Below are 57,671 nucleotides of genomic sequence, written 5' to 3'. Positions count from 1 at the left end.
ATCATAAGATACGCGGGCAAAGTAAGAGCTCATTTTACCGAAGGGCCCCGCGCCGGGTTGATGAGAGCCGGATCCGTCGGCAAGCGTTGCGCCGGCAGAAATGTAGTGATAAGGCTCCGCATCATAAGGAATATCCTGGCGGTACACGTAAGTGTTATTATACGTGTAATTATCGGCAGACTGGCCTATCAAAACGTTGTAATGATGTTTGTTGATACTACCAATATAATTGATCGTATTATCCAATTGCCAGCGGTAGTTGATCACCGAGTTTTGGGATGCGCCTGATATATCACTGCGGTCTTGCGGATCGATGTAATATTTAGGTTGGTAATTAGTCTGGTTTATCGAGTTATAAAAGCCGGAAATACTGCTTCTTAATGTCAGGCCTTTAATTGGTTTGATTTCAAGATAGGAGGAACCCTGTGTGCCGAATAATCGTGATTGGTTAAAATCACGGGCCATGGCAGCTAATGGATTATTGATATTATTAAAATTGGAACGCGTAAACTGGCTGTAAACCGGGTTATAGGCAGTGAAGCTCCAGCTCGGATTGGTTGCTGCATAAGCGTTAACAGCCGTTTGCGTCTCGGCAGCAGATCTGGTTGCCGCTACGTTGGGTGCAATAGACATGATGTTGAACAGGCTTGTGCCGCCACCGTCGCCATATCGCTCCATACGCGGTGCAAGGCTAACACCAAATTTAAATACTTTTGAAATTTCGTAATCGATGTTAAACCTGGTGGTGATTTTTTGATAGTCAGCAGTACCACGCTGTGCGGCAAAGTTGCTGGTTTGATCAAAATACCCGGCGCTTCCGTAAAAGGTGAGCCCGTTTTTTGATCCGGATGCGCTGACATTATAGTTATGTGTGTAAGCTTTTTTGGTTGCCTCATTCCACCAATCAGTATTAACACCTGTCACCGTTCCATTGGCCGGAAGGGTCTGGTTGTTATTAGCATAGATCTGGCGGTAATGGCTTACAAACTCGTCTGTCTGTGCAAGTTTCGGGTTCACCCAATAGTTCATGCCCGAAGTTCCGTTAAAATTGATCTGCGTTTTCTCTTTCCCTCTTTTTGTGGTAACCAGCAAAACACCGGCTCCGCCACGGGAACCATAAATAGCAGTAGCTGCCGCATCTTTCAGCACGTCGATTTTGTCAATATCTGACGGGTTGATGTCATTAAGGCCGCCGAATGAGGTGATCACGCCGTCAACAACAATGAGCGGATCGCTGGACCCTGTGATTGTGGAGAAGCCCCTGATCAGCAGCTTCGGTTGCGCGCCGGGATTGCCGCCCCCCTGAAATACCTGCAGGCCGGGTACTTTACCTTGAATAGCATCTGCAACATTACTGGTGGTGGTAGGGGCAATGTCTTTAGTCCCGACAGAGGACACCGCTGTAGTTACGCTTTTGCGGGTAATGGTTTGGTATCCAATTACCACAGCCTCATTAAGCTGATTGTCGGCAGGATTAAGTGTTACCTCATAAGTTTCTCTGTCATCCACCGGAACCTCTTTGGCCTGGAAACCAAGGTAAGAGAATACCAGTATGTCACCTTTGCTTGCTCTGATCTGGAACTGACCGGCTGCGTCGGTTACAGAACCGGTTTTTGTGCCCTTAAGCAAAATGCTTACGCCAATAAGCGTTTGATGCGTGTTATCTGTTACACGTCCTTTTAAGGCTTTGGTTTGGGCGAAAACCAGGCTGCAAAGTGGTAACAATAACACTAATGTTAGTGTAAATTTTGTTCTCATAATTGGGTTATTTGGGGTTATTAAGGATGACAAATCTAATGGCAATCGGATCGTTGAGTATAGACGATATGATGTAATACATGGATAATATTCTGATTGTTATTGTATTTAGCTGTTTTGCTGCTTATTGGTTGATAAAAACCTATGCCTTTTTTTCGCTATTTGGGGCTATGTAGAGTTATTTTATTCTTTTAGTTAAAAAAACGAAAGGCGGGCATTCATGAGTTTGGTCGTTCTATATGGATAATTTTACTATTTAATTATAGAGTATGCCAGGGCCTTTCGAATGTGGCATTGCTGATTAAAATGAATGCGTAGTGGCGCATTAAATTATAGGAAGGAGAAAATTGAAGGGAATAAAACAAATGTTAAATGATTTCAGTTCGTCCTGTTTGATAAAAAGCACAAAAGTTTGCCATAAATAGCCGAATCAGGGGTACTCATCAGGCTTGTTTCTTATAAAAGCCTGACCTTATTTTCGCAATGAACGTAAAGTGTTTTAGCGTTCCGGCGATAGTTATATAGTCCATGTTTTTAATTTTTTCATCTATATAGAATGCCCTGTTATTAAATATTTTTGTGAATACCAATGTTGACCGACTAACAATTACAGATTGAAATCAATGAATATCAAATCCTGTCCATATCCAAAAAAATGGGGTAGGGCAGTATTTTAAAAGATAATAATTTAATGGATTTATGAAATTCAGCCGTTCAGAAATTTTACTTTTAATGTCAGTATCCGGCATTGATAACGGCTGTGGCAAAACAGTATCTATTCGCCTTTTAACACAGCATGTCTGCATTCGCAAACATGTGTAACCCGCGATAGGATTTAAATAAATCAAATGAACACATATTCAGCAAGTTACAAAAAAGATGGTTTTGAAGGTCAGCGAGCGATCGTGATACCCAAAACTATATTACAGCGGTTTTGTGAGGGAAATGCGGCTATACAAGGAGCATTTATAACGGATATTGGATACTATCCCAAGGCAAAATTTCATCGCAGGGAGCGATATACAGGTGCGGGGCAAAATATCCTGATTTACTGCGTTGACGGAAAAGGGATGGTTAAGATAGGCACTCATACTTATGAGATCAAGCCCGGCGACTTTTTTGTTATTCCTCATGGTGTTAAGCATTTTTATGAAACAAATGAAACCAGCCCCTGGACAATTTACTGGTGCCACTTTAAAGGCCCGCAAGCGGATGCTATAACAGAGCAAATTTATGTAAGGGACCAGAGTTTCCGGTACAGCATCGAATTTGACGGTGATCGGATCGCCCTTTTTGACAAGCTTTACGTATTTTTAGAACAGGGGTACAGTACAGAAAATCTTACTTACGTCAATTTACTGTTGCTGCAATATTTAAGTTCTTTTTTGTTTAGGGACAAATATTATAAAACGAATTTGAACACACACTCCCAGCCGCAGGACAGATCTATTTTATTCATGCAGAACAATCTGGATAAGACCCTAAGTTTAGCTGAGCTCGCAGCCTCGGTAAACCTATCGGTGAGTCATTATTCTGCATTATTTAAGAAAACCACAGGATTTTCTCCTATAGATTATTTTAATCATCTTAAAATACAAAAAGCCTGTCAGTACTTGCAGTTCACGGAATTGAGGATACGTGAAATAGCTTTTCGCATTGGCATTGATGACCCTCTTTATTTTTCAAGATTGTTTAACAGAACTATGGGATACGGTCCCAAAGAATACCGTAAAAGCCGATCTCCTTCCATTAAATAAGTGCGTTTACCCGCTTTGGACTGTATTTTTAAAAAATTATGCTTTCTTAACGAACTCAGATTTTAATGCCATAGCGCCAAACCCATCTATCTTACAATCAATGTTATGATCGCTGTCAACCAAACGGATGTTTTTAACCTTAGTCCCGGCTTTTATACTTTGAGAGGAACCACGTACCGGCAGGTTCTTTATGGTAACAACAGTATCCCCGTTCTGGAGAATATTTCCATTGCTATCCTTCACCACAAACAGATCTGAACTTACAGGATTATCTTGCGGGTTCCATTCGTGGCCGCATTCCGGACATATGAGCAGGTTATCCATTTCATAAGCATAGGGAGATTTACATATTGGGCAGGGGGCAAGTTCACTCATCTTTTGTAGTATTTGATTTCATCGGCAAAGATAAAATTTTAAAAGATTTGCATTCGGCCATGTTGTATACATTTTTTCCAGGCAAAACAATTGAAATAAGGAAACGGAAGACAGACCTGCCATACAGTAATCTATAGAAATAGTTTCGCCGAAACCCTGATATGTGAGATGCTATTTGCCAGTTTTAATATTGACTTAACTATATGACTTAACAGGGTTTCTTAAGATTTATTATTTAGAATTAGATTAAATAAATACTTTCGTGCAAAATTTAATCTGATGAAATCACATGTACCATTACACTTTATTACTACCTGTTTTTTATTATTATCCTGTTTTGCATCAGCTCAAAACGTGAAAATACAAGGTAGCGTCCGCGACTCCGTATCTGGAGTGGCCTATCCCACAATCAAGTTGAAAACCGCGCAGATAAGTGGTGATGCCAAAGGGCGCTTCACGGCTTTTGTACCGGCAGGACAGCAACTGACAATAGAAATTTCTGCCGTCGGCTATCAGCCCATATTGATATCACTTCCTGCTTTAACGCGCGACACGGCCATTAACTGGCGCTTACTGCAAGCCAGCCAGGCGCTTGGTGAGGTTTTAATTTCCGCAACCAGAAGACCGGAAAGCCCCAGGAATATTGTATCAGCAGTGAGCATCGTTTCAAAAAAGAAACTCGATAATGAGATTGCTGTTAACCCGGACCTAACCAGCATCCTGGCAAATGAGGTGCCCGGCTTTGCCCCGACAGCGCAATCGGGCAGTAATGTTGGTCAAAACTTAAGGGGGCGTCCCATGCTGGTTATGATTGATGGTGTGAGCCAGTCGTCACCACTCAGAAATGCTGAGGTGGACCTGCGGTCTATTGATCCGTCTGTATTGCAGCAAATTGAAGTCGTAAAAGGGGCAACGGCCATTTACGGTAATGGTGCCGCCGGCGGCCTGGTTAACTATGTAACATTGGTGCCTGATACTTCGGAAAAGTTTGCCGGTAAAACCGACGTTTATTTAAACGGCTCACTGGTGAAAGTACGTAATTCGGTAGGCGGTCGCGTCAGTCAGATGTTTTATGGCAAAGCAGGGAAATTCGATTATGTAGCAAGCGGCATGGCAGAGGAAACCGGAGAATACAAAGATGCCAAAGGCGATGTGGTTGGGCCCAACTACAGCCTTGGTGAAACAAACACCTATAATGCCTTTGCTAAACTGGGTTATCAGCCAACGCGTAACCAGCGTTTGCAACTGGTATATAACTATTATAGCAGCTTACAGAACAGCAACTTTACGCTGGTGAACGGCAACCCGGCAACAGGTCAGAAAGCTACCGGGGTACTTGGTAAACCGGCAGGCATTCCTACCGGGGCGGCTTACAATCACAACCTGCATTTATCTTACAAGGTTGACAATCTTTTTGCGCATACGAGCCTGAACGCGGATGCTTATTATGAAAAACGCCAGGATGTGTTTTATGTGTCCTTAGGTCGCTTTGATGGCGGCGACGGTCAGTCATTAGCACATAATGATAAAAAAGGCATACGATTATTCCTCCAAACTCCACTGGTCAGCCGTCCGTTGCTGAACGCTAACCTGTCTTATGGTATAGATTTGCTGAAAGACAAAACCTCACAACCGCTGGTAGACGGCCGTGTTTGGGTACCGACCATGGACATGACCAACCTGGCGCCATTTACGCAAGCTGACCTAATGATCATTCGGGACCTGGTGTTCAAAACAGGGTTCCGGTATGAGCGTGTAAATATTGATGTTGACAATTATCGTACATTACGCATCACCAATGCAAGCGGTGCTACGGTAACTCCATCATTTGATGTAACAGGCGGCGTGTTGAAATATAATACCGCTTTGTTTAATGCCGGTTTAAAGTATAATCGTTTTGAGCTGTTCAGTCCTTATGTAAGTTTCTCCCAGGGTTTTTCTGTAATGGACATCGGTTTGGCTTTACGCGATGCCAGGGTGAACAGTATTAATAAGATCAATACCGATGCTGTTAAAGTGAATAATTATGAGGCGGGTTTTGAAAGCCGTTATCAAAATCTGGCATTTTCAGCTTCAGCCTATCAAAGCACCTCTAAGTTGGGAATTGAGGTATTATATGATCCGGCCACCGGCTTATTTAATACCGCGCGCAGCCCTGAAAAAATTTACGGTTTTGAATTAGCTGCCAGCTACATATTTAGCCGCCGGTTAACTGTAGGCGGTAGTTACAGTTATACAGATGGAAAAAGGGACGTTAATCAAAACGGGAAATACGATGACCCGCAAGATGCCTACCTGAATGGCAGGCGCATTTCTGCTCCTAAGATTACCGGTAATGTTACTTATTCACCAATCCGGGTGGTGGACATAACCCTGAATTATACAGGAATTGGCAACCGCAACCGTTTCGCAAAAAATGCTGCCGGTATCTACAATGGCAATGAAGGAGCTGTAAAAGCCTATAACCTGTTCAACCTGGCCGCCGGGTATAAAGTGAATAAGAATACCCGGTTGAGCCTGGGCATTGAAAACCTGTTTAATGAAGACTATTTTCCGGCACGTGCGCAATGGTTCATGCAACCGGGATTCTATTCAAAAGGCAGAGGCACAGCGTTTAACTTTGGTATATCAGTAGGATATTAAAGACAGGCCGATCAGCACATCCATGGTACAGGCGGTGAGTGCAGCGTAGCCTTGGCAGAAACAAATAGGAGGAGGCACAAGGCATTTTTTCAATACAGGATGTGGAGATTAAACCTAATTCATTTTTAATGCTCCATAAAAGCTTCTGAATTGAAAAGGTATATCCTGAAACAGAAACAACCACATAAACAGAGCAATGCTTTTTATGTGGTTGTTAAATCGGTTGAACTAATGGGGATGTAAATAGATCGTGCTCATAAAAATTAGAAATACCGTAGAGGCAAAGCACAGTTTTTAATTACGGACCACTGCCGATTCTTTAAAAACTTGATATATATGCCTTCAGAAATTGAGCTTCGCCAACTTACGAGGCTTGAAAAAATGATTAAGAGGCCCGGATCCCTCGCCGGTTTTTACATTCTGCCCTTCTTTGATGGCTATGTTAACGTAAACCCCGGCCGAAGCAATGGCTTCGGTTATGGATTGCCCTCGTGCTATATAAGCTGCGATAGCTGAAGCCAGTGTACAACCTGTTCCGTGTGTGTTTAAGGAGTTTATAAAAGGGTAAGCGAAAGTTTTTCTTACACCTTGCCGATCAGCATATACGTTGTAGAGTTCAAGCCCATCTAAGTGGCCGCCTTTTACAAGAACGGCCTGGCTACCTAAATCTAACAATGCTTCTGCCGCGTTTATCATATCATCAACATTGCCGGCATGTTTGCCCGTTAGTTGAGTTGTTTCATTCAGGTTTGGCGTGAGCAGGGTTACCATTGGAAAAAGTAGCTCCTTCATGGCAAGCAATGCTTCGTTATTTGCCAGTTGTTTTCCGCTGCTTGAGCTGATAACTGGGTCGAGGATGATGGGTAGCGGTTCGTATTTTTTTAAAGCATCGGCTACCGCCTGCACAGTTTCCGCATTTGGCAGCATCCCGATCTTCACTGCCAAAGGCCGGATATCGCTCATTACTGCGCTGATCTGATTTTGCACCATTGCCGGTGGAATAACGTGAATATCAGTTACTCCCAGGGTGTTTTGCGCGGTAATGGCAGTAATGGCTGAGGTGCCGTAACAACCCAGGGCGGCAAAGGTCTTCAAGTCGGCCTGAATGCCCGCACCGCCGCCGCTATCGGAGCCGGCGATGGTTAATACCGAACAATATTGATAATACTGCATCATTTCGTTTTAAAAATTAAAGGCGTTAATGCCCCCTTTTAAACTGAAGGCCGCTATCCCCGACAAAGACCTGGTTTGCTGAGCCGCTATTTTACTGCGTTGCCCGGTTTGACAGATAAATATCAGCTTTTTACCGCTTGGAAAAATATTAGCGTGTTCTTGTAAATCATAAAGCGGGATATTTATTCCTCCTATATTTTCATCGTCAAATTCATAAGTTTCACGTACATCAACCAGGTAAATTTCGTCGGGTGTTTCCGCGTGCCATTTTTTGAAGGTGTCGGCGTCGATTTCATCGGCAACCCTATCACTTTCAACCGGCTGAGATGTGTTAACCGGGAGTGAAGGCGTTGCGGCAGAAATTTTGAAAATACTGATGCTGTTGTCAAGCGCATTCAGGGTTAATAGTTTGCCAGATAATAGCTCCCCAATACCGCAAATCAATTTAATGGTTTCGTTGGCCATATAAGTACCTATTATACCGGGTAACACGCCAATAACACCAATTTCGGCACAGTTGGGCACTTCATTTTCGGGTGGCGCTTCTGGAAATAGGTCACGATAGCTGGGGCCGCCCTGATGGTTAAACACAGATACCTGTCCCTCAAATTTAAATATTGAGCCAAATACCAGCGGTTTACCAAGGGCGGCGCAGGTATCGTTTACCAGGTAGCGGGTGGCAAAGTTATCAGAGCCATCTATCACCACATCAAAATTGCTTATCAGTTGTTGCACATTGGCAGCAATAATCCTTTCGGTATAAGCTATCAGCTCCACAAAGGGGTTAAGCTGGTTTAGTTTTTGTTTGGCTATCAAAGCCTTTGGCTGGTCAATATCAGCGGGAGCATATAATATTTGCCGGTGCAGGTTGCTGATATCAACCACGTCAGCATCCACAATACCAATGGTGCCTACTCCAGCTGCAACCAGGTATTGCAAAACCGGGCAACCTAAGCCGCCGGCACCTATCATCAACACCCGGGCGGCTTTTAGTTTTTCTTGTCCGTGCAGGCCCAGCTCGGGCAATATCATTTGCCGGTTGTATCTTTTCAGTTCTTCACGTTCCAGCATATCCTTAGGTTAAACAGTTGTCCCAATCTTTCCAAACCGCCTCGTAACCCTGTTGGGCAATGATCTCTGCAATTTCCGCTGGACTGCGCTCGTCTGAAATTTCGAACTGCTCCAGCGACTCAGGCTCTACCGCGTACCCGCCCGGATTGGTTTTTGAACCGGCGCTTATAGAGGTGATACCCAGCTTGATGATATTATTGCGAAAGTTAGCCGATTCGCGTGTAGATATCGAAAGTTCAACCTCTTCGTTAAATAAACGATAAGCGCAGATCAGTTGTACCAGTTCGCGGTCATTCATTTCTACCTTTGGCTCGAGGCCGCCGCTAAAAGGCCTTAGCCGCGGGAATGAAAGGCTGTATTTAGTTTGCCAGTATTTTTTTTCGAGGTAATTAAGGTGCATTGCGGTAAAAAAACAATCGGTGCGCCAGTCTTCCAAACCTATTAAAACGCCCAGTCCCATTTTATGGATCCCGGCCTGGCCCAACCTGTCGGGCGTCTCCACCCGGTATTTAAAGTTTGATTTTTTGCCTTTGGGGTGGTGTTTTTTGTAATCCTCTTTATGATAAGTTTCCTGGTATACCAGCACGGTATTGAGGCCATAAGACGTTAGCTGTTGATAGTCTTCCAGATCCATCGGTTGCACCTCCATCGAGATATGGGCAAAATGCGGCCTGATCAGCTCGAGCACTTTTTTAAAATAATCAACATGCACATTCACGTTGTCCTCGCCGGTTACCAGTAAAACATGCTCGTAGCCCATCTCTTTAATAACGGCCACTTCCTGCATAATTTCCATTGGCGAAAGCGTTTTGCGTTTTACCTTGTTATCGTAACTAAAGCCGCAATAGGTACAGATGTTGCTGCATTCGTTGGATAGATAAAGCGGCACGTACATCTGCAGCACCTTGCCAAAACGTTTCAGGGTCAGGCGCTGGCTGATCCGCGCCATTTGCTCCAGGTAGGGCGCTGCAGCAGGTGATACCAGGGCCTTAAAATCCTCCAATGTTCGTTTATCTGCGGCCAGGGCGCGTTCAACATCCGCGCTGGTTTTAGCGTAGATGCTGGCCTTGGTATCATCCCAGTTATAGGTTTCAAAAATGTCGTTAAAACTACTCATCTAAAAAAGAAGTAAGTGGACTACTTGCCATAGCATGTGATACCGGTTGTGCCAGTTTTGCTTCAAAAGCCATCCGGCCGGCTTTAACGGCCAGTTTAAATGCTTCGGCCATTTGTACTGGATTACTTGATACCGCGATGGCGGTGTTTACCAGTACGGCGTCGGCGCCTATTTCAAGCGCTTTGGCTGCATCAGACGGAGCACCTATACCCGCATCAACAATAACGGGTACGCTGCTTTGGCTGATGATGATCTCTAAAAAATCGATGGTTTTAAGGCCCTTATTACTACCTATCGGCGATCCTAAAGGCATCACGGCCGCAGTACCCGCTTCTTCAAGCCTTTTACATAATACGGGGTCGGCATGGATATAGGGCAATACTATAAAACCCAGTTTCGCCAGTTCTTTGGTAGCTTTTAGGGTTTCTATAGGGTCGGGCATCAGGTATTTGGGATCGGGATGGATCTCCAGTTTTATCCAGTTGGTTTCCAGCGCCTCGCGGGCAAGTTGGGCGGCAAACACAGCCTCCTTAGCATTCCGCACACCTGAAGTATTAGGCAGCAGGTTAATATGCGGATATTTTAAACGCAGCAACAGATCGTCGTTGTCGTTGTTTTTTACATCAACACGTTTCAGGGCTACGGTTACCAGTTCAGAGCCTGAGGCCAGCAAAGCCTCCTCCATCATGGCAGGCGAGTTAAATTTGCCGGTGCCTGAAAATAAGCGCGACTGAAAAGTTTTATCAGCGATGGTTAACATAGTGTTGATTTTAAGCTTCGTTAAACGAAGGTTGATTTAAATGATGGTATAATTCCGAAACCACTTGCCTGGCGTTGGTGGCGTGGGTGATGGCGCCGGACAGCGCAACACCATATACGCCGCTTTGTATGATCAGCGGTATATCGGCCGGCACAATGCCGCCGATAGCGATTACCGGGATCCTCATATTTGCAAGACGCATCTGATCCATGATATCCCGGTAACCGTCCAGCCCCAAAATAGGGCTCAGCTTTTGTTTGGTAGTTGTAAAACGGTAAGGGCCAAGGCCGATATAGTCGGCGCCCTCGGCAACGCGCTGTCTTACATGCGCAAATGTATTGGCCGTACCACCGATGATCATATCATGGCCAACAATCTGACGGGCCTGTTGTATGGGCATATCCTGTAAACCCAGGTGCAGCCCGTGGGCACCCGCCTTTTTTGCAATTTCAGGATGGTCGTTCACTATTAATCTGGCACCGTACCCGTCACAAAGTTTAACGGCCTCGATGGCATATTGCAGAATGATGTCTTCGGGCTGATCTTTAACCCTCAACTGTATCCATTTACAGCCCGCATCCAAAGCCGCTTTGATAGCGCTAAGGTGCGTGCCATTTTGAGATTGTTGAGAGATATAATGCAGTTTATCAATCATGGATTTAATTATTCGGTTTGTTTTTTAATGCTTATAAAATTGGAAACAGCCTGCTTGGGATCTTGCCAGATAGCACCCAAAACCGCCGCTCCGTCAAAATTCATTTTTTTTAGCAGGTTTAAATTGGTTATATCCACGCCGCCAAGCGCTATTATTTTTGGTCCGGACTTATTACGGTCTAAACAAAAACCGGCAGGCAGCATGCTTTGATAACCTGGCTTGGATATGCTGTTGAACACCGGGCTTAAAAATGTGTACTCAAAATGTTTTAGTGAGGATGTGGCGCTAACATCATGTACCGAAGTACTCAATCGGTAACCCTGATTAAGCTGAATATTTAAATCCAGGTGGTCGCTTTTGATACGATCCTTTTCGGGATAATGTAAATAGTGCATCTCAAAAACTTTGGCCAGCCTATGATGCTGATGACAAACTATAGCATGATGATAGGCCTGGTCAATCTGAGTAATCAGATTGGTACATTGATCGAGATCCCAATCCGGTTTGCGCAGGTGGAAACGCTGTAAACCGGCCCCGAACAAGCGGTTGATTATTTGTGCTTCATCCGTCACAGTATCCGGGGCCGATATCACGATCAATTCCATTACAGGTATATTTCGCTGCCTTTTTCGGCAAACTCCTTCGATTTTTGTTCCATGCCCCTGGTTAGCGCGTCGACTTCGTTAACACCGTTCTCTTTGGCAAAGTCGCGCACATCCTGGGTTATTTTCATCGAGCAGAAGTTCGGTCCGCACATCGAGCAAAAGTGCGCGATCTTGGCTCCTTCAGCAGGCAGGGTTTCATCATGAAATTCTTTAGCCGTATCCGGATCTAACGACAGGTTAAACTGATCTTCCCACCTGAACTCGAACCGTGCTTTGCTCAACGCATTGTCGCGATATTGCGCACCGGGATGACCTTTGGCCAGATCGGCAGCATGGGCGGCTATCTTATAGGTGATCACGCCATCTTTAACATCTTTTTTGTTGGGCAAACCCAGGTGTTCTTTAGGGGTTACATAGCACAGCATAGCCGTACCGAACCAACCGATCATGGCAGCGCCAATGGCCGAAGTAATATGATCATAACCCGGAGCGATATCGGTAGTTAACGGGCCCAAAGTGTAAAAAGGCGCTTCCGAACAATGTTTCAGTTGTTTCTCCATGTTCTCTTTGATGAGGTGCATGGGTACGTGGCCGGGGCCTTCAATAATGGTTTGCACGTCGTGCTTCCACGCTATTTTGGTCAGTTCGCCCAGGGTTTCCAGCTCGCCAAACTGTGCAGCGTCGTTGGCATCGGCAATACAGCCGGGGCGCAGACCATCGCCTAACGAGAAGGCGACATCATACGCTTTCATGATCTCGCAGATCTCTTCAAAATGCGTGTACAGGAAATTCTCTTTATGATGGGCCAGGCACCATTTGGCCATGATAGAACCACCGCGCGATACGATACCGGTAATACGTTTGGCCGTTAATGGCACATAGCGCAGCAACACGCCCGCATGGATAGTGAAATAATCAACACCCTGCTCTGCCTGTTCTATCAGCGTATCCCTGAACAGTTCCCAGGTCAGGTCTTCGGCTTTGCCGTTCACCTTTTCGAGCGCCTGGTAAATAGGCACGGTACCTATGGGCACAGGTGTGTTGCGGATGATCCATTCGCGGGTTTCGTGAATGTTTTTACCAGTCGACAGGTCCATAATGGTATCTGCGCCCCAACGGCATGCCCAAACGGCTTTTTCTACTTCTTCTTCAATACTCGAGGTAACTGCCGAGTTGCCAATATTGGCATTGATCTTAACCAAAAAATTACGGCCAATGATCATCGGTTCACTTTCGGGGTGATTGATATTTGATGGGATAACTGCGCGACCGGCGGCTACCTCTTGTCGTACAAATTCGGGCGTAATGTAACCTTTAGGTGTGTTGGCGCCAAAGCTATGGCCCTGGTGCTGTTGGCTCATTATATCATATTGCCCGTTCAACTGTTCTTTCAGCAGATCGATGCGTTGGTTTTCGCGTATGGCGATGTATTCCATTTCGGGCGTGATAATGCCCTTTTTGGCGTAATGCAGTTGCGACACATTCATGCCTGCTTTGGCGCGGAAAGGTTTACTTTGGTAGCCAAAACGTAAATGATCAAGCTCTTTACTGTTTAAACGTTCGCGGCCATATGCTGATGATATGCTATCCAGCAGCTCGACATCACCACGCGAAGTGATCCATTTTTCGCGCAGGCGGGGTAAACCTTTTTTAACATCGATGGCTATGTTGGGATCGGTATAAGGGCCGCTGGTATCGTAAACAGTTACCGGGGCGTTGGGCTCGGTTTCGCCAAAACGGCCATGTAGTTTGGTGTCGTTCAGGCTTATTTCGCGCATGGCCACGTCAATGTCGTGTAATTGCCCTTTAACGTAAATCTTACGCGAGGCTGGAAACGGTGTTTGCGTGATGGCTTGTGCTGTAGGTGTTTTTTCTGTTTTCATAAAAGGCTATTGGGTGTTTATCCTCCCTGGGTGGCTTTAATAATGATGATTTTATCGCCCCGATTGAGCTTGTGGTTTTCCCATTGGGTTTTGGGAACAATAGCTTCGTTGATGGCAATGGCCAGCCCCCGGTCAGGGTGCTGCAAGACATCAGCGAGCAAAGCCTGCACATTGCAGTTATCAGGCACAATAAAATTTTGTTGATTAACGGTTACTTCCATTACGTTGCATTAAAATTTCAACTGTAGGAATGTCCCCGTATTAGGAAAGAAAAAACAACACCAATAGTGTTATCGTCACTTTTCCCTTCGCCAGCATTACCCGGATCAGGTTCAAAGGGTATTATCTCAGTCCGTCAGGACACCCCTAAAGTTGCAGTAAAGCTAAAGGAATAAAATTGATTAATCCAAATCAATTTTATGTTAAGACTATCTGGTTACTATTGATGGTAATTTGTTTTAACGTGTAAGTGTGTTGAATGTCAAACGATTGAATGGTATTAATACTGGCGAAAATAATTTTAAAACATCAGGCAAGCTATCATCGGCTTAGCCTAAAATCCATGAAATAATAGACTACTCTCAACCTGATGTCAAATAATTGTTAATCGGCAAAATCGGGCCGGTCAATAAAAATAAGTGTCTTATCTTAGCTGCAACTGAAGTATGAACGCATTAGTTGATTTAATACAAACCTATGGGCTGTGGCTGGTATTTTTGATCACTCTTTTACAGAGTGTTGGATTGCCGCTGCCTGCATTTGCAGTATTGATTGTAACTACTGCTGTAACGCCTGCAACCGAAGCTAATATCATCATACTCATTTTAACCGGATCACTGGGTACCTTAGCAGGCGACCTTATATTATATTTTGCCGGGAAGAGATACGGAACAGGGATCCTTGGGAAATTATGTAAAATTTCTATGTCACCGGATACCTGTGTTCGCAGTACCGGCGATATTTTTGAACGCTACGGCGCCCCGGCGTTAACCATTGTTAAATTTATTCCGGGGCTGTCAACACTGGCACCTGTTGTTGCCGGAGTTTATGCAATGCGGGTGACATTATTTGTGTTTTTTTCATCTATCGCAGCACTTATCTATCTCGGCGCGGCGGTGACGCTGGGTGCAGTTTTTCGGCACCAGGTTGATGGCTTGATCGCTGCATTAAGTCATTATGGCACGATGGGCGGTTTATTTGTCGTCGTGCTGTTCGGTTTATACCTTTTGTTCAAATGGCTGCGTCGTTATCGCCTTATCAGGCAGTTTGAAACGGATAGGTTAACTGTGAATGATTTGATAGAACTGATTGACGGAGAATCGAACCCTGTGATACTTGATGCACGCCCGATAGATCAGCGCACAAGAAATGGATTTATACCGGGCTCAGTTCCCATAGACGAAAACAGTTTTAATGATATTGCCGACCGATATGCCGGGCATAAGGAGATTGTTATTTACTGTTCGTGCCCCAATGAAATAACCGCTGCAAGGTATGCCGAGAAATTGCGTAAAGTTGGCCTGAAGCGCATCCGGCCTTTAGTAGGAGGGATTGATGCATGGGCCCAATCAGGCCAGCAGGTTACATTTCTTTAATGCCAGTTCAAATTCAATTGTTTAATGTAAAGACGCATCACATGGGTCTTCCGCATACAGATTCCTGATGTTCATGAACTGTAAAGCAGCTTGACCTATGGGAGACGCATGTGATGCGTCTCTACATAAAAGCAATATCAGCGCTTGTTGCAAACGACCGCAAGATTAAAGCAATAAGCCCCCGCTAAATCTCCCCCGGAAGGGGAGACTTTTTGATGTGCATTTTTTTAAGCCCTCCCTTCCGGGGAGGGTTTGGGTGGGGCTTTACCCATTCCCTACACGCTGCATTTCATCGGCCGCGCCGTTGTCGCGCTTGGCCGTTTTGAAGGTTTTGCCGAAACGATAGGTGAACGCGAGCACCACTACGCGGCTATCGCGCTTAATCTTAAAATACTCGGTGGCGTTGGGGAACTGCGTTAAGCCTTCCATGGCATTGGTATAGAATATATCGCGCATGCTCAACTTCAGGGTGGCCTTCTTTTTAAATACCGACATGCCCAGCCCTGCCGAGAGCTGCCCGGTAGGGTATAGCCGTTCCTGCACATCGTTGCGGGCGCGGGTGGTGTAAAAGCCCGATACCTCGCCCGTAAAACGTTTGCCCATGGTGAACTGGTTGCTGGCATTGAGGTTAAGCTGGTTAATATCTGATGTGTAATGATTGCCGTTAAAACCGCTCAGTTTTTTGTAATTGTACAGCGCCTGTGCTGTAAGCGTCCACCAGTTGGTGGGGGAGGCCGTGATAGCTTCGGATACGCCGATGATATACGTGCGCCCCACGTTGCCCTGTGTATACAGCAAAATACCCGCAAGGGTAGGGTCGCTCAAAAAGATCTGCGAAAAGTAGTTGTTGATATTGCTGTAAGATACCGTGGTGGTGAGCAGGTTTTTGTATTGATGGCTCAGCTCCAGGTTCCAGCTGTATTGAGGTAAAATATAAGGGTTGCCCGTTTGATAAGTGTACTTGTTAATGATAAAATAAAATGGGTTAAGCGTTTGGTAAACCGGGCGATCAATACGGCGGCTTACCGTTAAAGTAAAGCTATTTGCAGTATCGGCCTGGTAACTGAAATTGCCGCTGGGAAAAAAGCTGCCGTAGTTGCGCGAAAAGGCCGAATCTTTTTGCAGCACATTACCCAGTTGATGGGCGTGATAATCGGTATGCTCATAACGTAAGCCTACCTGATAGGAAATGGCCTTATGCTTGCGCTCCCATTGCGTGTAAACCGCGTGGATGTTCTCACTGTAAAGGAAATGGTTACTGCGGGTCAGGTCATCAGTCCATTGGCCCGCATTGAGGTTTTGGTAACCGGCGGAGTTATCGGTACTGCTGTGTGCCGATTTCCAGCCCGCCTGAAATTGGCCATCGCTGTCGGTTTTAAGCGTATAGTCGGCTTTGCCAGTGAATATGTTGATGGTGGTGGGGATGTTGGCGCGTGTAGATTCGTTATAACCGCCGGTGGTTTGCAGGCGGTTGTTGAAATTCTGGTCGCTGGTAATGTTGTAGTGCAGCCAGTCGGCATCAGCGCTGATGTCCTGGTTTTTGCTGATGGCATGGCGGAGGCTCAGGCTCACCTGGCCGTTTTTAAACCGGCTGTTATTGGCGTTATCGGTAGCGATGACAGAATCTGCCGCACCACTTGGGTTGAGCCAGCGCGCCGAAGCTGTATTGTTGCCCTCGCGATGGATCATGGTTCCGCCGAGCACAATGCCAACCGTTGTTTTAGGCGAAACTTCATAGTCCAGCCCCGCTTTGGCCGTATTGTTCAGCAGTGTGCCGGTGAAGTGTGATGGCTGATCCAGCGTTGCGGTGGTCGCCCCGTCGGCGCCGGTGTATTTACGCAGCGCGTACAGGTTGGTAAGATACTTCTGCCGGCTGATATTGTAATTAAAGAAAGTGCTGACACGCCCGGCGCGGTAATTGAGCGTGAGCGTGTTATTGGTTTTGAAGTAAACTCCCTGCGCCACCGTAGCCGTAACCGACCCGTTGAAACCCTTTTGCCGGTTCTTTTTGGTTTTAATATTAATGATCCCCGCGTTTCCGCTGGCATCATACCGTGCGGTGGGATTGGCAATCAGTTCAATTTGCGCCACCTGGGTGGAGCTCATGCTGCTGAGCAGGTTGTTGAGGTCGGCGCCGGAGAGGTAGGTAGGCTTGCCGTCTATCATCACCAGCACCCCGGGCTTGCCCTGTAAAGCAATGCCGCCATTACGGTCGACCATTACCCCCGGCGATTTCTCCAATACCTCCAGTACCGTGGCCCCCACATTCGTAACCGAAGCATCAACGTTTACGATCACCTTTCCCTGCTTCACCTCTACCGGCGGCGTTTTGGCAGTGATGTTCACCTCTTTCAGTACAGTACTCAGGGCTTGTATGCGGATGGTATCCTGCTTAATATTCTCCGCAATGGTATAGCTGCGGGTGGTTTGGGGCTGATATCCCGTATAAGTTACCGAGAAGCTGAATGCTCCCTGCGCAATGTTCTGAAACCTGGCCTGGCCGCGGGCGTTAGTTACGATCATACTGGCCTGTTTGTTTGCCTGTATCAGTTTAACGGTAGCACCATCGGCGGGCTGGGCGTTTTCTTTAACAACTATCAGCGTAAACTGCTGTGCAAAGCCGCCCAGGGGTAACAGGGCCAGTAGAAAGAGTAAAAGTGTACGGGTCATTCAGTCAATCCTAATAATCCCGTAAGATAATCAGGGTTAGGCTGATGTTTGCAATTTAAGGTGCGAAAATATGGGTGAAAATCACTTTTTTACTTTGAAAGTCACTGGTATGCCGCATCTAAACCCAGCCCTGCATACCCGCGCCAGGTTGGGAAACTATCAACATTAACGCCTTACGCGGTTTAAATTAAAGGCAACCAGGTATTCGTACACCGGCTCGGGGGCGAAACGATCCGACGGTATCACTGTTTGTGCCTTCATCACCTGGTTCAATTGCGTTTTTACCAGGGCAAAAGTCGCTTTTAACAGTTCGGGCAGTACACTTGTCGCTACCGTAGGGTAGTACTGTTTCTCAAAAGCTTTTTTCTCAGCGGCGGTAGCCATTTGTACCTCCCAATGCTCGTCGGGTTTAAAACCATTCTCCAAAGCGGTATTACCCAGGTCATAAATATATTCGCTGGCTTTGTAGTGTGCTGTTTGTTTATCGGTCATTCTGATATTTATTGTATGAGGATTTATCTTGTTTATTGTTGCAATGGTTAATTAAGCCTTAGCTCGCTTTAGCGACTTTGACAGCGGTAGGCCCTTTTTGCCCCTGTTCTATTTCAAAGGTAACTTTGTCATTTTCTTTGATGGCAAAAGAAGCCGCGTTGACATGAACAAAAATGCTTTCCTGGGTTTGCAGATCTTTGATGAAACCGAACCCTTTAGATTCATTAAAGAATGTTACTGTGCCTTTTCTTACAATTTCTACTTCAACTTCCTCTTGTTTTGGCGTACCAATGAGGATGTCCTGCGCCAATACCTTTTTCCGATTACCGGGGTCCTGGGGCACGGAGGTAATGTTGCCGTTTGCGTCAACATAAGCCAGCATATCTTCAAAGCCCTGTCCTTTAACAGCGTTGGCTTTACGATCTTCGGCCTTTTCTTTTTTGTCCTGTTGTTTTTTGAGCTTTTTCTTTTCGCGCTCTTTCTTGTTAAATGTTTCGGTGGATCTACCCATGTTTTTGATTAAGTGTAACAAAAAAGCATCCCCCCGGATGGGAGGATGCTTTTAAAATGATGATATAGTGATTAAGCTATTTTTACATTTACTGCATTCGGACCTTTACGGCCTTCTTCAACGTCATAACTAACGGCGCTGTTCTCACGAACATTGTCAATCAGACCTGTTGAATGAACGAAGATTTCGCTGCCACCATTGTTAGGTGTGATAAATCCGAAACCTTTGGCTTCATTAAAAAATTTTACTGTTCCTTGTTGCATTATATTGTTATTAATAAGTGTGCAATATAACTATAATTATTGATGTATTTTACTTTTCGTAAAATTATTTAACATTTATTTAAATGGTCGGTGCGAAAAAAGGCCCGGAGCACCTGTTAAAGGGTGTTTTCGGAGTATCTTCCATTTAAAAAAACTTGTTGTGCATTTTGATGAATGGTGTGTATAGCCGGTATGCTGATCGTTTTGCTCTGCATGTCATGTTGTGATCATTGCAACCGTGAAGTTGGTGTAAATAAAACTTTATTTACCTGAACACGGGCCATAAGCGTGGGCGCTTGCGGTAGCGGGGCTATATACTCGCGCTGGTTTGACTCAATAATCTTTGTTTTTTGATATCTTGGTTTAAAAATTAGATACAATCCTATTTTTTTTAGATATTGAATACGTTTTTTTTACGTATTCAATATATTCTTTTTACCTTTAACAAAAAAGAAAAATGGCAAGCGAAACGAATATTGAAGCCTTGACAACCATAATCTCATTGTTAAAAGATATGGATGTTGATTCACAGAAAAGAACACTTCAAGCTGTAGCAACTTTTCTTGATATTCCTTTAAGGACCTCTGAAAGTCATGTTGCTTTGAAATCTTATGATTTATCCAGCCAAACTAAAAGCGATGTTCCTTTTTCTGAAAATCGTGCGATATCTCCAAAAGATTTTTTAAGAGATAAATCACCAAAAACAGATATTGAGCGCATTGTTTGTTTAGCATATTATTTAACTCATTATAGAGATACGCTTCATTTTAAAACTGTAGATCTTAGTACTCTTAATACAGAAGCAGCTCAACCAAAACTATCAAACCCGACAGTTGCGGTAGATAACGCGACGAAGAATGGGTATCTTGTCCAGGCCGTGAGAGGCAGTAAGCAAATTAGTTCAATGGGAGAAACGTTTGTGCAGGCTCTACCAGATAGAGAAGCTGCTAAAGCCAGTATTGCGAGCATGAAAATCAAACGGCGTGTAAAAAGGCCCGCAAGCAAAAGTCTATCCAACAAAACCGAGCAACCGTGAGTAAAAAAATTAATAATTTAATTAGACACAGGTCGACGAGGTTAACACTATACAATCATAAAGGTGGCGTTGGAAAAACCACGCTCCTTGTTAACATAGCATCTGCACTTGCTTCATTAGGTTATAGAGTTTTGCTCGTCGATGCTGATCCACAATGTAATTTAACTTCTTATTTGGTTGATACAGATGTAGTTGATGAATGGCTTGATAATTCTGATTCGGAAAATGGAAGTACGATTTGGTCCGCTATCAAGCCTTTTATGGAAAGTTATGGCGACTTAAATTTCGTAAAACCTTTCGAGCGGCAAGAAGGCGTTTATTTACTCCCCGGTGATATCCGTCTTTCTGAATTTGAACAAGAATTAAATCAGATTTGGGTTGACTGTTTGCAAAGAAAAGTTAGAGGATTTAAAGGCGCCTCTGCAATTAGCGAGATTGTCAACGTTATAGCAAAAAAAGAAAATATTGATTTTGTATTTTATGATGTTGGTCCTAATATAGGTCCTCTGAACAGAGTTATCCTATTGGATTGTGATTTTTTTATAATTCCAGCAGCTTGCGACTTGTTTTCAGTAAGGGCATTAAAAACATTGGGCAAATCGTTATATGATTGGATTTTAGAATGGCAGGTTATTGCACAGTTAGCTCCAGACAATTCTTTACTTCTTCCAGGACGACCTAAATATTTAGGATATATTCTTCAGAGATTTAGAATGTACGGTGGAGCGATAGCAAGTCAATTTGCAGGGTACGCCGGAAAAGTTGAGAAGAGCACCTATAGCGACATTACGGAAGTATTACGAAGAATTGATAAAGATTTGGCTAAAGGAACCCTAAGTCAAACTAAACTCGGTCAAGTTAAAGATTTTGCAAGCCTGGTACCCTTTTCACAAACACAGGGTCTTTCTTTTTTTGACGTAGAGGGGGGCGATGTTTCTATGAAAAAAGATGCAAAAAAAGAGTTTCAATTGATCGCGAACAAAATTATTTCATTAACATCTAATACATAGTTTATGGCTAAGCATATAGGTGTTAGACAATTAAAATTAATCGATCAATTAGTGGAGCACTTTGTCAAAAACAAACCAATTTTCGCAATTCTAAATGATGGTTTGCATAGTGTCATAGAAAACGACGAAGGATTGAAAAAAGTGATACATTCTCATAAATCTCGAATAAAAGATGTGGATCATTTGCGGGATAAATTGATTCGAAAGGCTAACAATTGTATTGAGAAAGGAGAAGCGTTTGATTACACTACTGAGAACTTATTTTCTAAGATCAATGATTTGGTGGGGTTTCGAATTTTGCATTTACATACAACTCAATTTGAGCAGATTAACATTGCATTAAATAGAATTTTCGCAGAACAACGGTGGCAAATTATTGAGGGGCCTAATGCACGAATTTGGGACGATGAAACCAAAGCTTATTTTGAAAGTATTGGAGTGGCAACTTCCAATAATGAACGTTTGTACACAAGTGTTCATTACATTTTAAAACCCAATAATTCTACACCAATTACTTGTGAAATCCAAGTAAGAACTTTAAGTGAAGAAGTTTGGGGCGAGGTAGATCATAAAATAAACTACCCACATACTTCTGAAAGTCATTCATGTCGCGAACAAATAAAAACTTTGGCAAGAGTAACTTCAAGTTGCAGCAGGTTAGTTGATTCGATATTTAGTACATATAATCATGAATTAGCGAAGGTGGCTAAAAATATATCTAAAGAAGTCAACACCAACGAAAAAAAGAAAAAAAGTTAATTTTTTTTCTTTTGAATTTGTACACTAAGAAGTTTCTGAGACGCAAATTTAGATGCACCCTTTAGCTTTTTTTTATCATTAGGATATTTAGCTTTTAAGTTTCGATTTAACTTCCTGATTTCTTCATCTGTCAAATTTTCAAGGAGTTCATCTTTTCGAAGTTCCTTGCTTAAACTTTTCTTCTGTAATCTTACCAATTTGGCGTTTTCATAATTATGAAAAGATTCTGTCAAATTTTTTAGTACTTCGCTGCCCTCTTTTATTACCGCTGGCAGATACTTAATCATCAAAAAAAAATATATTGTGTCGTGTATCGCTAACTTTTTTAAAATTTCTTGGACGATAATTTCAATTGATCCATGCCTTATTTCTGAAGCTTTTAAATGGGCCTTCTGTGTCTTCGCATAACTAAGAAACCCTTTTTTGTAGAACCTTCCATAAAAATCATCAATAGTTATCAAAAAGCTTCCAAATTCTCTGAATGAAATATCAGTATCACTAAGTGTAATAATTAAATCGTAATCTGACCCGTCCGAATCTTGTTCGAACATAGATTGAGCAATCTTGTTCAAATAGTTACTCCTATCAGTAGTCAGTAAAGTGTTGGATTTTTTTGCAGGGAGCACTGGGTCTAAATTATATTTTGACTATTTACTTCTTTGGACGGAAGTTTTTCATCCACATAGATCTCACCAATTCGTTCAAGCGTCCACTGGCCTTGAGAAACATCCTTAAACCAAACTTTAGTGTTCTTTATATTATTAATCGTTTGTCTTAAGTGGCCTGGGCGATCACTTAATTGCAAAGCTTTGTATGCAAACTCCACTTGCCCTTCGGTAAAGTGTTCATTTTTGTTTAATCTCGTGATATAATACGCAATAACAACAATTCGGTCATAGGTGCTATTGCCCGGTTTTTTGATAGACATGAATTCTTCTAATGAAGGTTTTGCTGGATTGACACCTTTAGATAAGTCGAATTCTTCAATTGCAATTGATCTGCTGGGCGTTTTTTTTGAACCAGTTGCTGCTGTCTTCTTTTTTGTTTTTGAAGTAGTTTTATTCTTTTTTTCTAAAATAATATTTTCAATTTCGGCTATTGCTCCATTCTGAAAATTGAACTCGTTATCTCTAATAGTCTTAAAATATTTTTGATGGGCTTTTTGCCATTCCTTGGAAAAATTGCTTGACCTACTGTCAGTCTTTCTTCGCTCCATATAAGCATTCCTCACAGTGTCTTTGTCGAAATTCTTTGCTCCGAATTCACTTATATAAAAAGCGTGAATTCCTATCCAGGAATTTTCGCTACACTCGATTTTACTTGCAATGTCATTTAAATGAGGTATTTCATTTGATTCTTCTGATGGGTTATTTGATGAAATGCTCGTGTGTAACTCCTCATGATCATTTAGTTCATAAGTATCATTTTCATCCCCGATTTTTAATCTATTATTTAATTGACTGCCATTTTGATTACCTAACATTCCTGATCTATTATTTACTATAGCAGACAACAAATCATTCATCCTTTCCTTGCCCACGTTGTCAGTGAACGAAATCTCACATGAAATTTCAGCATCACTCTTGCGATATTTGATAGTATTCAGCGGACTATGTTCTGTAGATTTTGTATCATAAAAAGCTCCGCCACAATTGAAGCAGAATTCAGCATCTTTTTTGATAAATGTTTTACAAGACTTACATTTTAGTCCTTTTCCGCACTTTGCGCAAAAGTTATCAGTTTCTACCACTGATGTGTCACAGTTAAAACAATTTAGTGATTCCATTAGGTCTTGGTTATTATATTGATTAATAAAAATAGATTAAAAATCGTCACTATCAACAGATTTCTTCTTTCTGTTGAAAAGTATTAAAACTTCTAACAATATTCAATTTATTAATTTTGGTTGATTTAGCTAAAAATTTAGAGTAATTCGACTTGAGTTGGAGTATTTTTATCACTACTCAATAATGGCGAGTTCTTCAGGAACCAAATCGTAAAGTTGATAATGGGCCATTGCGAGCAGATATCACGGCAAAATCCACAAATGCCACTTCAAACAACTCAGCACATCACAACCGCACCAATCAAAAAATCCACTTTACCATCAACCCCAAAACTCACTTCCCCCCAATTCCACTAACAATCAACTCAATCTGATTCAGTTGCTCCTTGCTCAGCTGTTTCAGGTTTTCCTGGCTTAATATGGTGTTGTTTATTTGCAGGTAGTTATTTTGCTCGTTGATAACGGTGTTGGGCCGGCGTTTGTTTATAGCGCCAACCGTTTCAAAATAAAGCCGGGCGGCTTTTACATCGCCGTTGCAGGCAAGTTTACAAACGTTGGCCAGTATTTTAGGGACCATATATTTAAACTGTTCCATTTCGGCAAGGTATTGTGGATGTGTTTTATAGCCTGTAAGGTGTTTGGCAACAGTTTGCCGGCTCAGGCCGCATTCCCGGGCTATTACAAATTTAGGGGGCATGGAGCCATTTTGGGCAATCAGCTTTTCGATGGCCCGGCTAATAACTAAGTGGTTATGTTCCCAGATCTGCTCATTTGTGCTCGGCAGCATGATCTCCGCTATTTTATCTATAAACTTGTCCCGTTCTTCATCCGTTAACCGTTGCAGCATTTCGGTACTGAATTCGGCAAGGTAATTGCGTTCAGCATCGTTCAAATCTTCAATATCTGCTAAGGTGATCTTCTGCAGGCCCAATACACGGTCGAGCTTTTCTCTTGAAGGCGTTAAATTTGATAAGGTATTTTCAGGTTCCATCAGGTTTGGCAATCTTTTGAATAAAGATCGGGAATTTAGTGTAAATATACTAATGTTTTTAGCAAAAAATACTGTGTTAACCCTGTTGTTTTGTGTATGATTCTGATTATCAGTGTATTATCTGAAAAATCACTTTCTGATTGAAAAATAGTGTAACCCAGGTTGATTTTATTTAATTGATTATCAGTTGTTTGTAAGCTGATTTTTGAAATTGTGTTAACCCTGTTAACCCCCTCTCGGGCGCTATGGTTTTACAAGGTAAACCCTCTCTTATGGCATCGCGGGCAAATTAACTATTGGTTCAGGCCAGCTGAAGAGGACAAGCCTATTTGCCCGAACACTTAAATTAAACGCAAAAAGCCGGGAGGCCGGCTTTTCGCATTTGATAATATATTTGAATTGAACTTCAGCGCGATACCTATTTGCGCTTCGACAGCCTGATGACGTTGATAGAATAAGGCTGGAAGGTGTGTTTGAATGACCGGCCAAGTCCCGTAATGGTCGACGTAACCGGGACGATTTTTGTTGGCTCATCAATGGTATTGGTATCTTCCGGTTTATCGCCCTTTAGTACAACCAGGGTGCCATTTGCAGCCACATCTCCGCCCTTCAGGTTGACTGTGATCTCGCGGGCCATATCGTCGGTATTTACCACCTTCAGATACACGTTTTTGGCATCCTGGGTACAAACAAAAAATAACGCCGGACGCTCGGCCTTAGGGCGCCGCGCGTTTGCCGGCCAATGGCTTATGCCGGCCGTGTCTTTAACTGCCGGTTTGCGTAAGGGGGCATTTTCGGCTGTTATTGGCACCACCTTAGTGCCAAGGTAGCTGCCGAACATTTTTTGTACATAATAAGATGGAGATCCATAACTTTTAAGGGCTGTATAACCAATCAGATCAGAGTCCCATTGCCAGGCTTTAGGTTGGCCGTTACCTGCCTGGTTTACGTTCACGAATAAGGGCGCATAGCATGACCGCTCCACCAGGTCGCTGTTGCGTTCCATTCCGGTCATCCAGGCGGCGTCTCCGAGGGCGGCATTCAGGTTAGTGGTAGGCGCGCCTTCGCGGGTGGCCCATTCGCCCACAAATATTTTAGGGCTGGTTGCACGGTCATAGCTATCATACTTCGCCGCGTCTTCTTCCATCTGCCAGGCCGATTGGTAATAATGCTCGTCAACCATTTCGGGTTTAACGCTGGTCACCTTATCGGGCTTATAACTTTCAATGGTAGAGATACAGCGTAACTGGGGGTATTTAGCTTTTATAGCAGCCTGAAATTGCTTAAAGCGCCCATCGTAGCTATGCGACCTGTCGAACCAGTCCTCATTTCCAATCTCTATATCTGTCAGTTTAAAAGGGGCGGGATGGCCGTCGGCAGCCCGTTTTGCACCCCAGTAAGTTTTGGTATCGCCAATACAATACTCAATTTCGTCCAGCGCGTCTTTAACATATGGCTCTAATAAAGGCCCCGCATCTATGTGGTCACCACGTAATGAGTAACCGGCGAAAACTGCTAAAAGCGGTTCCATTTTTAAATCTTCACACCACTCTAAAAATTCCAGCAGGCCCATACCGTCGCTTGCCCGGTAACCCCAGCTGCCTGTATGGCCGGGACGCTGCTCCAGCGGGCCTAAGGTTGTTTTCCATGGAAAGGCATCTCCCAGGTATGGCCCCTCTAAAAAGTTGCCTCCCGGAAAGCGTAGAAAAGTAGGTTTCATATCGGCCATCATCTGCATTAAATCAATGCGATTGCCATTCGGCCTGTTTTTATACGTTGGGGGAAATAAGGAAACGAGGTTAAAATAGTAAGTGCCTGTCCGGTTAGATGAAATTACAAAACGCGCGTCGGCAGTAGGTTTAATATTTGGAGCAGTTGTAATGGTTAACTCATGCTTTTTCCAGTACGTGCTTTTTTCGAGGTTGATTGTGCCCCTTGCGTAGGTTGTTTTGCCATCGGTGCTTTCCAAACTAATGTTGATAATACCGGGGCCATCTTCTGTAACTGCTGTTGCAGGAGGCGTAGCATCAGGCCTGTTACCCCGCGGAAAATTGACAGTGCCGGTTTTGATATAAAAGGAGCAGCGATAAGTAGTTGACGGTGTAACCGGAATACCCCAAAAGCCATTGTTGGCAATACCCGCGCGGTTACCGTTTGCCTGGCTAACCGTAAGCTTAAGGCAGGTTGTAAGTGCCGCGTTAATAGCATTGCGCCCCTGATCAAAAGACACATTGGCCGGATCGGCACCAATTAGCTGTATCGATGCCTTGCTATCGCCATCCTGAACAACGCTCCAGCCATCGGGCTGATTTGGGTTATCCTTAAAAACCCGGTTACGGATCAGTTCGGCATATAATCCCCCGTCATAGGAATGATTGATCTCCTCGGTCATGAGCCCGTACAATTTCGGACTTACGTTCACACCTTTGGTAAGATCCAGGTTGAGGCGGGTTTGCGCCTGTAGACCGCTGAATGCACTTAAACATACAGCAGATAAGAATAATAGCTTTTTTGTCATTGGTGGTATTCCTTAGTTATTCTGAAATGATGATCGGGCTGATGCATAGTTGTTTTATTGTGCATTGCTGATGTGAAAAAAATCGAAATCAACATAACCGCCCGATTGCCTGGTTGCATAGTTAAACAGGCCAAAGCGATATCCCATAAAATGGGGGAGCGTATAAACCATTTGCAGCGGTGTGCCAATAGGTTCCCATTTGCGCCCGTTGAGACTATAAAAAAAGTAGGCTTTGTCTGCCCGGTTAGTAAAATCGCAGCTTACTTTAAGGTAAATGGTTGTTTGCTTTAGAGGTATGCTGGCCGCTTCAATAGCCGATCCGGATTGCGCGCTGATCATAACTATTTGTTTAGAGCCATGATCTGATTTTACACCAACGAAGCCGTACTTTTTTTGCAGTAAAACCAGCCCTGCAAAGTCTCCATCTTTCATGTTGGAAACATCTATTAAAGTTGTTCCCGAACATTGGGGACCGATGGTGCGCTGCGTTAAGGTGTTACGTGCCGATAGTACTGTGCTGTCAAGCCGTCCGGTGGTCAATCTCAGATAGCCGGGCCGTTTTTTTAACGACCATAACTGATCATCCGGATTGTGGTTCCATTGCCATACCAAAGGCAGCATTGGCTTCCCGTTTTTACGGCTAAATTCATCCGGGGATACGATGCCCGGGATCAGGCTTTTATTTGCAGGTAAATCAAGCGTATCTGGTGCTTTGTGATCAATACCCAATACAGGCCATCCGTCTGTCCAGGTAACCGGTACCAGGTACGGCACCCGGCCAACGGCGCCAAAATCACGGAATAAATAGGCATACCAATCGCCTTTTGGGGTATTAATAAGCCCGCCCTGGGCTACACCTTTATCCTGGAGCCCTACCTGGCCTTCATAAGGACCGGTCAACTTGTCGGCCCGGTGGATTAAAACGGTACGCATACCCCCTTTAGGCCAGCTGATATTGAAAAGGTAATATTTCCCCTTAATTTTGAATAGCTGCGAGCCTTCGGCAGGCAAACCAATATTGGGACCGGCAGCAGCGCTTGCATTCTCGATCAGGATTTGCGGTTTTTTATCAGGATTGACGTCAGACAGGTCATCATTCAGTTCGGCCAGCATGATCTTGCCGCTCCCATAGATCATATAAGCTTTGCCGTCATCATCAAAAAAAAGTGAGTGGTCATGTAATGCCGGCTTAAAGGACATTTCTTTCCATGGGCCTTTTTCAATGTTTTTTGTGCTGTAGATATAGGTTTTATTGGTAGTGCCCGAAAATGTAGAAACGTAAAAAGTACCGTTATGATAACGCAAGCTGCTTGCCCATGATCCCCTGCCATATGCGTTTGCTCCGTTTGCCAGGTTAAGGGCATCCCCACCATCAAGCGTATTATATGCGTAACTCACGATATGCCAGTTCACCAAATCTTTTGATTTCATGATTGGCAGCCCGGGACTGAGATGCATAGTGGTGCTGCTTGCATAATAAGTATCGCCAACCCTGATCATCGATACATCCGGAACGTCTGCATATATGATAGGATTTTGTGCTGTTTGCGCGTTTAAAGGCATAACTGCCAGTCGCCATAAAAGGCAGGTAACTGTCAGTTTAAGAAATGCGATATTTTTTGTTTTCATTCATTTTACGTTAAAAGTTAACCACTTCCCAATATGCCTTTTTTCGCTGAAGTTTTTCATCAAACAACAGCGGGTAGGCTTTGATAACTTTGCGAGTTGTGCCCTCGGTCGCAGCTGCGCCGCCGGCAATACCGCCACCGCGGAAATCAAGCCAGCTGTACCGGTCTGATACGTTCCAAAAAGTAACCCCGGTTATTACCTTTTTGTATTTCCTGAAGATCTCAAAAATTGCTTTATACCTTTCGGCTTGCTGAGCGGCCATGGTTTCAGTATAAGCGGAATCCGTCAGCGTTTGATCGCCTGCTTTACGCGGCGGGCCGGTGCGTACCGTAACATCCAACTCCGTGATCTGCAGCTTTAATCCAAGTGCTGCATACTTATCCATAGCTTCAGTTATTTGTTGCAAACTGGGGTCATTTAATTTCCAGTGGCCCTGCAGGCCTACTCCGGTTACCGGTACACCGGCGTCTTTAAGGTTCCTGAGCAATTTACAAATCTTATCCCGTTTGGATGGAACCTCACTGTTGTAATCGTTGTAAAAAAGTTGGGCCTCCGGGTCGGCTTCATGGGCATATTCAAACGCTTTGGCAATAAAATCCTCGCCGCATATCTGGTACCATAATGAGTTACGCAGGTAGTTATCGGGTTTATCATCAATGGCTTCGTTAACTACGTCCCACGCGTATATTTTACCCTTAAAATGATTGACTACCGTGGTAATATGATCCTTAAGCCGCTTCAGTAACACATCTTTACTTACCTGTTTGCCCGTGCTGTCTTTAAACATCCATGCAGGTGCCTGGGCATGCCAAAGCAAATTATGGCCCCTGATTTTCATGTGGTGCTCTTGCGCGAATGCTACGATAGCATCGGCGTTTTTCCAGTTATATTCATTTTCGCGCGGATGAATGGGGCCCATTTTCATGTCGTTTTCCGGTGTTACGCTGTTAAACTCCTTTGCAATCAGTTCTGCTTCAGGTCCGCTAAGTGCAGCCGCGTTTACTGCAACACCGATAGGAAAATACTTTCGGTAATAATCTTTCAATCCCTTATCAGCCTTATGTGATGAGGTTGCAGCCCGGCCATAATCTGCGTTATGGTGTAGGGCCTGTCGGTTCGTAAAGGATGCCAGAGCGACAAATCCAGTTAGTAACAGCGGGAATTTTAATGTTGTAATCGTTTTAAATTTCATGTTGGATCAGTTGCAGGTGTAATTTTAATTTATTTGAAACTTATCCAGTCGATATTAACGCCGGTGCCGCTTTTTAATACTATGACCAGGTTGGCGGTTTTAGATGGGAGAGAAGCGAGGCGGGTTTGTATAACTTGCCAGTCGTTCCCTTCGGCAATGTTTGCTGAAGCCAATATACGTCCGTTAGGATCGCCCAGCCGAACTTCTATAGTCGCTTTGCTTGCTGCATTTGCCAGAATCTGCAATTCTTTAAACTTTTTGCCTTCGAAGTCAACACGATTGTAACGGATCCAACTGCCTGCATTGTTGAACGTAGTCTTCCAGCCGTCAAATCTTTTTGCGGTATCAAGAAAGGAGATTTTAACGGTACTGTCCTTATCGCTGTACCTGTCTATCTGTATTTTTTCTGAGGCTTTGGTGATCCCCACGCCACGCAGGGTTGGGATAACTTTTTTGATCGTTCCGTCGGCGTTAAAAAACAGGCTGTCGCACCTTATCGATCTGTTTTTGTCGAAATTCGGCGATAGGTCGTCGTTGTGGTAAAACAAGTACCACTGATTTTTAAACTGGATGATTGATTGGTGATTGGTCCAGCAGCCGGAAGCCGACTCATCCATAATCACGCCTGCAAATTTAAAAGGCCCCATCGGGTTGTTGCCGATAGCATATTCCAATCGCTCAATCTTATTGGCCACATGCGGATAGGTGAGGTAATAAATGCCATTGCGTTCGAACAGGTAAGGGCCTTCTTTCAGCCCTTTATCAGGCAGTTGGGCTAAAATTATTGGTTCTGAAGCAAGTTCCAGCATGTTTTCTTTAAGTTTTGCAGCATACAGGTTTCCCTGTGCCCAATACAAGTAGGCTTGTCCGTCTTTATCAATAAATACATTAGGATCGATGCCATGCACCTCTTTTATAGGTTCTGGCTGAGGGGTAAACGGTCCATAAGGTTTATCGGCCACGGCAACACCAATTGTAAAGCCGCGACCGTTTTCGCTGCCTTTCATGGTAGTAGGGAAGTACATATAATATTTGCCGTTGCGGAAAATGCAGTCGGGAGCCCACATGCTGTACGAAGCAGGGTCGGCCCAGGGCACTGTTGTTTGACTGATGATCATGCCGTGATCAGTCCAGTCGGTGAGGTTTGCTGATGAAAAAACGTGGTAATCTTCCATGCAAAACCAACCAGGGCGACCATGGCCGGGCGTTGCCTTAATATCATGCGATGGATAAACATATACCCTGTCGCCAAAAACGCGGGCTGAGGGATCGGCCGTAAACTGGTCCCTGATTAATGGATTTTGTGCCATGGATCGCCCGGCGAAGCCCAATACTGATCCGAATAGCAATAGCCAGAACTTAATATTTTTCATGAACAGAATGTGTTTGATCTGATTTTTTTGATCATTAATTATTTAAACAGGATGGGGGCAAATTGGTAAAGATCATTTCGCCAAACAGGCCAGGTATGACCTCCCGGATACTCGTAATAAGTATGTTTTATTTTCATCTCGTCCAGCTTGCCCAGCATAACCTGGCAGTTTTTATACGCGATATCCTCCTTGCCGCCCATCGCAATCCAAAATGCTTTTAGGTTGGTCTTGATTTTGGTAGTATTTTTCTTCATAAAATCATACTGTGCATCAGCGATGCTGTTTTGTGCAGGTAAAATCCATCCCGAGCTGAATACGCCAAGGTAACTGAATGTATCAGTATTGTAGATACCTGTATATAGGGTATTTAGTCCACCCATGGAAAGCCCGGCCAGGGCACGGCCCTGCGCGGTACGGTTAACCCGGTAGTTCTTTTCTATAAAGGGGATAATGCATTGTTTTATTTCGCTCGCGAAGGTTTTGAGACCGGCTTCACCAAAACCTCCGCCGAAATTGGCATCGGGCATTACCACTAACATGGGTTTCGCTTGCCCGGCCGCAATCAGGTTATCCATGATCATATTGGTTTTGCCCTGGGTTGCCCAGCCGGTTTCGTCCTCGCCGCCGCCATGTAATATATACAGCGCGGGGTATTTAAGCTGGCTTGCGTCATAACCAGGCGGAGTGTAAATGAACAGCCTTCGCCATGATTTGGTGACGGTTGAAAAATAGGTTTTGATGCGGATATCGCCATGCGGAACGTTTTTTAACGCATAATAATCGCCGCCGTCAAATGGTATTTCTATGCCGCTGGCCATGCGCCCCATGCCGTAAAAGGTTTGACTGGAAGGATCGGTTGTAGCAACGCCATCTATAATCAACGAATAATAATGGAAGCCTTCGCCAATTGAATCTGTTGTAGCTGTCCAATAACCTGCCGTGTCTTTTACCATGTCATATTTCTTGCCCAGGTCAACCTGAACTTTTTGTGCATCCGGCGCCTTGACACGGAAAAGCACCCGGTGGTCGGGTTGGATAAAAGGATATTTTGAGCCTCTGATATTGGTAGATGCAGGGCCGCCCGAAATCATCATGTTATATTTATCGATATCAACAGGTTTGAACAGGAATTGCGAAAACAGGTAAAGATCATTTTTCCAAACTTTAAAGTCGTGGATTCCCGGCTCGACATTGAAGATATGCGGCACATTTTTTTGTTCGAGGTAATCGTGGGTACGTTTGCTGAACGACATTAACCCGTCGTGATCGCCGCAGGAGATCCAAAGCAACTTAAGTTTGCTTTTGGCTGCATCGGGATCAGGTAACAGTTCTTCAGGTTTTTTGGTATTGGGTGCTGATGAAAAGCCTCCAACCCAGGCAAATTTATCCAGGTTGCCCAGCCCAAAATTAAGTGACTGACCACCGCCCATTGATAATCCGGCCAGTGCCCGGTGTTCGCGATCGGTATAAACTGGATATTTTTTTTGAATAAATGGGATCAGGTCATCCAGCAAGTCGTGCTCAAAAGTTGCAAACGCGGCAACTTTATCCGGAGCCATTATATTGCCGGTGGCACGGTCGTCTTTCATGGCACGGCCGTTGGGCAACACAACGATCATTGGTTCCAGTTTTTTATCGGCATACAAATTATCCAATATCACCTGGGGCGTGCCTTGGTTAAGCCATTCAAATTCATCGCCGCCAATACCATGCAGCAGGTACAAAACAGGATATGTTTTTTTAGCGGTATAGCCGGGTGGCAGGTAAACTACTGCGCGCCGTTTGGAATCAACTGTTTTTGAGTTGTAGGTAACGGTGTCTAATTTTCCGTGTGCTATACCAGCGCGGTAAGTGTCGAAACCGGCCGGTGAATGTTTAAGAGCTGGCTGTGAAAGGGCCAGCAAGGCAGGCAAAATGCCGATGACGGTGAGGTAGGCTATCTTCTTCATAATTTTGTTGTCAGTTAATACGCTAAACTGATTGCCTTTCGGATTAAGGACGCTAAAGCGGGTTAAATTGTGTTAGTTTTTGCTCGTTTGAGGAATACCCGAAAGTAGGGCAAGCACTTTGCCGCGGTTAACACAAATCATGATAATGATAGCACGAATGTTTAAGACCTGGAAAATGAACCATCAATCCCGTTTGCGTAAATGAACAGGAAGCCGGAAAATACGCCCGCTATTCTTTTTTTGAATCGTTAATTGTATTGATAACCAGTTTGTTTTAGATATCTGGAATGTTTGAGGCTGTGTTTAATTGCGTCTGATTGTAACAATCATATAGCATTTTTGGGAACGCATCCATGCAGATACATTCGTGGTATCAAAATATTGGATTGTGGTAGCAAACCATTTTCTGTACGGATACTTTCGTACAGTCCGTAATCGGTATTCCGATCATAAACTTCTTTAATAAATCTAATAAACCATGCAATTGAAAATTTACTTACCGAAGCCGGTCATGATGGTGATGGCATTAATTTTTTGCCTGTCATCCCTCCGGGGCACGGCTCAAAAACTAAAACTAAACAAGTTGGGTTATTTCGAAACGCCCGGCGTCAACGTCCTCGTATTTAGTAACCAGTATAATGGGATCTTTCAGGACGAAAAGACAGCAGGTGTTGAGTTGATACATCACGGCGTGCGTACAATTACAGGCGGCGCGGTACGGCTGCAAAACACACCCGAGCAATGGGACCTGGTGCCCACACTGGTTAACCGTAAGGTTGATAGCGTCAACCATCAAATTGATGTTACCATGCGTTACGCCGATTATGATTTTGATTCCAGGATCACCGTTACGCCGAAAGGCAATGGCGTTGAATTGAATTTATACCTTGATAAACCGGTGCCGGAAAAGTTAGCAGGCAGGGCAGGTTTCAACCTGGAAATTATACCATCTGCTTACTTTGAGAAAACATTTTTGATTGATGGAAAACCGGGCGAGTTTCCGCTGTACCCGGCAGGTTTAACAAAAATGCTTCCTTCAAGTCAAAAAATCCCGCAGTTTGCCGGCCACAGCACATTTGACGATCGTGGCCGCAATGAATTTATCGAGCCCGCACCATTGGCTACCGGTAAAACATTGGTGATGGCGCCCGAAGATCCTGAGCGCACCATTAAAATTCAATCATTTGATGCCGACCTTAAGTTGTTTGACGGCCGAAGCCTTGCGCAAAACGGATGGTTTATTGTGCGCAGTTTATTACCGGCAGGAAAAACGGGCAAAGTATTAACCTGGTATATTGAGCCAAATGCCGTACCTGGTTGGAAGCGTGCGCCCGTAATTGAGTTTTCGCAGGTTGGTTACCGCCCGGAGCAGCAAAAGACCGCAGTAATAGAACTGGATAAAAATGACACGCCATTACAAACCGCCACACTTTTTGAGATAACTCCCGATGGGAAATACGTTGAGCGGCTTAAAGCAGCTGTACAGCACTGGGGACAATTTACCCGTTACAATTATTTGAAGTTCGACTTCAGCAGTGTGAAAAAAGCAGGTTTATATGTGATAGCCTACGGCGACCAAAAAACCAATGCATTCCCCATCAATGCAAATGTTTATGAAAATATAGGGCATCCCACAATGGATGTTTGGTTCCCGGTTCAGATGGATCACATGATGGTTAACGAGGCCTACCGAGTATGGCACGGCGCGCCTTTTCTTGATGACGCCTTGCAGGCACCTCCAAACCACCAGCATTTTGATACGTACCAGATGGGGCCAACTACTGACACAAAATATAAACCGCTTGAGCGCATCCCCGGGCTTAATGTTGGCGGCTGGTTTGATGCCGGCGATTTTGATGTTGAAACGCCATCGCACTGCAGCGTTGTGCTGAATTTTGTTGAAGCCTGGGAGAATTTCAAGATCGATCGCGACGAAACATATGTAGATTACCCAACCCGGTACGTAGATATACACCGCCCTGACGGTAAGCCTGATCTTTTACAGCAAATAGAACATGGTACACTTAACCTGGTGGCGCAGGTAGTGAACATTGGCCACCCGGCGCGCGGAATCATAGTGCCTAATTTGCACCAGTATCATCACCTCGGGGACGCCGTTAACGAAACAGATAACCTGCCTTATAACGCCTCGCTGAAGCCCTACCAAACCGACGGTAAATCAAGTGGTACCATGGATGACAGATGGGCATTCACTACAAGGAATATAGCATTGGATTACCAGGCTACCGCCGCGCTTGCCGCTGCTAGCAGGGCGCTAAAAGGGTACAACGATACGCTGTCTGTTAAAAGTTTGCAAAGTGCGTTGAAACTCTGGCACGAAGACGACAGCCTGAAAATGCACATGGACTCGGCTGCCCGGGCACGTAACAGGTTCCTTGCCGGTAACGAAATGCTTGCCGCTCTTCAATTGTATATCACAACCAAAGATCAGCAGTATGCAGATCATTTCAAAAAGCTGATTATGCCGATGCTTGATCGCTTTCCCGGCTTTGTTATGATAAGCGCGCTCCACGCTTACCCTTATATGGATAAAGATTATCAGGATAAAATAGCAGCCTATATGCAAAAGTACAAAGCTTCATGCGATGAGTACGATAAACAGAACCCCTACGGTGTGCCGGTTACTCCAGGAGGCTGGGGTGGTAGCGGGCAGGTTATTAACTACGCCATTACCAACTATTACGCCAATAAGTATTTCCCTAATATAATCGGTCCGGAATATGTTTACAAAGGGTTGAATTATATCTTTGGATGTCATCCTTATTCCAACCTTTCGTTTGTATCGGCGGTAGGTGTACGTTCAAAAAAAGTAACCTACGGTAATAACCGGGCCGACTTCAGGTTTATTGCCGGCGGCGTAGTGCCCGGTATTTTGCTGCTTAAACCCGATTTTCCGGAGAATAAGGAAGACTGGCCGTTTTTCTGGGGGGAGAATGAAGTTACAATAGCCGGCTGTGCGCAGTACATTGTTTTGTCAGGAGCTGTTAATCAGTTAGGTCAGCATAATTAAGTTAAAGGAGCATTATTTCAATTAAACAATCACTTCCCCGATTTCGAATAGAAGAGATCGGGGAGGTGGATTTAGGTCAACCCGTTTATTACAAAGAAGCCCTGCCGGCATTTTGCCGGCAGGGCTTCTTTGTGTATGGCCACGTGAATGTAATTGGTATTTACTCTTTAAATAGCAAAGGCGCAAGTTCGTAAAGACTACGGCGCCAGGTCAGGAACTCATGTGCGGTGTTTTCAGAAATGTAAGATACCGCGTCATATCCCGCACCTTTTAAAGCAACCACGGCATTTTTAACGCCGTCGGGCCGTTCCTTGCTGCCGCAGCTTATGAATATCAGTTTAGGTTTGGTTTTGTCTTTAAGCTCATCCGGCGAATAAGTTCCGCCGCTAAGCAGGGCATAATAGGCAAAAAGCTCGGGTTTGTTTAGTGTTATCATATGCGTTTCCATACCGCCCATTGACAATCCCCCCATGGCACGGTGAGCCCTGTCTGCACGTGTGCGGAAGCTTGCATCAACGTAGGGGATAAGCTCGTCAGTTAAAACTGTTTGAAAGTGATCAATCTTAAAACTTTTAAATGCGCCAGGGCCGGGCTTCACGTCGTTGGTCATGCCGTAAGTCATTACAATAATGAATGGCTGTATTTTACCGGTTGCAATTAAGTTATCCATAATCAGGTTGGCATGGCCCTGGTTGCTCCACGCGGTTTCATCTTCGCCCCAGCCATGCTGCAGATATAGTACCGGATATTTTTTTGATTTATCCTTTTCGTACCCTGGTGGCGTGTAAACAAAAGCCCTGCGCTGGGTATTGGTGCTTTTTGAAGGAAAAAGGATCTGCTGTACATTGCCGTGCGGAACATCTTTAAGCGCATAAAAATCCTGGTCGTGCGCGGGGATCTCAATGCCGCTTTCCCAACGTGTGGATCCATAAAAATTTAATGTGCCCGGATCATTAAATACCCCGCCATCGATGGTTAAGTGGTAGTAATGAAATCCTTCATCCATCGGTCCTTCTGTGGTGCCGGTCCAGAACCCGTCGGCTCCTTTTGTGAGTTTGGTGCCCCCGCGCCCGCCAAGGCCAAGGCTAACTTTTATACTGTCGGACTGTGGGGCCTTGATACGAAAGCGCGCGTAGCCTTGCGAGTTTACCTGGGGGTACTCTTGTCCCGGCTGGTTAAAAGTTGATGGTTTGAAATCTTCGGCAATTGAAGCTGTTTGTGCCATGCAGAGACTGGAGGCACATGTAACGGCCAACAAGGCAAGTAAACATTTTGGTTTCATAATAGAATATTGAGGTTTATAAATTGTGGCTAATAGTAAAGTGCCGGGCTGTTTTGATCCGGTGAATACACGGAATACGATAAATGATTAAATTGTGATTAATTGTTATTGTTACACATATTAAGTAGTTGTTTTGTTTTGACTTTAACCGGAGCCAGTTTTCATTATTTATGAAAAGTTGATCCGGGATGAAATATTTAAAAATAATTTATAATGGCTATCCTGTTGTTTTGAGCGGCTTTTTCTTATTATAAAAGTATTTTTATATTAAAAACAAGGCACGCAGTTTTTAGCATAATTTTACAACATTTGTCGATGCCATGTGGAGCGATATCATTGCCGCAAATTCGTCGATATGTACTTTTGTACAATAATTACCTGTGTGATTGAACAAGTGTGTTATTTCTTTGAACAAATGTTTGCCTGTTTCATCATCATAAAATGTAGATTTGGATAATGATGTTTTGTTCGAAGACGTCAATCACACCAATTTTAAAACCATAGTTCATCAACAATTTTTTCCTGCGGGTTATCCGCTCCGGAAAAAAGTAACCTGTTTGTTATGATGCATTCTGTACCCGATTTGTGTATTCGCAAAAAGATCAATACAGTGCTGGCAGGCACTGTGCGCGTTATACTCACCTTAGTCGTTTTGGCCAACCTCAGTTTCCTGGCAAATGCTCAAAAGCCTAACCTGAAATTTACCGCATTAACCACCAGGCAAGGGTTAATGGGTAACGCCGTAAATGCCATCGTAAAAGATAATAACGGGATGATGTGGGTTGGCACCTCCGAAAGCCTGAACAGGTATGACGGAAGGAAGTTTAAAGTTTATACATTGGGTGCCAAAAGGCAGGTAGAGCCGGGCTCCTACGAAATAAGCAGCATCAGTATGGACCGTGCTGGTACGCTATGGGTAGGCACCATCGGTTTTGGTTTGTATTATTACGATAAGGCGGCGGATGATTTCAAAAGCTTTAGTTCGCCCTTAAAAGGGCAGCGTTTAAGCCAGGGTGTTATTACCGCCGTTTGTGCAAACGATAAAAATGAGATCTGGGTGGGAACGGTAAACGGCCTTGATGTGATCAGCCCCGATCGTAAATATATCAGCCATTTTGAAACCGGGACAGGCAAACCAGGGCAGATACCTGTTAAAAGCATGGGCTGTATTTTTGAGGATAGTTACAGCAGGATATGGATTTGTACCAATTTAGGTTTGTATTTATATGATGATACGCATAAAGGTTTTAAAGCCTTCCGTCATCAAAAAAACGATACCCGTAGTTTACCCTCGGATGTTGTAATGACAGTTTCGCAGGATAAAGCGGGCAATTTGTGGGTAGGTACAGCTAATGGCTTAAGCCGCCTGGATAAGGATGGTGAACACTTTGTTAATTACTGTTATAATGATAAGGATGAGACGTCGCTATGTGGTGACATTGTTTACAGCATTGCCGCTGATGATAAAGACCACATCTGGGTTGGTACCGAAGGCGGTTTGAATGTTATGGATATCCACACCGGGAAATCCATCCGTTACCGCCATGACCCGCGCGATCCGTACAGCCTTAACAGTAAATCCATCCGCAGCATTTATATCGATCCTAAAGGCATTTATTGGGTGGGTACCTATATGGGCGGCATCAATAAATACGACAAAAACCTCACATTGTTTAATTATGTGCAACCCACTGAGTTAGACCCTTACGGTTTGCGCGCGCCAATCGTATCATCTTTCGCGCAAAAAAATGACAATGAGCTATACGTGGGGACAGACGGCGGCGGCCTTAGCATTTTCAACAACAAAACCAACCGTTTCACTCATATCGCTATTCAGCCGAAGGAAAAAATAAATTCGGCAGGCCTGCCTGTTCTGGCTATGTTATTGGATCATAAAAAACAACTTTGGATAGGAACATTCGGCCACGGGCTTTTTAAACTCAATACTGCAAACAATAGCTATACACAATTCACCGGCGGTAGCGGAAAGCTAAATATCAGTCAAAATAACATTTTCTGCTTCAAGGAAGACCGCTCTGGTAATGTATGGATAGGTACTAACGGCGCGGGTATCGATATTTTTGACGCGAAGGCTGATAGCTTCCGCCGGTTTAAACCTGCCTTAGTCTCCGTAAAAGGCTATAAAATGCCATCAAATGGTTATATCAGGGCTTTTGAAGAGGATAATGACGGTAATATGTGGATCGGGTCGTACGGTACGGGCATCGCTATTTATAACCCGGCTACCAAAGTGTTCGATACACTTAATCCAATCAATACAGGTTTGCCTATAGCAGAGGTGTTGTCTTTAAAACGCGATACTAACGGCAATATGTGGATAGGTACCAACGGCGATGGCCTTTTCTTTTATGATCATCGGCTTAAAAAAATAACCCCGTTTAAATACAATAGCCAGTTGCCGAACGGTGTAATTTGTAAAATTTTGCAGGATAAAACCAATAATATTTGGTTCAGTACAAACCAGGGTATCGGGAGAATTGATCCTGCTGATCAGAAACTGTATGTTTATTGTAACGATAACGGGCTTCAAAACAATGTTTTTTTAAACGGGTCGGGTATTATTGCCGCAGATGGCACGCTTTACTTTGGCGGGGTAGACGGGTTCAATTATTTTAAGGGATCAGATGTAAGGCTTAATAAAAATCTGCCCCCGGTTGTATTAACTACCCTGAGTATAGATAATAAACGTATTTCGCCTAATCGTGATAACCCCTTGCCTGTTAATATCAGTGAGGCAAAAGAGATCACCATAAAGTATAAACAAGACATCTCCATAAACTTTGTGGCGCTCAATTATACCCTTCCACAGCAAAATCGCTATTCGTACATTTTAGAGGGATTTAGCAATACCTGGAAAAATGCAGGAACATCAACAACGGCCAGTTATACCAACCTTGATCCGGGAGAATACACGTTCCGGGTACGGGCATCCAATAATGATGGTAAATGGAATGATACCGGTACATCGTTGAAAATTATAGTGAAGCCGCCTTTTTGGATGACTATATATGCTTATGTGCTTTATGTTTTGCTGGCCTTTGGCGTGTTGTTGCTCATCCGCAGGCAGGGTGTTAAAAAGCTTAAAAAGAAATTGCACGATGAGCAGGAACGTAAAGCAGCCGAAGCCCGTCATGAACTGGATGAGATGAAAATTAAGTTTTTAACCAACCTGAGCCATGAATTCCGGACACCGATATCTTTGATAATGGCGCCTGTTGATAAGCTTTTGGAGCAGCCTAACAGCGGGCCTGTTACCGAACAATTAGGTGTTATTAAAAGAAACTCGCGCAGGTTGCTTAACCTGGTTAACCAACTGCTCGATTTTAGGAAACTTGAAGAGAATGAGCTTAAGTTGAATTTGGTTGAGGGAGAGTTTATTTCTTTTGTTCGCGAAGTAGCAGATTCGTTTTATGACCTGGCCAATAGAAAAAAAATTGTTACGGTATTTAAAACTGCCGGGGAAAGGTTATTTGTAAAATTTGATCATGATAAAGTGGAGCGAATATTATTTAACTTGCTATCCAACGCATTTAAATTTACGATGCCTGGCGGGCAAATTACTGTTGAAGTTACCGCCCCTGTTATATCAGAAGACGGCAATTCATATCGCTTGGGTATTTCGGTTGCGGATACAGGTACCGGTATAGCAACCGAGCAGGTTAAGCATGTTTTTGACAGGTTTTATCAGGCAGATGCCCAGCCTGCCATACTTAATCAGGGAAGCGGGATAGGCTTATCGATAACACGCGAGCTTGTGCAGTTGCATGGCGGCGAGATTGGTGTGAAAAGTGAATTAGGCAAAGGCTCAATTTTCTCCTTATCAATTTCATTGCCTGTAATTAATCTATCGGAGACAGCAATGCATGAGCAAAATACGCCTGAGGCTGCCCCAGTTATTATCGACGATGACAGGGACAATAAACCGAAGACGGCGATTGCCACAGGTGTTAACCGGCTCCATGTTCTGGTTATTGAAGATAATGATGAAATGAGGCAATACTTGTCAGAAAGCCTGGCTGCAACTTACAAAGTTTCGGAGGCGGCTAATGGCCGTGAAGGGTGGCATAAAGCACTTGCCGTCCATCCCGACCTGATAGTTAGTGATATCAGTATGCCATATATGGATGGGATTCAGCTAAGTTGTAAACTTAGGGCTGATAAAAGGACCAGCCATATTCCCATTATATTATTAACGGCGATGGCCAGCCAAAAAGAGCAACTTGCAGGGCTGGAATTGGGCGTGAACGATTACCTGACCAAACCTTTCAACTTCGATATCCTGAATATCAAAATTAAAAACCTGCTTCATCTAAATAAGTCGCTTAAAGAAACCTATCAGAAAAAAATAAAAGTTATCCCGGCAGACATGGATATCGAATCCTCGTCAGAACGGTTCATTAAAGATGTGGTGATGTATATTGAGAAAAACATCAACAACCCTAAATTTTCCGTCGAGGAGATCAGCCATCATTTTAGTATGAGCAGGGGATCATTCTATAGCAAGATCACCGAACTAACCGGCGAGCCACCTGTGGAGTTTATCCGCTCCATAAAACTGGACAAAGCAGCCATACTGCTCGAAAAAACCGATTTGACCATTGCAGAGATAGCATACTCCATCGGTTTTTCGACGCCTCATTATTTTACCAAATCATTCAAGGCAAAATATAATGTTCTGCCATCCGAGTACCGGGTGAAGAAAATAGATGTCAAAAGTGTGGCTTAAGAAAGTTTTCATTTTATCGGATAGAAAAATATCGATGTTACCTGCCGGCATTCCCTGTTGTTTGAACTTGTATAGGATAGGTGGTGGCTGATGCTTTGTAACCCAACAGATTGAGCATTTGTAATCCATATCGGGTGCCTAAAACTCGATAACCCTCAGCGGTGAAGTGCAGCTTATCTGATGCGGCCGGGCAGCCGCTTGAATTGATCACATATGCGTTGGAGATAACTTCAGGAAGCTTATCAATTATGTGGTTCATAGCAGCGCACTTGCCGCCCTGGTCTTCATTAACAAGCTCGCCAGCCAGCAAGGGAACTTTTTTGGACTTCAGGTGAAGATCTTTTAATAGCATATCATAAATGCCTTTCACTTTCAGTGTCCAAAGCGTATCATTTGGGTTAGATTCGCCCTGGTGCAGCAAGATGCCTTTAATTACACCGGATTTTTGTGCCAGTTTAGCCATCTCGACCAAATGGCCATAGGGATTGCCGCCATATTCGTTGATCATATTCACCATCCAGGAAGGGGCGGTGGCTGCATAGTCCTTATAACTGTCTTTTTGGAACAATTCAATTTTACAACCAGCTACCGATACGTTCACAATACCAACTGTTACATCGCTGGGCAGGGTTGCTATCAGGGTGCGGCCAAAGTAGTCGGCAGGGGTGAGGCCGGTATTGCAGCGTGCTAATGGTGGTACGGCGGTGTACCAGTTGCCCTTTGCCCGTTTAAGGTTAGAGCAGTCAACAGTTTCCAGTACTTGTAAACGCGGATCAACTACGGTATCCTGTGGCTGTATGCGTGCGTTACCTTCCATATTTGATTGGCCGAAGCACAAAAAAATATAAAACTTTTTGTTTTGGGCTGATGCATTACCAACAAATAACAAGACGATTGCCAACAGGGTAAGAGAAAAGATCCTTAGATTCATTTGATGTTCTTTTAGGTTTCGCGGCAGTCAAAATTGCCGGCCGGCTTGCTGATAAAAATAGGCTAACCCATAATCATACTATTACAACAATTGTTGAAAGTGCTATAACAATTGTTTAGGGCATTTTGCAATAGTCTACAAAGAACAGCAATAAGTTAGGAATGGGGGAGCGATTGTGCGTTTAGTAAACCAATGTGTTAACCTTTTCAACATGTGTGTCATTTAAAGTTTACCATCCTTAATACATTTGATTGCTTGAGGTGTACTAATCCTGGACTACATAACCTTAACAAAGTTTACTGATATGATCAATAATTATTTGTAGCATTTGCGTTAACGCGCAAATACTTTATCACATACTTACAAGATATAATACCTCACCTTTATTACTTTTCTTTTTTTAAAATTGGTTGTAAGGACAGCGCGAGGCTGTCCTTATTTGTTTCCTGTAAGCAGGTATGCTAAAAATATTTATTATTTCTATAGCTATAAATCAATAAGATTTATTGTTTTAACAATACCTAAATACCGTGTTTCGGGCAAGTTTCGCAATCGATTGTTGTTGGCGGTATTTTTGCCTTCAAATTAACAAACCAGTGCCAGTTTCTGGTAAAGAAAATCACCAGTGTTCAACTCGTTTTGATTTTTGTTTTGTATTTAAATAGCTTAAAATCAGTTATTTGTAATTTTTATCGGTCTCAAAAATCTACATTGAGGCACGTCATATATCATGCGGGAAAACTGTTTTAACATGGAAAGAAAACCTTGTTGTAGGGAACTTGCTTAAACAAATGTTGTAAGATTAAGATAAATACTGCGCTACCTGCCCAACCGCGAAAGATAATTTTACCCCTGTTATTACAACCTGCTTTTTGCAGGATGTAACAATAAGTACTGTTGGCATTACAACGTACAGATTACCAATTATAAACATGTTGACCAATAATGGAGCATTCGTGGCATTTGTCGTTTGCTGTCCGGTTCGGCGTGGGATACTGTTTGAAATTGAAAACTAATAACACCTACATATCAATTATCAATCAATTAACTAACAAGAAAAATTATGGAAAGACAAAAAAGAGATTTTCAGATCCTGGATAAGTACGGAACAGCTAACGGATAGGTTTCGTCGTTCATTTAAATCCGGTAGTTACCATTAGGTAAGGCCAGGATAATTTTAGGCATTTACAGCTTAAACGATATCGGTAAATGTTGCCCCGAGAGCAAATCACGTCAACGTTTCCTTAATCGAATCGAAAATTTTAAACCTTAATAACATGAAGTATTCTTTACAAAAAATTTATAATAACAAATGGCGTTACGCTACGCTCATCTTAACCGGATGCGCGCTCGCAATGCCATCGGTGTCAATTGCACATAATCGTGGTTCAGCAGGTTCATTGAATGGCATTACCATTAACAAAAATGGCGCTTTGAAAATGAAGCCTGCATTCAACGTTTCGGGCAAAGTTACTGATGACGATAACCAACCCCTGCCCGGCGTAGCGGTTTCCATAAAAGGCACAACACAAGGCGTAACTACTGATGCCGGCGGTAACTTCAAAATAGCAGTGCCCGGAAATTCAGCCGTGCTCGTTTTCAAATTAATTGGTTTTGCACAGCAAGAGATAACGGTTACCAGCGCTGCCGAGCTAAAGGTGCAAATGAAAAAAGATACCAAGAACCTGGAAGAGGTTGTTGTGGTTGGTTACGGATCGCAAAAACGTGCTAAGGTAACGGGAGCGGTTTCATCGGTTAGCGGCAAAACTCTTGCCTCTCTGCCTGTGGGTGGCATTGAAGCTTTGCAAGGCCGTATAGCTGGTCTTACTGTTACCAATAACGGCGGTCCGGGAACCGGGGCTATTATTTCATTGCGTGGTATTAGCTCTGTGAATTTCGGATCTGATCCTTTATACATCGTTGATGGATATCCGGGCAGCCTCACAGGCGTTGATATTAAGGATATTCAAAGTATCGACGTGTTGAAGGATGCGAGTGCTGCGGCGATCTATGGTTCCAGGGGTACAAATGGTGTTATTATTATAACCACTAAAAAGGGGAGCAACAATAGCCGCACAGAGATAACTATCGACTCATACTATGGCATACAAAATGTAATCAAAAAGTATGACCTGCTTAATACCCAGCAATACTTGCAATATGAGCGCGCTCTTAACGGTTCAGCCACTCCTGTTATAGCCATACCGCCGCGCCTGCTGCCAGAAAACTTTAACAAACCAATTTATGCGGGTAGTTCCCAAACCTTTGCTCAAACAAATACCAACTGGCAGGACGCGTATTTCAGGAGTAATGCTCCTATCCAGCAGCACAATGTGGCATTGAGCGGTGGCAACGCGGTGACCCGCTTTTATACTTCGGCAAATTACTTCGATCAGCAGGGTATCGCCCAGGGCTTGAGTGCCTACCACAAGGCAATTCGGGTTAACGCCGATCATACGATCAGTAAAATCCTGTCGTTTGGCGAAACATTCAATGCCATCATCAATCATCAGCGTTACGGCGTAGATGCGGGTAACCGGTCTGCCATAACAAATGTGGTGAGGATGCAGCCATATCTGCCAATCTACAATCCAAATAACGCCGGCGGGTTTATGGGGCCACAAAATAGTTTCGATGGCTCGGACCCGACCAATCCGATTGAGGCAGCCAAACTGATTGATAATACCAATCACGGTTATACTATCCACGGTAATGCTTACGCTACGCTGAAGTTTACTTCATGGCTTAACTTTAAATCAATTTATGGTATTGATTATGGCAGCAACATGAATAATACTTACACGCCTATTTATAATGACGGTGGTACCTCTCAATCGCCAACCGCGGTTATTAATTACACCAGGGGCACCAGCACCACGCAACTGTACTCGCAGCAGCTTACTTTCGATAAAACGTTCGGCAACAAGCACCATGTTAATGCCGTTTTAGTTTACGAGGCCCAAAGCTCACGCGGCGACAATCAGGTTTCTTCGGGTAACCAAAATACCAATACGGTAAGGACACTAAATGGCGCGACTAATCTTTTCACTAATTATACCTACGGCACCAATCTCCTCGTTTCAGAAGTAGCCCGTTTGGGTTATGATTTTGAAGGCAAATATCTGATATCAGGCTCTATACGTCGCGACGGTTTATCTGTATTTGCGCCGGGGCATAAACATGAAAGTTTCCCTGCCGCGTCATTAGGCTGGAAGGTAGACCAGGAAGATTTCATGAAGTCGCTCAAGTCGGTTTCGTCATTAAAGCTGAGGGCCGGTTATGGTGTAACAGGTATCAATGGCACCGTATTGGGCAATTATCCTTATTTGCAACCGATATCATCTAACATAGCTACCTATCCGTTCAACGGTTCACTGGCCGATCTTGGAAATGCTTCGTTTTACAGTGGTTTAAGTAACCTCAATTTGTCATGGGAAACAACTAAACAAACCAACATTGGTTTAGATCTGGGCTTGTTCCAGGATGTCTTTACATTATCTGCCGAGGTTTATACCAGGAAAACCGATAATCTTCTATTAACAGTACCTACCTCGCCCAGCCTCGGTTTTAACGGTACCGGGACCTTAGCTAACGTGGGTTCAATGCGTAACCGCGGTTTTGAAGTTAGTTTAGGTTATCATAAAACACACGGCGAATTTAAATATGATATTACCGGAAATTTTTCCCTCAACAGAAACAAGGTTTTAACGCTTAGTACCGCCAATGCTTCCATTACCGCCGGCGGCGACGCGGATTATGGCGGTGGTGATCCTATAACCAAAACAGCAGTTGGGCAGCCGGTTCAATCATTCTTTGGCTATATTGCAGATGGGATATTCCAAAACGCCGGTGAAGTTGCTAATTCAGCAAAGCAAACGAATGCCGCTCCCGGCGATATCAAGTTCAGGGATATAAACCACGATGGTGTTATCACTGATGCTGACCGCACTTTTATTGGTAGCTATCTGCCAAAATTCACCTACTCGTTAAACTACAGCGCTTCCTATAAAAATTTCGACGCGATAGTGTTTTTCCAGGGCGTTTATGGCAACAAGATATTTAATGGCGAAAGGATTATCCTCGAAGGCATGCCAAGGCTTTTCAATGCCGGTACCAATGTGTTAAAGGCATGGACACCTACAAATACCAACACAAATATCCCGCGCGCCATTTCAGGTGATCCGAACGGCAACAAAAGGCCTTCAACCAGGTGGATTGAAAGCGGCTCATACCTGCGGGTTAAAAATATGCAGATAGGCTATAATTTCCCAACCTCATGGTTAAAGTCAAAAACAGACAACGCGTTGAACAGGCTCAGGATTTACGTGGCATCAACCAATCTTTTAACATTTACTAAATATAAAGGTCTTGATCCCGAAATCGGCTCTCGTAATGGTACCCTTACCAACGGTATTGATTACGGCCAGTATCCGCAGCCAAGAACAGTTCAGCTAGGTTTACAGGCGACCTTTTAATGATTAATTTAAAAAGATACAGCAATGAAAACGAAGAAAATATACATATGGTCGGCCCTTACAGCTATTATGGTAACGGCAACGGTTAACTCCTGCAAAAAAGGGTCCCTTGACACCAGCGACCCTAATAATGTAACAACGAACCAATACTACAAAACCAGCGATCAGTTAACCAAGGGGGTAAACGCTATTTATGTTGCCATACATAGCCTGGGGCTGGTATCAAGGGAGTGGTTTTTTATTCACGACCTCAGAAGTGATGAAGTTGCAAGCGGCGGCGGGCAGCTTGAAGCCCCAAGGGGACAGATGCTTAACGGTAATGTTGATCCTGCCAACTCGGTGATGAACTCTGTTTGGAATACCTGGTACACAACTATTTTCAGGGCGAATGTAGTTATTGCGAATGGGCCTAATGTAACTGATAACACGGCCCTGCGTGACCGGTTGGTTGGCGAGGCTAAGTTTTTGCGCGCCTGGGCTTATTTCGACCTGGTTTCACAATGGGGAGGGGTGCCGGTTTATACAACGCCTGCTAAGGCAGTTGGCGATTTTCAGCCACGCTCATCCGAAGCAGAGGTTTATGCCTTAATTGTTAAAGATCTTCAGGATGCAGCAGCCGTTCTTCCTGAAAAAACCGGTACCGATAAAGGCCGGGCAACCGCTTCTGCGGCAAATGCTATGCTGGGCCGCGTATTAATGCAAACCGGTGATTATGCCGGTGCTAAAGCTGCGCTTTTAAAGATCCCTACAACCGGAGCAAACGGCTATACCCTTACTGCCAGGTACCTCGACAACTTTGAGGAGGAGACCGAATTCAATAGCGAATCCATCTTCGAGATCGTTTTTGTTGACAAAGGCGACGGCGGATTTAACTGGGGCGGTGACAGTCCTACTGAAGCGCAGTCTACCGTACGTAACCAGGAATACAACCCCATAGCATGGAGAAATCTTATTCCGTCAAACAAATTGATTAACGAATTTGAGAACACTGCTACCGGCGCGGCCAAATCTGATCCCCGTTTTCACTACACCTGTTACCAATCGGGCGACACTTATAATAAAGGTGCGTCGGTGCTAACAGACGGCGACCAGAACGGCAACTCGTCAGTGATGAACGGCGTAACCAAAAAGATCAGTTTTCGTAAGTTCATGATCATCTACAAGGAAGGTTTGCCGGCAGCGGGTTTCCACCCGGGCGGCAATAATCAACGCATTATCCGTTATGCCGAGGTTTTATTGATGCTGGCCGAATGTGAAAATGAGCTGGGTAATATTCCTGCAGCAATTAACTACCTCAATATGGTTCGTGCACGTGCGGATGTTGCTATGCCTCTTTATCCAACAGCGCAATTTCCTGTAGCGTCAAAAGCTGATGTGGTAAAAGCCATCATGCACGAAAAAATGGTAGAAATGGGTTGCGAAGAAATACGAAATATCGACATCCTTCGCTGGAGGAAAAAGCAATACTTCACCACTGACCCATTCCCATATTTCAGAAAAGGAAGAGATGAACTATTGCCAATTCCTCAGGCCGAGCTGGATAATAACCCTAAGGTAAACGGACATCAAAACCCTGGCTATTAATACTTAACTTGCTTATATATAGCAGTTAAAAAGTATAGAGTTTCGGACTTGTTAAAAGAGATAGGCTGTGCATAGCAGCCTATCTTTTCCATATAAACCAATTTATAAATGAAGAAATTTTACCCGGCTTTATTACTCGTTAGTGTTGTTCTTTTTTCATGTGCTAAAAAGAAAGCAACACTGTTCGAATTGATACCGTCTTCGCATTCGGGCGTTACTTTCAATAATTTAATTACCGAAAACGACTCTATCAACCCGATTGACAATGCCAACGTTTACAATGGTGGCGGAGTTGGTATAGGTGATTTTAATAACGACGGCTTGCAGGATATTTACTTTTCGGGTAATATGGTATCAAACAAGCTGTACTTGAACCGTGGCGACTTCAAGTTCGATGATATCACCGATAAAGCCGGCGTTAATGGTTTAGGAAAATGGGGCAGAGGCGTTGCCGTTATTGATATTAATAATGATGGCTTGCAGGATATTTATGTATGCAATTCGCTGCTACAGGATAGCGTTAAAAGGCAAAATTTGCTTTACATAAACCAGGGGGCAGATAAAGAGGGGGTACCGCACTTTAAGGAAGAAGGCAAAGAATATGGCCTAAATATACACGCATATTCTACCATGGCAACCTTTTTTGACTACAATAATGATGGCAAGCTGGACATGTATCTTACCGTTAACCGCCCCGGCGATGGCTATTACGCAAACCAGTTTCGCCCGATAATCGCGGACGGCAGCGGTAAGAGTACAGGGAGGTTATATGAAAGCAAATGGGATGCCCAGCTTAAACACCCGGTGTTTAGCGATGTATCCAAAAAAGCCGGTATATCCATTGAAGGCTATGGGCACGCGGCAACTATTGTGGATATAAACAAAGACGGTTGGAAGGACATTTATGTTACCGACGATTTTATATCGCCCAATATTCTCTACATCAATAATGGTGATGGTACATTCACCAATAGATCTAAAGAATACTTTAAGCACACCTCGATGAACTCGATGGGGCAGGACATCGAAGATTTAAATAACGATGGTTTGGCCGATGTATTTGAACTGGACATGTCACCACCGGATAATTACCGGAAAAAAATGATGTCGATGCCGGAAAGCTACCAGTCGTACGAGTTATTTAATCATTATGCATACCAATATCAATATGCACGTAACACCTTGCAGATAAACCAGGGGCCGGGATTGGGGCAGAATGATTCTATCAAGAACTCCGTATTCAGTGAAACCGGGTTCTTGAGCGGAGTTACAGAGACCGACTGGAGCTGGACGCCTTTGATAACAGATTTCAACAATGATGGTTACCGTGATATCATTGTAACCAATGGATTTCCGAAGGATGTTACTGATCATGACTTTATCGTTTACCGAAACAATCCTTATTCCACAGCCTCAAAAAAAACTGTTATTGACCAGATTCCTACAGTCAAGATCCATAATTATGCTTTTCAAAATAATGGCGACCTAAACTTTGGTGATGTTTCCAGCCAATGGGGATTGGATTTACCGACCTTTTCAAACGGCGCCGCTTATGCTGATCTGAACAGTGACGGTGCAATGGATATGGTGATCAATAACATCAATGACGAGGCTCTTATCTATAAAAACAATAGCCGCGCACTTACCTCCAAACCATCAAATTACTTGCAGGTAAAATTGAATGGCAACAACTTTAACAGGGATGGCATTGGTGCCTGGGTAGATATCTATTATGCAGGCAAGCAACACCAGGTATACGAGAACAATCCTTATCGTGGATATTTATCTTCTATCCAAAACATCGCGCACTTTGGCCTCGGCAAAGTCAATAAGCTCGATTCTGTAGTAGTGAGATGGTCGAATAATTATAAGCAGGTATTAAAAAATGTAAGCGCTAATCAAACGCTGAAAGTAAATATCAATGATGCGCGTCAGGCTTATAGTTGGGTTATACCCCAAAAAAACAGGGGGGCACTGTTTACTGAAGTTACAGGCACGGCAGGTATTAGTTACAGGCACAAGGAGGATGATTTTCCGGATTTTACCATTCAGAAATTATTGCCTCACAAATTTTCGGCGTACGCTCCGGCGCTTGCAGCCGAAGATATTGATGGCAACGGGCTTGATGATATCGCTATTGGCGGTAACACGAAATTTCCCGCTCAGGTTTTCCTGCAGCAGGCTAACGGTAAATTTAATCAGCGAAATTTAATTGATGTAAAACCGGACAGTGCAAATTATAAGGATGAAAGTTTATTGTTCTTTGATGCCGATGGCGATGGGAAGCCAGATCTGTATATGGCCAGCGGGGGATATGAAAGCGCGCCGGGTTCAAAAAATTATGCAGACCGCATCTACCTTAACGATGGCCGCGGGCGGTTCAGCGAACAAAAAGGTGCCTTACCCGGTAATTTTACAAGTAAGCTATGTGTCAGAGCGTTCGATTATAATAAGGATGGCAAGCTCGACTTGCTGGTAACCGGTCGGGTTGATCCCTGGCATTATCCCAACCCGGTATCCAGTTTTATTTTACGAAACGACAGTAAACCCGGGAAGCTGCAATTTACAGATGTAACGGCATCAGTTGCCCCTTGCTTAAAAAATCTGGGGCTAACCTGTGATGCCCTGGTTACAGATTATGATAATGACGGTTGGCCGGATCTTGTTATAGCGGGTGAATGGATGCCCATTACGTTTATCAAAAACGTTGGGGGCAAATTCGTTAACTCCACAGCAGCGTCTGGTATTGCTGATAAGATCGGCTGGTGGAATTCCATCGCGGCCGGCGATTTCAGGCATTGCGGTAAGATAGACTATATTGTTGGCAACCTGGGAAAGAATAGTTTTTTCAAAGCCAGCGATAAAGAGCCCGTATATATCACGGCAGGCGATTTTGATAAACGTAAAACCACTGATGCCTTTCCATCCCTATTCCTCCCCGACACTGACGGGGTGAAACGTGAATTTCCATCTTTTGTTCGCGACGATGCTATTAAGCAAATGATCAGTCTCCGAAAAAAGTTTGTTAATTACAGATCCTTTGGCCACGCAACGTTGCAGGATTTGTTATCGCCTGAACAACTGAAAAATGCCTTGCGGTTAAAAGCCAATACGCTTACTTCATGTTATCTCAAAAATTTAGGAAACGGGAAATTTAAAATGTACCCTCTGCCAAACTATGCGCAGGTTTCTGCCATTAACGGAATGGTAGTGGATGATTTTGACGGTGATGGCAATTTAGACGTAGCCATAAACGGGAACGATTACAGTACAAATGTTTCGGTAGGCCGGTACGATGCCTTAAACGGATTGCTTTTAAAAGGTGATGGTAAAGGAGGGTTTAAGCCATTAACGATTTTGCAAAGCGGGATCTGTTTCCCCGGCGATGGGAAAGCCCTGGTAAAACTTAAGGGGAACGATAGCCGTTACTACCTCGCGGCCAGCGAGCATAACGGCAATTTGAAGTTGTTAAAGCTCAACGCACCGGGAAAAACCATAAAGATCGGGCCGCAGGATGCCTATGCGGAAGTATCTGCAAAAGATGGTTCGGTTACCAAGCAGGAGTTTTATTACGGCTCGTCTTTTTTATCACAATCGGCAAGGTTTCTGAAAATAAGCCCGGACGTGCAGAAAGTTAAGATTGTATCTAACGATGGCCGGTGTAGGGAAATTAAGCTTTAATAATCCGCTTGTGGTATTCAAAATATAACACCTTCAATATTGATCAGAGTCTTAAGAAAAAATAATGTGTAGCTAATTTTACAGAACGAAATGCCGAAGAATGTAATTATCAATTTTGCTTTGAATTTGGCCCGTGGAAAAACGTCGTTAAATATTTATGCAAAATTTTTGCTCTTGATACCGGCCATGTCATTTATTACATCATGCCGCGAATCATCCGAGGGTAAAATGATCCAGGTCATTGCCGGTCTGAACCAAAAGGATTACAACAGCCGCAATCCGTTTTGTCCCGAAGCGAAAGTGGCGCAGTGCGATAGCTTACTTAAACTGCCGGGCAGGGAAAATGATTTTTATCTTTTAAATACCAAGGCTAAGCTTTTATTGGAAACCGGTGACGAAACACAGGCTGTTGCCATCTACGAAAAAATGATGATGGGGGCCGATAGCTCAAAGCGTGACTTATTTGAACCGGATATGGCACTGGCCTACATGAGGTTAGGCGAGCGAACTAATTGTATGTTGAACCACAACCGAATGTCATGTACCTACCCAATAAGGGATAACGCGATTCATGTAAATCAAACCGGTTCGCGACATGCTATTGCAGTTTATGAAAGCATTTTGAAGAAGCATCCGGCCGACCTGGAATCCCGCTGGATGCTCAATATTGCTTACATGACATTGGGACACTACCCCGATAGTGTGCCCAAGCCGTTTTTAATCCCAAATCTCAATAAAACATCCGCGACAAAAATAAAGCCGTTTACCGATATGGCTGCCGATGTGGGTATTAAACTGAACAGCAGGGCGGGTGGCGTTATAGCAGATGATTTTAATAACGACGGTTACCTTGATATAGTAACCTCGGGAACGGAACTTGATGATCATATGCATTATTTTCAAAATAATCAGGACGGAACATTTATTGACAAGTCTGAAACAAGCGGGTTGGGGAAGTTTACAGGCGGGCTGAATATCCAGCAAACTGATTACAACAACGATGGGAAGATGGACATTTTTGTACTGCGGGGTGCCTGGAAAAAGAACGGTTTTGGCAACCAGCCTGCCTCGCTGCTCCGTAACAATGGCGATGGCACATTCACGGATGTAACGATACCCGCCGGGCTACTTTTTTATCACCCTACACAGGCGGCAGTCTGGGCTGATTTTAATAATGATGGATGGCTTGATGTATTTGTAGGGGCGGAGGGTTTTAACAACGGCGACAGCGTCAATATCCATCGGAGCATGATTTATATAAATAACCGGAACGGTACCTTTACTGAGGTTGGCCATAAAGCGCATTGCGATGTAATGTCATACGTAAAAGGGGTTACATCGGCAGATTTTAACCATGACGGGTGGCCGGATATTTTTATTTCAACAATGGACGGGCGTAAGTACCTTTTAAAAAATAAAGGTAACAGCGGGAATATCCCCGACTTTGAAGACGTTACCAAGCAATCCGGGATATTGGCAAATACCAACAGCACTTTTACTACCTGGTTTTTTGATTATAATAATGATGACTGGCAGGATATCCTGATTGCAGATTACAAATTCGAGGCCCCGCTGGGATATTATTCGGCTGCAGAAGCGCTCGGAAAGCCCATATCCAATGCAGGAAACATTTACCTGTATAAAAATAACCATAACGGCACTTTCACTGATGTTACCAAACAAACGGGTCTTGATAAAGTAGTGTTCAGCATGGGCGCAAACTTTGGTGATATTGATAATGACGGCTTTCCCGACCTGTATTTTGGCACAGGCAACCCCGATTTTGGCTCCCTTATACCCAATAAAATGTTCAGGAACCTAGACGGACAGCGGTTTGAGGACATTACAGGCGTCTCCGGGACGGGAAACCTGCAAAAAGGCCACGGTGTCGCGTTTGCAGATTTCAGGAACCGTGGTTTACAGGATATCTTCATTGAAATGGGCGGGGCTTACGCCGGCGATGCCTATACCAGTGCCTTGTACGTAAACCCTGGTCAGAACGATAATAACTGGATAACTATAAAGGCAGAAGGGGTGAAATGTAATAAGGTTGCCATTGGCAGTCGGTTAAAAATAACATTTGTTGACAATGGTGTTAAAAGAAATGTTTACCACGACCTAAACTCGGGCGGTAGTTTTGGTTCATCGCCCATACAGGCGGAAATAGGGGTAGGGCATGCCGGGCTTATCGAAGAGCTTGAAATAACATGGGCTGGCAGCCATACTGTTCAACGGTTTCGTAATTTGAAAGTAAATCAGTTTTACCACATTATCGAAGGAAAAGAGAAAGTGGCCCTGATTCAATTAAAAAAACTTAGTATCAATAATATGGCGATGAAAATGTGAGATCTCGCTTAAGTCGAGATAGCTGTCGGTTAATTCACGGGCACTTACACCAAATAAGCTCTGGACGATATGTGGGAGCATAAAAAAGGCAATCAACGTAAAAGGCTGTTTGATCATGAGCGTTTTCGGTTGGATTGTTTGTCCATAGAGGTTAAGATATCCGGTATCCGATTCAGAACGCTTTCCTAATGCCGTTTGAAATACCAGTGTAGGGCAGCCATTGGCATAAAGCGGCAAAATAAAATCAGCACTGAGGGTTTTGCTTTCAATGGTCAGTATACCAGCGACATATTCGTCAAGGTCGGGAGGCGGAAACAACGTAATTATATTCACCGATTTCTAAATTACTTCTTTCAATTAATAAAATAAAATTATCTTTGTAACTAAGATAATCAAAGTTACAAAGATATTGTGAAAAGCGAAGCTATTACCCGGATAAGAAAACTAAGCCAGTTGTATGCTTATACATCCATTCAAATGCATGAAAATATCGCTCGAAAAGCCGGACTATCAGGTACCGATCAAAAATACCTGGGCTTTTTCCTGGTGAAAGGGGCCATGACAGCCGGTGAGCTTATGGAAGTAACAGGGCTTACCAGCGGCGCTGTTACAGGTTTGATTGACCGGTTTGAGAAAAAAGACCTGGTCAAAAGAGAATTTGCGAAAACGGACAGGCGAAAAGTATTGGTAGTGCCGGATACTGAAAAGATAATGCAGCTCATGGCTCCGCTTTACAAGGATTATCGCAGCCATTCGGAGCAATTGATCGGTTCTTTCGCTGAAGAAGATTTGAAAATTATCGAAAAATTTTTGGAAGGATCGATTGCAATTATGAATGAAACAGCCAATCAGTTTAAAGACAAGTGAGGTATATGAAAAACAGAAGTTTATACATTGTTGATTTAAAAAAGGCCGATAAAACGTTTATTAAGTTAATCGGGGGCAAGGGGGCAAATCTGGCAGAATTATACAAAATTAAGGCGCTTAATGTGCCTGACGGTTTTTGTATAACCACTGAAGCGTTTAAAGAAACTGTTGGGAACGACCAGGAGTTTAATTCACTGCTGGAGCAATTAGCATTGCTAACCGAAAACCAAAAGAATGAGATCAATGAAATAAGCAAAAAGATCAGAACGCTGATAGAATCGATAGCTCTTTCTCAGGAACTGAAAAGCCAGATCGTTGCGCATATGGACCAATATGGAAGTGATTACGCTTACGCCGTTCGTTCAAGTGCGACAGCGGAGGACTTAGCCACCGCATCGTTCGCCGGACAACAAGATACCTACCTAAACGTTATCGGCGAAGCCGCTATTTTAAAACACATCAGCAAATGTTGGGCATCTCTTTTTACGGAACGTGCCATAATCTACCGGCTTCAGAATGGCTTTGATCACCGCAAGGTTTACCTGGCTGTTATTGTACAGCAAATGGTAGCTGCAAAGGTAGCAGGCGTGCTGTTTACAGCCCATCCGGTTAATGGAAACAGGACAGTGAGCTCGATAGATGCAAGCTTTGGTTTGGGGGAAGCACTGGTTTCTGGTTTGGTTAACGCCGATAATTACCAGGTGCGTGAGTCAAGAATTATTGAAAAGAAGATTTCGGAGAAAAGGATCGCTATTGAGATCATTAAAAATGGCGGCACCAGGCAAACAGAGATCGGGCCGGAGCAACAACATATGCAAGCACTAACTGACGAGCAAATTCTAAAACTCGAACAAGCGGGCAGGATGATCGAGGCACATTTCGGCCATCCCCAGGATATTGAATGGTGTTTAGCTGACGATAAATTCTATATTGTACAAAGCCGGCCAATCACCACAATATATCCTGTGCCAGCGGCAGACGATCAGGAGAACCGGGTTTATGTATCTGTAGGGCATCAACAAATGATGACTGATGCATTTAAACCACTCGGCATATCCGTTTGGATGTTAACCGGAAACCGCGCGATGTTCAAAATGGCTGGCGGAAGGTTATTTGTTGATATCTCGAAGGGCCTGGCTTCGCCGGCAGGCAGGGA

Annotated in this window: 39 protein-coding genes and 1 riboswitch (2 of these 40 cut by a window edge); of the genes, 14 read left to right on the top strand and 25 right to left on the bottom strand. The window is 43.9% G+C overall.

Features of this window, described 5'->3' with window-relative positions:
• Positions 1-1,758: the 5' portion of a SusC/RagA family TonB-linked outer membrane protein gene (locus IEX80_RS07040; RefSeq protein ID WP_090527492.1), read on the bottom strand. The gene continues 1,359 nt to the left of window position 1, outside the view; the window shows 1,758 of its 3,117 coding nt (coding positions 1-1,758); it begins with the start codon at positions 1,756-1,758; the stop codon falls past the left edge of the window.
• Between the two features lie 848 nt (positions 1,759-2,606).
• Here IEX80_RS07040 and IEX80_RS07035 point away from each other — a divergent pair.
• On the top strand, positions 2,607-3,515 hold the full coding sequence (locus tag IEX80_RS07035; RefSeq protein WP_188832480.1) for an AraC family transcriptional regulator: 909 nt from the start codon (positions 2,607-2,609) through the stop codon (positions 3,513-3,515).
• 36 nt (positions 3,516-3,551) lie between these two features.
• On the opposite strand, the gene IEX80_RS07030 is transcribed toward IEX80_RS07035, so the two are convergent.
• Positions 3,552-3,890, bottom strand: coding sequence for a zinc ribbon domain-containing protein YjdM (locus IEX80_RS07030; RefSeq protein WP_090527498.1), 339 nt, complete (start codon positions 3,888-3,890; stop codon positions 3,552-3,554).
• 354 nt (positions 3,891-4,244) lie between these two features.
• On the opposite strand from IEX80_RS07030, the gene IEX80_RS07025 reads away from it, so the two are divergent.
• Entirely contained in the window at positions 4,245-6,533 is a 2,289-nt protein-coding gene (locus IEX80_RS07025) for a TonB-dependent receptor (protein WP_188832479.1), read from the top strand.
• A gap of 342 nt (positions 6,534-6,875) precedes the next feature.
• Here the strand turns inward: IEX80_RS07025 and thiD are convergent, their stop codons facing one another.
• The 8 genes from thiD to thiS are packed head-to-tail and all read right to left on the bottom strand — an operon-like array spanning position 6,876 to position 14,018.
• A complete protein-coding gene (thiD, locus tag IEX80_RS07020; RefSeq protein WP_229701549.1) occupies positions 6,876-7,709 on the bottom strand; it encodes a bifunctional hydroxymethylpyrimidine kinase/phosphomethylpyrimidine kinase in 834 nt (277 codons plus the stop codon).
• A 6-nt stretch (positions 7,710-7,715) separates the two neighbouring features.
• Positions 7,716-8,777: a HesA/MoeB/ThiF family protein gene (gene moeB / locus IEX80_RS07015; protein WP_188832478.1), complete on the bottom strand. Its 1,062-nt coding sequence runs from the start codon at positions 8,775-8,777 to the stop codon at positions 7,716-7,718.
• Between the two features lie 4 nt (positions 8,778-8,781).
• Positions 8,782-9,894 (bottom strand): 2-iminoacetate synthase ThiH, encoded by a 1,113-nt coding sequence (gene thiH / locus IEX80_RS07010; protein WP_188832477.1) that lies wholly within the window; start codon positions 9,892-9,894, stop codon positions 8,782-8,784.
• Positions 9,887-10,654, bottom strand: coding sequence for a thiazole synthase (locus tag IEX80_RS07005; protein WP_188832476.1), 768 nt, complete (start codon positions 10,652-10,654; stop codon positions 9,887-9,889). Before IEX80_RS07005 ends, thiH begins: the two co-directional genes overlap by 8 nt.
• A gap of 10 nt (positions 10,655-10,664) precedes the next feature.
• Positions 10,665-11,309, bottom strand: coding sequence for a thiamine phosphate synthase (locus IEX80_RS07000; protein WP_188832475.1), 645 nt, complete (start codon positions 11,307-11,309; stop codon positions 10,665-10,667).
• An 8-nt stretch (positions 11,310-11,317) separates the two neighbouring features.
• Positions 11,318-11,914: a thiamine phosphate synthase gene (locus tag IEX80_RS06995; RefSeq protein ID WP_188832474.1), complete on the bottom strand. Its 597-nt coding sequence runs from the start codon at positions 11,912-11,914 to the stop codon at positions 11,318-11,320.
• Positions 11,914-13,797 (bottom strand): phosphomethylpyrimidine synthase ThiC, encoded by a 1,884-nt coding sequence (thiC, locus tag IEX80_RS06990; protein WP_188832473.1) that lies wholly within the window; start codon positions 13,795-13,797, stop codon positions 11,914-11,916. The genes IEX80_RS06995 and thiC overlap by 1 nt, the downstream gene beginning before the upstream one ends.
• A 17-nt stretch (positions 13,798-13,814) precedes the next feature.
• Positions 13,815-14,018 (bottom strand): sulfur carrier protein ThiS, encoded by a 204-nt coding sequence (gene thiS / locus IEX80_RS06985; protein WP_176627258.1) that lies wholly within the window; start codon positions 14,016-14,018, stop codon positions 13,815-13,817.
• A gap of 65 nt (positions 14,019-14,083) precedes the next feature.
• Positions 14,084-14,175, bottom strand: a riboswitch (TPP riboswitch).
• Positions 14,176-14,462: 287 nt separating this feature from the next.
• Between thiS and IEX80_RS06980 the strand changes: the two genes are divergently transcribed.
• Entirely contained in the window at positions 14,463-15,392 is a 930-nt protein-coding gene (locus IEX80_RS06980; protein WP_176627256.1) for a rhodanese-like domain-containing protein, read from the top strand.
• A gap of 264 nt (positions 15,393-15,656) precedes the next feature.
• On the opposite strand, the gene IEX80_RS06975 is transcribed toward IEX80_RS06980, so the two are convergent.
• From IEX80_RS06975 to IEX80_RS06960, 4 genes are all read right to left on the bottom strand, one after another.
• On the bottom strand, positions 15,657-18,062 hold the full coding sequence (locus IEX80_RS06975; RefSeq protein ID WP_188832472.1) for an outer membrane beta-barrel protein: 2,406 nt from the start codon (positions 18,060-18,062) through the stop codon (positions 15,657-15,659).
• A 165-nt stretch (positions 18,063-18,227) separates the two neighbouring features.
• Positions 18,228-18,554, bottom strand: a complete 327-nt coding sequence (locus IEX80_RS06970) for a hypothetical protein (RefSeq protein ID WP_090527538.1) — start codon at positions 18,552-18,554, stop codon at positions 18,228-18,230.
• A gap of 58 nt (positions 18,555-18,612) precedes the next feature.
• Complete coding sequence (locus IEX80_RS06965) at positions 18,613-19,065, bottom strand: cold-shock protein (protein WP_090527541.1); 453 nt, start codon at positions 19,063-19,065, stop codon at positions 18,613-18,615.
• A 71-nt stretch (positions 19,066-19,136) separates the two neighbouring features.
• On the bottom strand, positions 19,137-19,328 hold the full coding sequence (locus IEX80_RS06960) for a cold-shock protein (protein ID WP_090527544.1): 192 nt from the start codon (positions 19,326-19,328) through the stop codon (positions 19,137-19,139).
• A gap of 457 nt (positions 19,329-19,785) precedes the next feature.
• Here IEX80_RS06960 and IEX80_RS06955 point away from each other — a divergent pair, with 457 nt between their 5' ends.
• Genes IEX80_RS06955 through IEX80_RS06945 form a run of 3 tightly spaced genes read left to right on the top strand, consistent with a single transcriptional unit; the run spans position 19,786 to position 22,133 of the window.
• Complete coding sequence (locus tag IEX80_RS06955) at positions 19,786-20,364, top strand: hypothetical protein (protein WP_188832471.1); 579 nt, start codon at positions 19,786-19,788, stop codon at positions 20,362-20,364.
• Positions 20,361-21,374, top strand: coding sequence for a ParA family protein (locus tag IEX80_RS06950; RefSeq protein WP_308421684.1), 1,014 nt, complete (start codon positions 20,361-20,363; stop codon positions 21,372-21,374). Before IEX80_RS06955 ends, IEX80_RS06950 begins: the two co-directional genes overlap by 4 nt.
• A gap of 3 nt (positions 21,375-21,377) precedes the next feature.
• Complete coding sequence (locus IEX80_RS06945; RefSeq protein WP_188832470.1) at positions 21,378-22,133, top strand: RelA/SpoT domain-containing protein; 756 nt, start codon at positions 21,378-21,380, stop codon at positions 22,131-22,133.
• Here IEX80_RS06945 and IEX80_RS06940 read toward each other — a convergent pair.
• The 8 genes from IEX80_RS06940 to IEX80_RS06905 all read right to left on the bottom strand — a co-directional run bounded on the left by IEX80_RS06940 (position 22,130) and on the right by IEX80_RS06905 (position 33,571).
• Positions 22,130-22,705, bottom strand: coding sequence for a hypothetical protein (locus tag IEX80_RS06940; RefSeq protein ID WP_188832469.1), 576 nt, complete (start codon positions 22,703-22,705; stop codon positions 22,130-22,132). The two genes, IEX80_RS06945 and IEX80_RS06940, sit on opposite strands and share 4 nt — an antisense overlap.
• Before the next feature lie 59 nt (positions 22,706-22,764).
• Positions 22,765-23,919: a zinc ribbon domain-containing protein gene (locus IEX80_RS06935; protein WP_188832468.1), complete on the bottom strand. Its 1,155-nt coding sequence runs from the start codon at positions 23,917-23,919 to the stop codon at positions 22,765-22,767.
• 334 nt (positions 23,920-24,253) lie between these two features.
• Entirely contained in the window at positions 24,254-24,910 is a 657-nt protein-coding gene (locus IEX80_RS06930) for a hypothetical protein (protein ID WP_188832467.1), read from the bottom strand.
• 418 nt (positions 24,911-25,328) lie between these two features.
• Positions 25,329-27,428, bottom strand: coding sequence for an alpha-L-arabinofuranosidase family protein (locus IEX80_RS06925; protein WP_188832466.1), 2,100 nt, complete (start codon positions 27,426-27,428; stop codon positions 25,329-25,331).
• Positions 27,429-27,482: 54 nt separating this feature from the next.
• Positions 27,483-29,057: a glycoside hydrolase family 43 protein gene (locus IEX80_RS06920; RefSeq protein ID WP_188832465.1), complete on the bottom strand. Its 1,575-nt coding sequence runs from the start codon at positions 29,055-29,057 to the stop codon at positions 27,483-27,485.
• Positions 29,058-29,067: 10 nt separating this feature from the next.
• On the bottom strand, positions 29,068-30,249 hold the full coding sequence (locus IEX80_RS06915) for an endo-1,4-beta-xylanase (protein ID WP_188832464.1): 1,182 nt from the start codon (positions 30,247-30,249) through the stop codon (positions 29,068-29,070).
• Between the two features lie 29 nt (positions 30,250-30,278).
• The gene (locus tag IEX80_RS06910; protein ID WP_188832463.1) at positions 30,279-31,622 is read right to left on the bottom strand and encodes a family 43 glycosylhydrolase; all 1,344 of its coding nucleotides are present in this window, start codon (positions 31,620-31,622) and stop codon (positions 30,279-30,281) included.
• Positions 31,623-31,660: 38 nt separating this feature from the next.
• Positions 31,661-33,571: an alpha/beta hydrolase-fold protein gene (locus IEX80_RS06905; protein ID WP_090526129.1), complete on the bottom strand. Its 1,911-nt coding sequence runs from the start codon at positions 33,569-33,571 to the stop codon at positions 31,661-31,663.
• Positions 33,572-34,049: 478 nt separating this feature from the next.
• Between IEX80_RS06905 and IEX80_RS06900 the strand changes: the two genes are divergently transcribed.
• Positions 34,050-36,602, top strand: coding sequence for a glycoside hydrolase family 9 protein (locus tag IEX80_RS06900; protein WP_229701548.1), 2,553 nt, complete (start codon positions 34,050-34,052; stop codon positions 36,600-36,602).
• 160 nt (positions 36,603-36,762) lie between these two features.
• On the opposite strand, the gene IEX80_RS06895 is transcribed toward IEX80_RS06900, so the two are convergent.
• On the bottom strand, positions 36,763-37,884 hold the full coding sequence (locus IEX80_RS06895) for an alpha/beta hydrolase-fold protein (RefSeq protein WP_091164058.1): 1,122 nt from the start codon (positions 37,882-37,884) through the stop codon (positions 36,763-36,765).
• Between the two features lie 562 nt (positions 37,885-38,446).
• Here IEX80_RS06895 and IEX80_RS06890 point away from each other — a divergent pair.
• Positions 38,447-42,631, top strand: coding sequence for a hybrid sensor histidine kinase/response regulator transcription factor (locus IEX80_RS06890; RefSeq protein WP_090526125.1), 4,185 nt, complete (start codon positions 38,447-38,449; stop codon positions 42,629-42,631).
• Between the two features lie 37 nt (positions 42,632-42,668).
• Here the strand turns inward: IEX80_RS06890 and IEX80_RS06885 are convergent, their stop codons facing one another.
• Positions 42,669-43,562: a sialate O-acetylesterase gene (locus IEX80_RS06885; RefSeq protein ID WP_090526124.1), complete on the bottom strand. Its 894-nt coding sequence runs from the start codon at positions 43,560-43,562 to the stop codon at positions 42,669-42,671.
• Between the two features lie 1,277 nt (positions 43,563-44,839).
• On the opposite strand from IEX80_RS06885, the gene IEX80_RS06880 reads away from it, so the two are divergent.
• The 4 genes from IEX80_RS06880 (at position 44,840) to IEX80_RS06865 (ending at position 55,648) form a co-directional block, all read left to right on the top strand.
• Positions 44,840-48,037, top strand: coding sequence for a SusC/RagA family TonB-linked outer membrane protein (locus IEX80_RS06880; RefSeq protein ID WP_229701547.1), 3,198 nt, complete (start codon positions 44,840-44,842; stop codon positions 48,035-48,037).
• Positions 48,038-48,061: 24 nt separating this feature from the next.
• Positions 48,062-49,621: a RagB/SusD family nutrient uptake outer membrane protein gene (locus IEX80_RS06875; protein ID WP_090526123.1), complete on the top strand. Its 1,560-nt coding sequence runs from the start codon at positions 48,062-48,064 to the stop codon at positions 49,619-49,621.
• 108 nt (positions 49,622-49,729) lie between these two features.
• A complete protein-coding gene (locus IEX80_RS06870; protein WP_090526122.1) occupies positions 49,730-53,302 on the top strand; it encodes a VCBS repeat-containing protein in 3,573 nt (1,190 codons plus the stop codon).
• Between the two features lie 186 nt (positions 53,303-53,488).
• Complete coding sequence (locus IEX80_RS06865) at positions 53,489-55,648, top strand: CRTAC1 family protein (protein WP_090526261.1); 2,160 nt, start codon at positions 53,489-53,491, stop codon at positions 55,646-55,648.
• On the opposite strand, the gene IEX80_RS06860 is transcribed toward IEX80_RS06865, so the two are convergent.
• On the bottom strand, positions 55,607-55,981 hold the full coding sequence (locus IEX80_RS06860) for a DUF6597 domain-containing transcriptional factor (protein ID WP_139159952.1): 375 nt from the start codon (positions 55,979-55,981) through the stop codon (positions 55,607-55,609). The two genes, IEX80_RS06865 and IEX80_RS06860, sit on opposite strands and share 42 nt — an antisense overlap.
• 78 nt (positions 55,982-56,059) lie before the next feature.
• Here IEX80_RS06860 and IEX80_RS06855 point away from each other — a divergent pair, with 78 nt between their 5' ends.
• Positions 56,060-56,515: a MarR family winged helix-turn-helix transcriptional regulator gene (locus IEX80_RS06855; RefSeq protein WP_090526120.1), complete on the top strand. Its 456-nt coding sequence runs from the start codon at positions 56,060-56,062 to the stop codon at positions 56,513-56,515.
• 5 nt (positions 56,516-56,520) lie between these two features.
• Positions 56,521-57,671, top strand: partial view of a phosphoenolpyruvate synthase gene (gene ppsA / locus IEX80_RS06850; protein ID WP_090526119.1) — the 5' portion only. It continues 1,486 nt past the right edge of the window; only the first 1,151 of its 2,637 coding nucleotides appear in the window; the start codon lies at positions 56,521-56,523; its stop codon lies off the right edge, out of view.

Source organism: Mucilaginibacter rubeus, assembly GCF_014643835.1.
GTDB lineage: Bacteria > Bacteroidota > Bacteroidia > Sphingobacteriales > Sphingobacteriaceae > Mucilaginibacter > Mucilaginibacter rubeus.
Note: the sequence above shows the minus strand (reverse complement) of the source record. Positions and strands in the feature narration are given on the sequence as shown.

Bases quoted from the DNA above. Each gene is read 5' to 3' on its own strand.
- IEX80_RS07035 (WP_188832480.1), top strand. From the start codon at position 2,607: ATGAACACATATTCAGCAAGTTACAAAAAAGATGGTTTTGAAGGTCAG.
- IEX80_RS07030 (WP_090527498.1), bottom strand. From the start codon at position 3,890: ATGAGTGAACTTGCCCCCTGCCCAATATGTAAATCTCCCTATGCTTAT.
- thiD (WP_229701549.1), bottom strand. From the start codon at position 7,709: ATGATGCAGTATTATCAATATTGTTCGGTATTAACCATCGCCGGCTCC.
- moeB (WP_188832478.1), bottom strand. From the start codon at position 8,777: ATGCTGGAACGTGAAGAACTGAAAAGATACAACCGGCAAATGATATTG.
- thiH (WP_188832477.1), bottom strand. From the start codon at position 9,894: ATGAGTAGTTTTAACGACATTTTTGAAACCTATAACTGGGATGATACC.
- IEX80_RS07005 (WP_188832476.1), bottom strand. From the start codon at position 10,654: ATGTTAACCATCGCTGATAAAACTTTTCAGTCGCGCTTATTTTCAGGC.
- IEX80_RS07000 (WP_188832475.1), bottom strand. From the start codon at position 11,309: ATGATTGATAAACTGCATTATATCTCTCAACAATCTCAAAATGGCACG.
- IEX80_RS06995 (WP_188832474.1), bottom strand. From the start codon at position 11,914: ATGGAATTGATCGTGATATCGGCCCCGGATACTGTGACGGATGAAGCA.
- thiC (WP_188832473.1), bottom strand. From the start codon at position 13,797: ATGAAAACAGAAAAAACACCTACAGCACAAGCCATCACGCAAACACCG.
- thiS (WP_176627258.1), bottom strand. From the start codon at position 14,018: ATGGAAGTAACCGTTAATCAACAAAATTTTATTGTGCCTGATAACTGC.
- IEX80_RS06980 (WP_176627256.1), top strand. From the start codon at position 14,463: ATGAACGCATTAGTTGATTTAATACAAACCTATGGGCTGTGGCTGGTA.
- IEX80_RS06975 (WP_188832472.1), bottom strand. From the start codon at position 18,062: ATGACCCGTACACTTTTACTCTTTCTACTGGCCCTGTTACCCCTGGGC.
- IEX80_RS06970 (WP_090527538.1), bottom strand. From the start codon at position 18,554: ATGACCGATAAACAAACAGCACACTACAAAGCCAGCGAATATATTTAT.
- IEX80_RS06965 (WP_090527541.1), bottom strand. From the start codon at position 19,065: ATGGGTAGATCCACCGAAACATTTAACAAGAAAGAGCGCGAAAAGAAA.
- IEX80_RS06960 (WP_090527544.1), bottom strand. From the start codon at position 19,328: ATGCAACAAGGAACAGTAAAATTTTTTAATGAAGCCAAAGGTTTCGGA.
- IEX80_RS06955 (WP_188832471.1), top strand. From the start codon at position 19,786: ATGGCAAGCGAAACGAATATTGAAGCCTTGACAACCATAATCTCATTG.
- IEX80_RS06945 (WP_188832470.1), top strand. From the start codon at position 21,378: ATGGCTAAGCATATAGGTGTTAGACAATTAAAATTAATCGATCAATTA.
- IEX80_RS06935 (WP_188832468.1), bottom strand. From the start codon at position 23,919: ATGGAATCACTAAATTGTTTTAACTGTGACACATCAGTGGTAGAAACT.
- IEX80_RS06930 (WP_188832467.1), bottom strand. From the start codon at position 24,910: ATGGAACCTGAAAATACCTTATCAAATTTAACGCCTTCAAGAGAAAAG.
- IEX80_RS06925 (WP_188832466.1), bottom strand. From the start codon at position 27,428: ATGACAAAAAAGCTATTATTCTTATCTGCTGTATGTTTAAGTGCATTC.
- IEX80_RS06920 (WP_188832465.1), bottom strand. From the start codon at position 29,057: ATGAAAACAAAAAATATCGCATTTCTTAAACTGACAGTTACCTGCCTT.
- IEX80_RS06915 (WP_188832464.1), bottom strand. From the start codon at position 30,249: ATGAAATTTAAAACGATTACAACATTAAAATTCCCGCTGTTACTAACT.
- IEX80_RS06910 (WP_188832463.1), bottom strand. From the start codon at position 31,622: ATGAAAAATATTAAGTTCTGGCTATTGCTATTCGGATCAGTATTGGGC.
- IEX80_RS06905 (WP_090526129.1), bottom strand. From the start codon at position 33,571: ATGAAGAAGATAGCCTACCTCACCGTCATCGGCATTTTGCCTGCCTTG.
- IEX80_RS06900 (WP_229701548.1), top strand. From the start codon at position 34,050: ATGCAATTGAAAATTTACTTACCGAAGCCGGTCATGATGGTGATGGCA.
- IEX80_RS06895 (WP_091164058.1), bottom strand. From the start codon at position 37,884: ATGAAACCAAAATGTTTACTTGCCTTGTTGGCCGTTACATGTGCCTCC.
- IEX80_RS06890 (WP_090526125.1), top strand. From the start codon at position 38,447: ATGATGCATTCTGTACCCGATTTGTGTATTCGCAAAAAGATCAATACA.
- IEX80_RS06885 (WP_090526124.1), bottom strand. From the start codon at position 43,562: ATGAATCTAAGGATCTTTTCTCTTACCCTGTTGGCAATCGTCTTGTTA.
- IEX80_RS06880 (WP_229701547.1), top strand. From the start codon at position 44,840: ATGAAGTATTCTTTACAAAAAATTTATAATAACAAATGGCGTTACGCT.
- IEX80_RS06875 (WP_090526123.1), top strand. From the start codon at position 48,062: ATGAAAACGAAGAAAATATACATATGGTCGGCCCTTACAGCTATTATG.
- IEX80_RS06870 (WP_090526122.1), top strand. From the start codon at position 49,730: ATGAAGAAATTTTACCCGGCTTTATTACTCGTTAGTGTTGTTCTTTTT.
- IEX80_RS06865 (WP_090526261.1), top strand. From the start codon at position 53,489: ATGTCATTTATTACATCATGCCGCGAATCATCCGAGGGTAAAATGATC.